We start from the raw sequence: 57,112 nt of genomic DNA on the forward strand, positions 1-57,112 counted from the left end.
ATGGATGCTTGGCCCCGCTGTCTGGAACGTCTCGAAGCTGAATTCCCGCCCGAAGATGTCCACACCTGGTTGAAACCCCTGCAGGCCGAAGATCGCGGCGACAGCATCGTGCTGTACGCGCCGAACGCCTTCATTGTTGAGCAGGTCCGCGAGCGATACCTGCCGCGCATCCGCGAGTTGCTGGCATATTTCGCCGGCAATGGCGAGGTGGCGCTGGCGGTCGGCTCCCGTCCGCGTGCGCCGGAGCCGCTGCCGGCACCGCAAGCCGTCGCCAGTGCGCCGGCGGCCGCGCCGATCGTGCCCTTCGCCGGCAACCTGGATTCGCATTACACCTTTGCCAACTTCGTGGAAGGCCGCAGCAACCAGCTCGGTCTGGCCGCGGCGATCCAGGCCGCGCAGAAGCCGGGCGACCGTGCACACAACCCGTTACTGCTGTACGGCAGCACCGGGCTGGGCAAGACCCACCTGATGTTCGCGGCCGGCAACGCGCTGCGCCAGGCCAATCCGGCGGCCAAGGTGATGTACCTGCGCTCGGAACAGTTCTTCAGCGCGATGATCCGCGCGTTGCAGGACAAGGCAATGGACCAGTTCAAGCGCCAGTTCCAGCAGATCGATGCGCTGCTGATCGACGACATCCAGTTTTTTGCCGGCAAGGACCGCACGCAGGAGGAGTTTTTCCACACCTTCAACGCGCTGTTCGACGGCCGCCAGCAGATCATCCTGACCTGCGACCGCTATCCGCGCGAAGTCGAGGGCCTGGAGCCGCGGCTGAAGTCGCGCCTGGCCTGGGGCCTGTCGGTGGCGATCGACCCGCCGGATTTCGAGACGCGTGCGGCAATCGTGCTGGCCAAGGCGCGCGAGCGCGGCGCCGAGATTCCCGACGACGTGGCGTTTCTGATCGCCAAGAAGATGCGCTCGAACGTGCGCGACCTGGAAGGGGCGCTCAACACGTTGGTGGCCCGCGCCAACTTCACTGGCCGTTCGATCACCGTGGAGTTTGCGCAGGAGACGCTGCGTGACCTGTTGCGTGCGCAGCAGCAGGCGATCGGCATTCCCAACATCCAGAAGACCGTGGCCGACTACTACGGCCTGCAGATGAAGGACCTGCTTTCCAAGCGCCGCACCCGCTCATTGGCGCGCCCGCGCCAGGTGGCGATGGCGCTCGCCAAGGAGTTGACCGAGCACAGCCTTCCCGAGATCGGCGATGCGTTTGCCGGCCGCGACCACACCACCGTGCTGCACGCCTGCCGGCAGATCCGCACGCTGATGGAGGCCGACGGCAAGCTGCGCGAGGACTGGGAAAAGCTGATTCGCAAGCTCAGCGAGTGAGCGTTTGGCGCCCTTTTCGCCCGGCTTGGAAAAAAGCGTGGATGAGTTGGGGCCAAATGCGGGAGAATCTGTGGATAAATGCGGCTGCAGCGTTGAGGCGGAAACTATCCACAGGTTTTCCCACCGCTCCAGGGGCACTAGTCCATAGACTTTGAAGCTCAAAATGGTCTTTGGAAACAATACGTTAGTGTGGTTGTCCGCCGAAAACGGCCCTACCATCACCACCAAGCTTTTGATTTATTCCACATCTTTAAAGCATAGGGGCACGGAACCACATGCGTTTCACACTGCAGCGCGAAGCCTTCCTCAAGCCGTTGGCCCAGGTGGTCAATGTCGTCGAACGGCGTCAGACATTGCCGGTACTGGCGAACTTGCTGGTGCAGGTGAACAACGGCCAGCTGTCGCTGACGGGGACCGACCTGGAAGTCGAAATGATCTCGCGCACCATGGTCGAGGACGCCCAGGACGGCGAAACCACGATCCCGGCGCGCAAGCTGTTCGACATCCTGCGGGCCCTGCCTGACGGCAGCCGCGTCACCGTCTCGCAGACCGGAGACAAGGTTACGGTGCAGGCCGGGCGCAGCCGCTTTACGCTCGCCACGCTACCGGCCAACGACTTCCCGTCGGTGGACGAAGTCGAGGCCACCGAGCGTGTGGCGGTGCCGGAAGCCGGGCTGAAGGAGCTGATGGAGCGCACGGCGTTCGCGATGGCCCAGCAGGACGTGCGTTATTACCTCAACGGCCTGCTGTTCGACCTGCGCGATGGCCTGCTGCGCTGCGTGGCCACCGATGGTCACCGCCTGGCACTGTGCGAGACCGAGCTGGAAAAGTCCGGTAGCGCGAAGCGCCAGATCATCGTGCCGCGCAAGGGCGTGACCGAGCTGCTGCGCCTGCTGGAGGCGGCTGATCGCGATGTCGAGCTGGAGCTGGGCCGTAGCCATATCCGTGTCAAGCGCGGCGATGTCACCTTCACCTCGAAGCTGATCGACGGCCGTTTTCCGGATTACGAGGCGGTGATACCGATCGGCGCGGACCGTGAGGTCAAGGTGGACCGCGAGGCGCTGCGTGCGTCACTGCAGCGTGCGGCGATTCTGTCGAACGAAAAGTACCGCGGCGTTCGCGTCGAAGTATCGCCGGGCCAGCTGAAAATCAGCGCGCACAACCCGGAGCAGGAAGAAGCGCAGGAAGAGATCGAGGCCGATACCAAGGTCGATGATCTGGCCATCGGCTTCAACGTGAACTATCTGCTGGACGCGCTCTCTGCACTGCGCGACGAGCATGTGGTGATCCAGCTGCGCGATGCCAATTCGTCGGCGCTGGTGCGTGAGGCTAGCAGTGAGAAGTCCCGCCACGTCGTGATGCCGTTGCGTCTCTGACGCTGCGTTCCACGTGGAACACGAAGGGGCCCGGCTTACGCCGGGCTTTTTTGTGGGCCAAGGAAAATTGAGACAAAGGGCTCGCTGCCATCGACGTGCCTGCCGGCGTACTCTGTGTTTCTCAAGCCAATGTGCCTTGGTTTGCGGTCTGAGATGTCGTGAACGACCGTTGCTGCGAAGTCATGCGGATTGGCTGGGCAGCGAGCTTCCGCGCACGCAGGATCGACTGATGACTGATGACTGATGACTGGTGTCCCGTGTCACGTGGCAATGGGGGGATATCGCGGGCTTGCTCTTGGCTGGCTCTGAAGACGTAAGAGCCATCACGAGCAATCAGGGAAGCGATTATCTGCTCTCTTCCAATCACGGCTCGAAAGCACTCGTGGTCTCGTGGCTAGAACACGGCGGCTATCGGCACACGCTCTCTGCCTCGGGTCGACCTGCTCCGTAGAGACCTGAGATCGTCACTTGGTGAGGGAACATCATAGACACAGGGAACCAGGGAGCGAACAAGAGACTAGGTATTCTGCAAAAGAGTTTCGTGCGATTAGAGCACGGCTTCGGAAGGCACTTTTGAGTTATGCACAACGCTCAAAGCTTTTAAATCTAGATAAATCTTAAAGGCTTGGTGGTGATGGTAGGGCCAGATTTCGCCGAAAAGTAGGTTAAGCATCTGTTCTTAAACACTTTTGTGGCCTTGAAACCCTGTGTCTAGACCCGCTCAAACGCCCTGATTACCTGTGGATAAGCGAAACGGCCGCCATGGGCATTAAAACTGTCCACAACTTGTCCCCAGTTTGTCGCCGCGTGACGGAAACGTTTGCCGCAGCATGTCCACTGCCGATCACGTATGCTCCGCCCCGTCCGATGCCGGACTTCAAGGCCAAGCAGACCGATCGATGCATGTAGCGCGGTTGTCCATCCATCGACTTCGTCGCTTCGAAGCAGTCGAGTTTCATCCAGCCAGCACGTTGAATCTGTTGACCGGCGACAACGGTGCCGGCAAGACCAGCGTGCTTGAAGCCCTGCATGTCATGGCCTACGGGCGCAGCTTTCGTGGCCGGGTGCGGGACGGGTTGATCCGCCAGGGTGGGCAGGATCTGGAAATCTTCGTTGAATGGCGCGAACGTGCGGGCGACAGCACCGAGCGCACACGCCGTGCCGGCCTGCGGCACAGCGGGCAGGAATGGACCGGCCGCCTGGATGGCGAGGACGTAGCCCAACTCGGGTCGCTGTGTGCCGCACTTGCGGTGGTGACTTTCGAGCCTGGCAGCCATGTGCTGATCAGCGGTGGCGGCGAACCACGGCGGCGTTTCCTGGATTGGGGCTTGTTCCACGTGGAACCTGACTTTCTGGCGCTGTGGCGTCGGTACGCGCGCGCACTCAAGCAGCGCAACGCCTTACTCAAACAGGGCGCACAGCCGCAGATGCTGGATGCTTGGGATCACGAACTGGCCGAATCTGGCGAAACCCTCACCTCTCGGCGGCTGCAGTACCTTGAGCGGCTGCAGGAACGCCTGGTCCCGGTCGCAACGGCCATTGCCCCCTCGCTTGGCCTGTCTGCACTGACGTTCGCACCCGGCTGGCGCCGCCACGAGGTTTCGTTGGCGGATGCCCTGCTGCTCGCCCGCGAACGCGACCGCCAGAACGGCTACACCTCGCAGGGCCCGCACCGGGCCGACTGGGCGCCGTTGTTCGACGCTCTGCCCGGCAAGGACGCGCTCTCACGGGGGCAGGCCAAGCTTACGGCGCTGGCCTGCCTGCTCGCCCAGGCGGAGGATTTCGCCCATGAGCGTGGCGAGTGGCCCATCATGGCGCTGGATGATCTGGGTTCCGAGTTGGACCGTCATCATCAGGCCCGGGTAATACAACGATTGGCGAGCGCCCCGGCGCAGGTGCTGATTACCGCAACTGAACTTCCCCCCGGACTGGCCGACGCCGGCAAGACCCTGCACCGGTTCCACGTGGAACACGGTCAGTTGGTGCCACAACCGCTGCCGACTGATCCGCCGCGGCTGGCATGAGCCGGCTGGTATAATTGCCGCGCTATCCCCCTTTTCCCACGCGCGATACGGCTTCCGCCGTCCTCGTGCGTGTTGTGGAGCCAACGGCACGCGCATGACCGACGAACAAACCACACCGCCAACACCCAACGGCACCTACGACTCCAGCAAGATCACCGTGCTGCGTGGCCTCGAAGCCGTCCGCAAGCGCCCCGGCATGTACATCGGCGATGTGCACGACGGCACCGGCCTGCACCACATGGTGTTCGAGGTGGTCGACAATTCGGTCGACGAGGCCCTGGCGGGCCACGCCGATGACATCGTGGTCAAGATCCACGTGGATGGCTCGGTAGCGGTGTCGGACAACGGCCGCGGCGTTCCGGTGGACATCCACAAGGAAGAAGGCGTTTCCGCAGCCGAGGTGATCCTCACCGTGCTGCACGCCGGCGGCAAGTTCGACGACAACAGCTACAAAGTGTCCGGCGGCCTGCACGGCGTGGGCGTCTCGGTGGTCAACGCGCTGTCCGAGCACCTGTGGCTGGATATCTGGCGCGACGGCTTCCACTACCAGCAGGAATATGCGCTGGGTGAGCCGCAGTACCCGCTCAAGCAGCTGGAAGCCTCGACCAAGCGCGGCACCACGCTGCGCTTCAAGCCGGCGGTGGAGATCTTCAGCGACGTCGAGTTTCATTACGACATCCTGGCGCGCCGCCTACGCGAGCTTTCGTTCCTCAACTCCGGCGTCAAGATTGCGCTGATCGACGAGCGCGGCGAAGGCCGGCGCGACGATTTCCACTACGAAGGCGGCATTCGCAGCTTCGTGGAGCATCTGGCCCAGCTCAAGACCCCGCTGCACCCGAACGTGATTTCGGTGACCGGCGAGCACAACGGCATCGTGGTGGACGTGGCCCTGCAATGGACCGACGCCTACCAGGAAACCATGTATTGCTTCACCAATAACATCCCGCAGAAGGATGGCGGCACGCATCTGGCCGGCTTCCGCGGCGCGTTGACGCGCGTGCTGAGCAACTACATCGAGCAGAACGGCATCGCCAAGCAGGCAAAGATCACCCTGACCGGCGACGACATGCGCGAAGGCATGATCGCAGTGCTGTCGGTGAAGGTGCCCGACCCCAGCTTCTCCTCGCAGACCAAGGAAAAACTGGTCAGCTCGGACGTGCGCCCGGCGGTGGAAAATGCCTTCGGTGCGCGCCTGCAGGAATTCCTGCAGGAAAATCCGAACGAAGCCAAGGCCATCACCGGCAAGATCGTCGATGCCGCCCGTGCCCGTGAAGCCGCCCGCAAGGCGCGCGATCTGACCCGCCGCAAGGGCGCGCTGGATATCGCCGGCCTGCCGGGCAAGCTGGCCGATTGCCAGGAAAAGGATCCGGCGCTGTCCGAGCTGTTCATCGTCGAGGGTGACTCGGCAGGTGGCTCGGCCAAGCAGGGCCGCAACCGCAAGAACCAGGCGGTGCTGCCGCTGCGCGGCAAGATCCTCAACGTCGAACGCGCGCGCTTCGATCGCATGCTGGCCTCCGACCAGGTGGGCACGCTGATCACCGCGCTGGGCACCGGCATCGGCCGCGACGAGTACAACCCGGACAAGCTGCGCTACCACCGCATCATCCTGATGACCGACGCCGACGTGGACGGCTCGCACATCCGCACGCTGCTGCTCACGTTCTTCTACCGGCAGATGCCGGAGCTGATCGAGCGCGGCTACATCTACATCGGCCTGCCGCCGCTGTACAAGCTCAAGCAGGGCAAGAGCGAGCTGTATCTCAAGGACGACGCCGCGCTCAACGCCTACCTGGCCAGCAGCGCGGTCGAAGGTGCAGCGCTGATCCCGGCCAGCGACGAGCCGCCGATCACCGGCGAGGCGCTGGAAAAACTGCTGCTGTTGTTCGCTGGCGCCAAGGAGGCCATTGCCCGCAATGCCCACCGCTACGACCCGGCGCTGTTGACCGCGTTGATCGATCTGCCGCCGCTGGACGTGGTGCAGCTGCAGGCCGAAGGCGACGTGCATCCCACGCTGGATGCGCTGCAGGCAGTGCTCAATCGCGGCACCCTGGGCACGGCGCGCTATCACCTGCGCTTCGACCCGGCCACCGACAGTGCCGCCGCCTCGCTGGTGTCGGTGCGCAAGCACATGGGCGAGGAATTCACCCAGGTGCTGCCGATGGGCGCGTTCGAAAGTGGTGAGCTGCGTCCGCTGCGCGAGGTTGCGCTGGCCCTGCATGGCTTGGTGCGCGAAGGCGCGCAGATCCTGCGTGGCAACAAGAGCCACCCGATCACCAGCTTTGCGCAGGCGCAGGCCTGGCTGCTGGAAGAAGCTAAGCGGGGCCGCCAGGTGCAGCGCTTCAAGGGCCTGGGCGAAATGAACGCCGAGCAGTTGTGGGAAACCACGGTCAATCCGGACACGCGGCGCCTGCTGCAGGTGCGCATTGAAGACGCCGTGGCGGCCGACCAGATCTTCAGCACCTTGATGGGCGATGTGGTGGAACCGCGCCGCGACTTCATCGAGGACAACGCGCTGAAGGTTTCCAACCTGGATATCTGATCCGCCGTTTGCACCGCCGCATCGCCACGCGCGATGTGGCGGTGCAAGCCGGCCTGCAGGGATGACGATGAGCGCAGTTCTTCCGCCTTCCCCGGCGCCGGTTTCGGTGCCCGGTCCACCGTCACTGCGGTCCGCCGTGCTCGGTTTCTGCATCGATCTGCTGATCGCCATCGGCCTGTTGCTGCTGTTGAGCGTGGCCGGCTTTGCGGTGTGGGGCTTTCTGCGCAGCATGGGCGAGGTGCAGGCCGTGCGTGCGCAGGGCGGCAGCCCCTCCCCGGCCGCGATCATGGCCGCCATCGGCCAACCGGGCGTCATGGTGCAGCTGCTGATCGCGTTGGTCAGCACCGCGACTCCGGCGGTGCTGCTGTACTTCTGGCGTCGCCGTGCCACGCCCGCCGAACAGGCCACGTCGCGTGCCGCAATCCGGCGCCGGTCGACCTGGGGCTGGATTGCGGCCGTGGCCGCCGGCGTGTTCATGCTCAGCAATCTGGTCAGCGTTCTGGCCTCGGCGCTGGGCATCAAGCCGGTGCCGACCAACCTGCCGCTGATGGAAGAAGCCATCAAGCAATGGCCGCTGGCGCTGGTCGTCTTTGCAGTCGCCATTGCGCCTGCCTACGAAGAACTGCTGTTCCGGCGCGTGTTGTTCGGGCGTCTGCTGGCGGCCGGGCGGCCGTGGCTGGGCGTGGTGCTCAGCAGCCTGACCTTCGCCCTGGTGCATGAAGTGCCCGGCATCAGCGGCAATGGCGTGGTTGCCATCGCCCAACTGTGGCTGGTCTACGGCGGCATGGGCGCGGCGTTTGCATGGCTGTATTGGCGCACCGGCACGCTGTGGGCGCCGATCCTGGCGCATGGCATCAACAACGCGACCGCCCTGGCAGCCCTGTACTTTTTTGGTCTCGGCTGACCCGCTTGACGAAAAGTTAAGACGACCCTGCCAAAATGCCCCCAGGGTTCAAGGGGGATTGAATGAAAGCCAGGTTGTTGATCGTTGTTGCCGTCCTCGCGTTGACGGCGTGCGCCACCACTACTTCGCCAACCGGCCGCCGTCAGGTGGTAGGCGGCGTGACGCAAGACCAGCTCGACAAGCTTGGCGCGGAGTCCTTTGCGCAGACCAAGGCCAAGGAAAAGGTCAGCACCGACGGCAAGCAAAACGCTTACGTGCAGTGCGTGGTCAACGCCCTGGTCGCACAGCTGCCGCCGCAATGGCGCGAGACTCGTTGGGAGACCGCGCTGTTTGTCGACGACGAAGCCAATGCCTTCGCCCTGCCCGGTGGCAAGGTCGGTGTGAACACCGGCATCTTCACCGTGGCCAAGACCCAGGATCAGCTGGCCGCCGTGCTCGGGCATGAAATCGGGCACGTAATCTCGCGCCACCACGAAGAACGCATCACCCGCCAGCTCGGCGCCCAGACCGGCCTGGGCATTATCGGCGCGCTGGCCGGCGCGGCCTACGGCGATGGTGCCGCCAGTGCGGTGAACCAGGTCGGCGGCATGACCGCGCAAACCGTGTTCCTGCTGCCCGGCTCACGCACCCAGGAAAGCGAGGCCGACGTGGTGGGCCAGCGTCTGATGGCGCAAGCCGGCTTCGACCCGGCCCAGGCGGTGAGCCTGTGGCAGAACATGATGGCCGCCAGCGGTAACCGTCAGCCGCAGTGGTTGTCCACCCACCCGGATCCGGCCAACCGCATCCGTGAGCTGCAGGCCGACGTCAATGCCCTGCAACCGGTATATCAGCAGGCCCGACAGGACGGTCGAGTGCCCCGTTGTGGGTAATGGCGCCGATGCTGCACCACAGCACGGAAACCGTTTTCGGGAACTGAGACTTTCTGCTAAGTTTGCCGGCTCAGAATTTTCGTACAGCTTCCATTCCGCTTTTCGTACCGCCCAACGGCGGCTCGTCCGAGGTGAATCATGAAACTGCTCAACCGCAAGCACGCCCTGTTGTCCCTGATCATCGCCGCATCGCTGGGCGGGGCTGTCGTTACCGATGCGGTCGCGCAGTCGGACCGCTCGACCGAGCGGGCCAACCGCAAGTCCAAGAACAGCGGCAAGGCCGAAGAGCTGTACCCGCAATCCACCCGCACCGCGCCGACCATCAAGCCGTCGTCCAAGCTGGGCAGCAAGCTGCAGAAGCTGATCGAAACCTTCAACAAGGGCGAGGATTTCCCTGCGGTGCGGGCACAGGCCGACGAGATCCTGGCCAACAGCGCTGCCAACGAGGCCGACAAGGCGCTGGCCGGCCAGCTGGCCGCCCAGGCGGCGTACAACATGGACGACACCGCCGCTGCCAAGACCTATCTGCAGCAGGCCATCGCACTGAACGCGCTGGACAACAACGGCCAGTTCCAGTCGATGCTGATGCTGGCGCAGCTGCAGTTGCAGGATGACCAGCAGGCCGAAGGTCTGGCCACGCTGGACAAGTACCTGGACGAGAGCAAGTCGCAGCGCCCGGAAGATCTGATCCTCAAGGGCCAGGCGCTGTACCAGGCCGAGCGCTACAAGGAAGCCATTCCGGTGCTCAAGCAGGCCATCGCCGCCTCGCCCGAACCCAAGGACACGTGGAACCAGCTGCTGATGGCGTCCTACGCCGAAGCCGGCCAGACCGGTGAAGCCGTGGCCGCCGCCGAAGCGCTGGCCGCCAAGACGCCCAACGACAAGAAGGCCCAGCTCAATCTGGCCAGCATGTACATGCAGGCCGACCAGATGGACAAGGCGGCCGGGGTGATGGACAAGCTGCGCGCCTCCGGTCAGCTGACCGAAGAGAAGGAATACAAGCAGCTGTACTCGATCTACGCCAACACCGAGAACAAGGAAAAGGACGTCATCGCCGTCATCACCGAGGGCATGCAGAAGGGCATTCTCAAGCCTGACTACCAGACCTACCTCGCGTTGGCGCAGTCGTACTACTACAGCGAAGACGTGCCGAAGGCGATCGAGAATTGGCAGAAGGCCGCCCCCCTCTCCAAGGACGGCGAGACCTATCTGAATCTGGCCAAGGTGCTGCATTCGGAAGGACGCATCCCCGAGGCCAAGCAGGCCGCACAGCAGGCGATCGCCAAGGGTGTTAAAAAACCCGAAGACGCCAAGAAGATCATCAATCTGAAGTAAAAAAAGAAAATAAACCCCCGAAATCCCTGTGTTTTTAGTGGTTACAGGACTCGGGATTGGTATAAGCTTGGGAGTTCCTGCGGTGTCAAAGCCGTCCGAAAACCTGGGGATCATCACAGTGATCCGGGCCCCCACTGAAAGAGCCATTGGCGCATGACGGAACAACTCGTTATCCACAGGCATGACTATGATGCCGGGAACCAGGGTCTGAGCTGGGCCCGCATTATCGGCATTGCTTTCGTAATTGCCCTGCACCTTACTGCATTGATGATGTTGCTGATCCCTGCAGTCGCGCCGAAGGCTCCGGCCGAGAAGGAGCGCACCACCATGGTCACCTTGGTGGATGCACCGCCTCCTCCCCCGCCGCCGCCGCCGCCGCCGCCGCCGGAAGACAAGCCGCCACCGCCGGTCAAGAATCTGTCGCCGCCGAAGCCGTCACCGGTTCCGCCGCCGCCGGAAGCTCCGGTGGTCGACGTTCCCGAACCGCGTCCGAGCGATATCGTCACGCCGCCGAGCCCGCCAGCTCCGCCGGCTCCACCGAGTGACATCGGTGCCAGCGTCGATATCTCGTCCAAGAACATGAACCCACCGAAGTACCCGCCGGCCGCGTTCCGTGCCGGTGTCCAAGGTGAGGTCATCCTGATCGTGGATGTGGATGCCAACGGCAACGTGACCAATGTGTCGGTCGAAAAGTCCAGCCGCAACCGCGACCTTGACCGTGCCGCGATGGACGCAGCACGCAAGTGGAAGTTCAACGCCTCCACTGTCAATGGGCAGAAAGCCGCCGGCCGCGTCCGCGTCCCGGTCAACTTTGCTCTGAACTGATCCACGGGCCGGCTGCGGCCGGCCCAGGATCCTGTCTTCCTTTCGCTCCACCCTTCATCACCACACACAACAAAGGTAAGCGTCATGCTGCAGGAATTCGTTATCGCCGCCGCTGCAGGGGGCTCCAATCCGTCGGCCGCTCTTTCGCAGATGGGCTTTGAGCACCTGATCACCGAAATGACTTCCAGCCCCGGCGACTTCGCCGTGTCCTGGGTCGTTCTGATCACCCTGATCGCCATGTCCGCTGCCTCCTGGTACTGGACTGTCATCAACATCTTCCGCGCCACCCGTCTGAAGAGCGCGGCTGACCGCGTCACCACAGCGTTCTGGGATGCCCCGAATGCACAGGACGCCATCCGCGCCATGGAAGAGCAGCCGGCTTCCGAGCCGTTCTCCAAGATCGCACTGGATGCAGCCCAGGCTGCTGCGCACCACCAGCGTGCCGAAGGCAGCACCGGCGGTATGGGCGAGAGCCTGAGCCGTTCGGAGTTCGTCGACCGCGCCCTGCGTCAGGCCGTGACCCGCGAAAGCACCAAGCTGCAGTCGGGCATGACCCTGCTGGCGACCGTCGGTGCAACCGCGCCGTTCGTCGGTCTGCTCGGTACCGTGTGGGGCATCTACGGCGCGCTGATCAAGATCGGTGCAACCGGTTCGGCCTCCATCGACGCCGTTGCCGGCCCGGTGGGTGAAGCGCTGATCATGACCGCGATCGGTCTGTTCGTCGCAATCCCGGCCGTGTTCGCGTTCAACTTCTTCTCCAAGGTCAACAGCTCGGTGATCGCCAAGTTCGACACCTTTGCCCACGACCTGCACGACTTCTTCGCCACCGGTTCGCGCGTTCGCTAATCCGGTAGTAAAGAACGCCTTCGCAACGATTTAGACGGAGCCCGTTATGGCCTTCAGTAGTGGAAACAGCGGCGGCCCGATGGCCGACATCAATGTGACGCCCCTCGTGGACGTCATGTTGGTGCTGCTGATCATCTTCATCATTACGGCACCGCTGATGTCCCACAAGGTCAAGGTGGAGCTGCCAGAGGCCAACTTGATCCAGAAGGAAGATGCGGAGAAGCGCGCCGCACCGATCACCCTGGCCGTCAAGGAAGACGGGTCGCTGTACTGGAACGACGAGCCGATCTCCAAGGAAGCCCTGGAGTCGCGCCTGTCCACCGCAGCACAGCAGACCCCGCAACCGCCGCTCAACTTGCGCGGCGACCGCACCACCAAGATGCGTACGATCAACGAGATCACCAAGATCGCGCAGGGTCAGGGCATGTTGGACGTCGGCTTCGTTGCAACCAAAGAGAAGGGGCAGTAAGCCATGGCATTCAGTACCGGTGGAAACCGCGGCCCAATGGCCGACATCAACGTCACGCCCCTCGTGGACGTGATGTTGGTGCTGCTGATCATCTTCATCGTGACCGCGCCGATCATGACCTACCCGATCGCCGTGGATCTGCCGCAGCGGGTGCTCAACCCGCCACCGCAGACGACCGAACCGCCGCCGCCGATCGAATTGCGGATCGACGCCAGCAACCAGGTGTTCTGGAACAACAGCCCGACCCCGGTCGCGCAGTTGCAGCAGAAGATGGAAGAAGTGGTGCAGGCCGATCCAACCAATCAGCCGGAGCTGCGCATCGATGCCAACGAGGATGCTGAGTACGAGGTGATGGCCAAGGTCCTCGCCGCGGCGAAGAACTCGCAGATGAAGAAAATCGGCTTCATGCAGTAAGACATCGCACGACCGCAACACAACAGTCATGACGCGACTGCAACGCCACCGGAAACGGTGGCGTTTTTTTGTGCGGCGATGACGCGAGGGTGCTGCGCATGCGCCTTCGATGCTGCCGATCAAATAGTGGATGCAATCGATGCGTCGTCGTTGATCCACGCGTGCGGACGGCAGCGATGCGATGTTGAAACGGCCTCGCTGATGAAGCGTTGTTTGGAAGTCATCGCCACGCTGTTGGTTTCTGTAGGTGTAGCGGTGCGTCTGATGCAGGCAATGCTCAAGGCATCTTGCGCTGCGTACCTATCAAGTGAGTCTTGAGAAAGACGCGCATTGCGATCAGTCGGCAAGCAATCGCACTAGCCGCAGATCGCTTCTATCGCATCGCATCGAACGCGATGCGTTATCGCCGAGATGCATACAGAGATGCGCTAAGTAGTGCCGCGCACACGCAACGAGCTTGTGACGCGTTCTTGCGATTTCCGTGACCAACGAAACAGCTGACACGTGCATTCGAACGTGTGTGCAGTGGCTTGATGGGATGCCTTGATGAGATGACATGCAGAGCGAAGTTCGCATGAGATCGACGAACGCTCACACATGCAAACCTGACGTGCGTGTCTGCACATTCCGGTCCACATCTCATCGTCATTCGTCTTGGGTATATCTTCTCTCGAAGTGCGGAGCATGCAGTTTCGTTAGGACCTGATTCCGCCCAACGCGCGCCACCTGCTGGCGTCGGCTGTGGCAACACCCAAGCAGCAAGCGCCATCCAATGTGTAAATAGTGAAGCGATGGATGACATGCCGAGCGGCATTCGCATGCGATCTGCGGACGCTCATACATTCAAACCTGACATCCATCTAGAAACGCACTTCACTCCACCCAAACGCATCCGCCTTTTGGGCAACTTCTTCTTGAACATCGAATCTGATGCCTAGTCGGCGCTGAGTCCCTCAATGCTTGCAACATCATGTTGCCGAATCCAAACGCTCGTGGCCACTTCAAGTATGGAGAGGCACGGGCTGAGTGGGTACGAAAGTGCTTGGGCGAAGCGCGATTGCACGCATCGCAAGCTCGACTGCGCGGCCGATGCGCATGACGGACGCGCAGCTGCATGTTGCGTGGACTGCGCGCGGCTCGCTAAATCCCGTGCCTAGGCTGCTGTGGCTGCGCCGTTAGCTATGATCGACAGGTAGGCGCGCACGGTCGGTTCCAGGCCCTGATACAGCGCCTCGCCGATCAAGGCGTGGCCGATCGAGACCTCCATGACGCCGGGAACGCCGGCCAGAAAATCGGCCAGGTTGTGCTGGGACAGATCGTGGCCAGCATTGATGCCCAGGCCGGCCGCGTGGGCACGCCTTGCGGCATCGGCGAACAGGGCCAGGGACGGTTGCGCTTGGCCGTGGTGATGGGCCTCGGCATACGGGCCGGTGTACAGCTCGATGCGATCGGCACCCAGCGCGGCCGCCTGCGCAATCTCCGGATTGCCGGCATCCACGAACAAACTCACGCGGCAGCCCACGGCCTTGAAGGCGGCAATCACCGGCGCCAGCCGCGCGCCATCGCGGGCGAAGTCTACGCCATGGTCGGATGTGAGTTGGCCGTCGCCATCCGGCACCAGGGTGACCTGTTGCGGCCGCGTGGCCTGGCAGAGTTCCAGCAAGCCCGGATAGCCCGCGCGCGGCGGGGCGAACGGATTGCCCTCGATGTTGAATTCCACGCCATGCGTGCGCGTCAGTGTGCTGAGCGCGTAGACATCGTCAGCGCGGATATGCCGTTGGTCCGGGCGCGGATGCACGGTGATGCCCTGGGCGCCGGCTGCAATGCAGCTGCGCGCGGCCTGCACCACATCCGGGTCCTGACCGCCGCGCGAATTGCGCAGCACCGCGATCTTGTTGACGTTGACGCTGAGGTGAGTGCTCACGCGCTGCTCAGGCCTGCGGCTCGCCGTCGCGCGCGGCCGTCAGTGCAGCGGCCTTGCGGGCGTCGGCCAGTTCGCGCAGCCGGCGCAGTTCGGCCGGGTCGATCATGCTGCCGGTGTCGCGCTGGGTATCGCCCATGCGTGCGGCGAACCAGCCGCGGGTCCACAGCAGCAACAGCAGCAGTGCCACCAGCAGCGACACCACCAGCAACCACACATGCGGCGTGCTGAAGGCCAGTACCAGTGCACCCAGTGCCATAAGCAGAAACAGCCAGTGCATGACGAGCTCCCCGTTGAGTGGCGGCAGTGTAGCGCTGCGCCCGGCGTGGTTCCACGTGGGGCGCAGCGCGGTGGTCAGAGCAGCGGCGACAGCAGCCGCGCGAAGGCTTCCGGCAGGCGCGAGCGCCAGAACGGCCGGCGCAGGTTGAAGCGCACTTCCTGCGCCTGGGCCATGTCGGTGCCAATCATGCCGGCGAGCTCGGCGGCCACAGCCTGGTCGCGGAACAGCATCGACAGCTCGAAGTTCAGCCGGAAGCTGCGGCTATCGAAATTGGCGCTGCCGACGATGCAGACATCGTCGTCGGCGATCAGCGCCTTGGTGTGCAACATGCGCGGGCCGTACTCGTAGATGCGCACGCCGGCCTCCAGCAGTTCATCGAAATACGAACGCGCGGCATAGGTGACCAGGCGCGAATCGCTGACGCGCGGAATCAGCAGGCGCACGTCCAGCCCGCCCAGCGCCGCGGAGGTGAGCGCCATGCGCGCGGCCTCGCCCGGCACGAAGTACGGCGTGACCAGCCAGACCCGATGCCTGGCCTCGTGGATGGCGGCCACCATCAGCCGGTGGATCGCCTCCCAGGACGAATCCGGGCCGGACACCAGCACCTGCGCATCGATGCTGCCCTGCTTGCGGGTGGGCACATCCTCCGGCCACAGTTGTTGGCCATGGAAGGCGCCCTGGGCCTGGCGGGTGGCGTAGAGCCAGTCCTCCAGGAACACCAGCTGCAGGCTGCGCACCACGTGGCCCTGCAGACGCACATGCAGGTCGCGAAACGCGTCGGGGCGAACCTGTTCGTTCTCTTCGTCGGTGACATTGATGCCGCCGGTGAACGCGATGCGGCCGTCGATGACGATCAACTTGCGGTGCGTGCGCAGGTTCAACCACGGGCGCTTGAACGGCTTGAGCAGCTGGGTGGGATGGAACCAGGCGGTCTCCACGCCGGCCGCACGCAGCGTGCGCAAGGTGCGCCGGGTCATCGCCGAGGAGCCGACCGCATCCATCAACAGCCGCACCTTGACCCCCGCCCGCGCGCGCTCCATCAAGGCCTCGCAGATCGGCATGCCGCTGCGGTCGGGCTGGAAAATGTAGTACTCCAGGTGGATGTGGTCGCGCGCGCGCGTGATCGCCTCGATGATCGCCGCATAGGTGGACGCGCCATCCACCAGCCACAGCGCTTCGGTGGCGCTGCTTGGGGCCAGGCCGGTGGTGGATTGGGCGATCTTGGCCAGCTCGGTGCAATCGGCATCGGGCGGACACACGCTGCTGTAGCTTTCCATGCCCGAACGCGACCGCCCGCGGCGTAGACGCTGGCGTTTGACCTTCTGCGGGCCCAGCCAGTAGTAGATCAGCAGGCCCAGATACGGCAGCGCGGCCAGCGACAGCACCCAGCTCAGCGTGGCCACCGGCTCGCGCTTCTGCAGGATGATCCAGCTGACGATCCACAGCAGATACAGCACGTAGGCGGCGAAGAGGAGCGCTTTGAGGTGGGGAATGTCGGCCAGCCAATCCCACGCGCCCTGTGCAAGTGCGAGCATGCGCGGATTCTACGGCGCACACGCTGTGCTGCGATGACTGCCGGCTGCTGCCCTGGCGATCCTGGTAGCACATGCACGGGAAAGCTGCGGATTAGGGCTCAATGAGCGAAGGCACGTCTTGTTTTCGGTATGGGGGCTACCGAACGTCGTGCTGCAGTGCCCGTTGCCGAGGCGAGCGCTCTACTCAGACATTGCAGGCAGCACATCGAACACGAAGGCTGAACCTTCATCCGTGCAGCGGGCTGATCCCAGCAGGTGAGACGCGGCCGCCGTAGCATGCCGGCATGGCAAGCGCGATCAAGGGCCGGGGTGCGACCGGCCATCTGCCCGGACGGTTCGAGGTCACCACGCCGCAGGCGGTGGACGATGGCTGGCACGTGGACGACAGCGACGAGTTCGCTGCGCCCACATTGCGCACCCAGGTCACCGATGAGACCGTGCGCAGCATCATCAGCCGCAACCAGTCGCCGGACATCGGGTTCTCGCAGTCGGTCAATCCGTATCGCGGCTGCGAGCATGGCTGCAGCTACTGTTTCGCCCGGCCCTCGCATGCCTACCTCAACCTCTCGCCGGGGCTGGACTTCGAAACGCGGCTGTTCGCCAAGACCAATGCGCCGGAGCTGCTGCGCCGCGAACTGGCGCGGCCCAGTTACGTGCCCAGCCCGATCGCACTGGGCATCAACACCGACGCCTACCAGCCGATCGAGCGCAAGCGCGGGTTGACCCGGCAGTTGATCGAAGTGCTGTGGGAGGCGCGGCACCCGTTCACGCTGATCACCAAGAGCGCCCTGGTCACGCGGGATCTGGATTTGCTGGCCCCGCTGGCGCGCGCGCGCTTGGTCAATGTGCACTTCTCGGTGACCACGCTGGATCCGCATCTGTCGGCCAGGCTGGAACCGCGTGCGTCCGCGCCGCATGCGCGCCTGCGCGCGATGCGCAGCCTGCACGAGGCCGGCGTGCCGGTCGGGGTGATGGCCGCGCCGGTGATCCCGTGGATCAACGATCACGAGCTGGAAGCGATCCTGCAGGCCGCCGCCGATGCCGGCGCCAGCAGTGCCGGTTACGTGCTGCTGCGCCTGCCGCACGAGGTGGCGCCGTTGTTCCGCGAGTGGCTACAGACCCATCACCCGCAGCGCGCCGAGCACGTGATGAGTACCATCGCCCAGCTGCGCGGCGGCAAGGACTACGACAGCACCTTCGGCACCCGCATGCGCGGCCAGGGCGTGTACGCGGACCTGCTGGCGCGCCGCTTCGCGCTGGCGCATCGCCGCGCCGGCTTCGACACCCGCCGCCCCCCGCCATTGGATACCGAACAATTCCGCCGCCCTGCGCCGCCGCCCAAGCCGGTCAAGGACTCGCCGCAGGGGCAGCTGTTTTAGAGCGGGGAATCGGGAGTGGGGATTGGGGATTGGGGATTCGCAACGGCGAGAGCCACCGCAACAGCGCAGGTCTGCTGGTGCGATTCTCCATTGCCGATTCCCTATTCCCCGCCGTACAGCGCCTGCGCCGATTGGAACAAAATCCAGCTGGTGGCGATGAACTTGTCGCCGCCGACCGGGCGGTTGCCGCGGTGGGTGTGGGTGAAGGCGGTGGGGGCGATCAGCAGGCTGCCGGTGCGTGGACGCGCCTTGCGGTGCTGGAACAGGAATTCGGTCTCGCCCTGTTCGAACTCTTCGTTGAGATACAGCGTCCACAGCAAATGTCGGTGCAGGGTCTCGGCACCGGCGTCGCGCGGATACAGTTCGCAGTGCCAGTACGGGTAGCCGCCCTGGTCGGCCAGATACCACTGCAGGTTGATGGCGCCCGGGCGCAGGCAGGTGCGCGCCAGGTCGCTCAAGGCCGCATCGCTCATCTGCGCGATGTCCTCGGCGACCAACCGATGCGGAGTGCCGTCTGCGGTGGTGACCTGCAGCATCAATGGCGAAATCAACGCCTGCGGATACTGCCGCAGGTAGCGGAGCAGGCCCTCGAAGACGGCGTGTTGCAGGCGGTTTTCCACCGCCGTCCAGTCGGCCAGGCCGCTGATGCGCAGATCGCGGCTGTGCTTGAGGTCGGGGAACACGCCGCTGCCGATGCGGCCCGGCTGCAGCTGCTGGCTGTCGCGCATGCGTTGCACGATCGCCGCACAGTCGTCGCGCGAAACGGCATCGTCGGTGATCTGGATGAAGTCGGGTTGGTCCATACGCAGGACCATAGCAACGTCATCGCTGTGCTGCACAGCCCTGTGTGCCGGTGCGGCACGCTCACGCAAGCGGCGTCTGAGCAGCGTCGATGATCGTCGCGCTGCGCAACGGCGAGTCCAGAGCGATGTCGTGCCATTGGTGTGGTGTTGATGCTCGCGGCGGCGCACCGCAATCAGCGGCAACATGCAGGAGCGACGATGCATCACTGGCTGCAACGCGAGGTCGCGCAACTCGCCTGTTCCTTAAAAGCAAAGTGGCTGTTGCGCATGCGCGCAAGGTCGGCGGTGCGGTTGCGCTGCACTAACCTTCGGCCGGGATCTTCGCGCCGACATGGGGAGGCCCTGGATTGTGCATCGCCAAGTTCCCGTGCGTGCCACTGCGCGAGTCGCTATCTGCCACGCCGTGGCGCGATGTACTGCCGCCACAGCCAGAAAAACAGTGCTCGGGCTTTGATCGACTTTTACAGCGCATTCGCAGCCGCGCCTCAATGCGAAACCTCCATTGAGACGACGCCCTGCGCCTCCGCCAGCTCACAGATGCCAGCTTGCCACGGCACCTCGAATCCAGGCCATGCAGATACCTGCGCCCAACAAAAAACCCCGCCGAAGCGGGGTTTTTCGTACGTCATGCAGCAGCGGCGATCAGAACTTGTAGTTGATCGATGCGGCCAGCACGTCGCCGTGCACCTTGTAGCTGCCGGCCAGCGCGTTGCCGGTGGCAGTGGTGGTGTCGCTGGTCGGATCGCTGGTGAACAGGTGCGTGTAGCCGAAGTTGTACTCGGCCTGCTGCGACGGACGCCAGCTCAGACCCAGCGACACCCACTTGCGGCTCGCGTCCGGCACGCGCACGTCACGGTGCTCGGCGGTGGTCGGGGTCTGGTCATACGCCACACCGCCACGCAGGGTCAGCGTCTCGCTCATGCGGTAGTCGGCACCGATCGAGGCGAAGGTGGTGTCGCGGTAGGAGAAGTCCAGCACGCTGTTGGGCTGATTGGAGGCGAAGTCCACGGTCACCTGGTCGAACTTGCTCCAGGCGGTACGGGTGACGTCGGCCATGATCGACCACTGCTCGTTCACGTTGTGGGTGAAGCTGGCGGTGGCGCTGGCGGGCAGGGTCACGGTGGCGCGGCCCTTGGTGTCGATGAAGGTGCCCGGTGCGGCGACGCCCAGCGCGGCAGCGGCATTACCCGGCACGGTGAAGTCGGCGTCGCCGTCGGTGATCTTGTGCTCCACTTCCGAGCGGTAGCTGAAGCCGATGTGGGTGTTCTCATCGATGCTGAACAAGCCGCCGAGGGTGAAGCCCACTTCGGTGCTGTCGCCCTTGATGCGCGAGTAGCCATCGGCGCTGCCCGGCGCGAAGCCCGGTGCGCGACGCGCGGCCAGGATGCTGCCGAAGTCCACCGCGTTGCCCAGGTCGATATCCAGACGCTCGGCGAACACCGAGGCGCCGAACGACACGTAGGGGTTCACGTCGTACGAGAACGCGACGTTGAAGTCGATCGCCTGCAGCTCGGTCTTGGTGCCGTGGTAGCGGCCGGTCCAGTCGCGGTCGTATTCGGTCTTGAAGCCGAACGGCACGGTCAGCGACGTACCCAGGTGCATGTTGTTGTTCTCACCGAACGGCACGTGGAAATACGCTGCCGGGACCGGCGCGATCATGCCCGCGTCGCCGCCGTTACCGCCGGAGATCGGGGCGCCGTTGGCGTAGCTGCCGCCTTCGCCCTGGTACTTGGCCGAGAAGCTGATGGCGCTGACGTCGGCCTGGAACAGGCGGCCGTCCAGCTGGCGCATGCCGGCCGGGTTGTTGGCGATGATCGATGCGTCGTCCGGGGCGCTGCCCGAACCTGCGAAGGCGCGGCCGAGGCCCTTGGCGCTGTTTTCCTTCAGCTGGAAGGCGGCACCGTGTGCCTGGCCAACGGCCAGCACGCCGGCAATACCAACGGCCAGCAGGGTGGCGCGGCTGAGAGTGGAAGCGGTAGACATGAGTTGTTGCTCTCCGGAATAAAGACTGCAGTGGTCGGTACAGCGCCCGCGCCCAGTGGCCAACGTGGCCCCTGGAGCGCGCCGGAGACCCCCCCCCGACATACGACGCCGTACGCAGTATAACCACGACGATTAACCGAACAATAACGAAGTGCGCGTTATTAGCCCGGTCAGGTTAGGGGTGGGTTCAGGACGGTGAACCCGCTATTGTGCCACTCCGATGTTTGTCTCGATCCCCTCCCGCAAGAAATCCGCGCCGCGCTGGGCGGTGCCGCTGCTGTTCGCGGCCGTCTGGCTGGCCTATCTGTGGTCGATCAGCCGCCCCACCGAGGCGCGCAATACGCTGTGGCTGGACTGGGGCGCGCTGTCCAGCGGCGTCTCCAATCTCGGCGACTGGTGGGCCACCTTGCGCGACGGCAGCGTGCTGCGCCTGTTCACCGCGCTGTTCCTGCACGCGGATTGGTCGCACCTGCTGGGCAACCTGGTGTTCCTGCTGATCTTCGGGCTGCCGGCCGAGCGCATCCTCGGGCCCTGGCGGTTGTTGCTGCTGTTCTTGCTGGGCGGCGCGGCCTCCAACCTGGCGGCGATCTTCGCCATCGGCACACCGGACCGGGTGATCATCGGCGCCTCCGGTGCGGTGTCGGCGTTGATCGGCACCTATCTGGCGCTGTTTCCTGGCGCCAAGCTCGGCGTGGTGCTGCCGCTGGGCGTGTTCCTGGAATTCATCCGCGTGCCGGCGCCATTGTTGATCGGTGCGTGGGCGGTGCTGCAGGTGGTGTTTGCCTATATCGGCCCGGCCTTCGGCATGGTGGCGTGGTCGGCGCACATTGCCGGTTTCGTGTTCGGCATCGTCTATGGGTTGTATGTGCGCGCGGCGATCGCGCGGCGGCTGCGCAAGCGCCACGGGTTCTAGCGCCCTGCCCTGCGCCTATAATCGCCGCATGTCCAAGCCCTTGTACAAAGTCACCTTCCTCAATCACGGCAAGGTGTACGAGCTCTACGCCCAGCACGTCACCGGCAGCCATCTGTGGGGCTTCAACCAGATCAGCGAGCTGGTGTTCGACGTGCATGACGGGTTGGTGGTCGACCCCACCGAAGAGCGCCTGCGCGAAGAGTTCGGCAACACCAAGGTGTTGCACCTGCCGATGCAGAGCATCGTGCGCATCGAGGAAGTGGAAAAGAAGGGGCAGTCGGTGATCCGCGATGCCACCACCGGCGACAAGGTGGTCACCCCGTTCCCGCTGCCGACCAAGCCACGCTGATGCGCATTCTGGTGCCGGACGATTACCAGGGCGCCGTGCGCGCCCTGCCCTGCCTGCAGCGACTGCAGGGCCATGAAGTGCAGGTGCTGGGCGCGCTGGCCACCGATCCCAACGAATGGGCCGAGCGGCTGGTGGAAGCTGATGCGCTGGTATTGATCCGCGAACGTACCCGCGTGGACGCCACATTGCTGCGGCGCCTGCCACGATTGAAGCTGATCAGCCAGACCGGCCGCATCGGCCCGCATGTGGATGTGGCGGCCTGCACCGAGTTCGGCGTGGCGGTCACCGAAGGCGTGGGCTCGCCGGTCGCGCCGGCCGAGTTGACCTGGGCGTTGATCCTGTCCGCCAGCCGGCGCCTGACCGAATACCAGCGCGCCCTGCATCAAGGCCGCTGGCAGGCGCTAGGCGATTCCGCGTTGGGGCGTACCTTGCATGGGCGCACGCTGGGCATCTGGAGCTACGGCCGTATCGGCCAACGCGTGGCCGCATTCGGGCGGGCGTTTGGCATGCACGTGCTGGTGTGGGGCGGTGAAGTGTCGTGCGCGCAGGCGGCGCGCGATGGCTATGCAATCGCCGACAGCCGAGAGGCTTTGTTCGAACGCAGCGATGTGCTGTCGCTGCACCGGCGCCTGAGCGCGCAGACCCGGCATGACGTGACCACCGCCGACCTGCTGCGCATGCGCCCCGACGCGTTGCTGGTCAACACCAGCCGCGCAGAGCTGATCGCACCGGGCGCGTTGATCGCGGCCCTGGACGCCGGCCGCCCCGGGCACGCCGCCGTGGATGTGTTCGAGCGCGAACCGGTCCTGGATGCGCGCGACCCGCTGCTGCAACACCCGCGCGTGCTGGCCACCCCGCACCTGGGCTATGTGGAACGCGACAGCTACGCGGCTTACTTCGAGGCCGCATTCGACAACGTGCTGGCGTTCGCTGCTGGCACACCGCGCAACCTGGTCAATCCTGAGGCGTTGCTGGTTGCGCGTTAGGGTGTGAGGTTGCGTGGTTGCGTTGCGGATTGCTGCTGCGCCGTCGCTGCCGACGTCTCATGCGCGAACGGCTCGTCATCACCCGCTCTCCTAGAGTGATGTAGCGAAAACAGCTGCAGCAATACGCATGTGTCCATGCGGCTTCCCGCAAGCACGCGTCGTGGTCCTGCGATGCACCGTGCGCCCAAGAGGCACGACCGCATGTCTTGCTGGCCATCAATGACCTGCAGGGAGCACGCATGAGCGACACAACGGCGAGGTTTAGAACCCGCCGTATTGGTTGCAGCGTGGCACGCCTCACGCGCACGTGCGGCCGGCGTTATCCGGACTGGTCGTGCTGCTGCGCTGCGTATCGATCGCGGTGTGACGCATTCGCGCGATATGCAGTGCGTGCATTCCATGTCACCCAGCTTAGGTGGTGAGCGCGAATCACTGCATCGAGCAGCGCGGCACCCGCAAAAAGCCGGCAGAGAATCGTTATTGATGAAGTGTTTTCAACGCGCAACCTCAACGCGCAACTGCGTCGCTGGGAGAGTGCTTAGGTTAGGTGCCCTCGCCCAGCGATCCACGCTGCTGGCGATGACGCGCCAAAGACGCTCTACACGTTTAATGACGTGCACTGCTCAGAGTTCCTACGTATCGCGCGCATCAGCAAGTGAGTGCGACCAAGCGTGGAAGACCACCTGCACAAAGCGCCGGCATCTTGCTGAGAGTTTTTCAACGGCAAGAAGCTGTCGCCTGGCGACCGGCGATGCCGACGAAACGTACCGCTCTTCCGCAAACGTCATGCGTCCACTCACCGCACACGTCGCTGACAATGGCTGTAGGTTAACGGCACGATGCACTACGCGCCGTGTCCGACGCACTCATGCCCGCATGCACACCAGCACCAGCTGCGCACTGCGGGTGCACGTGGCACCCGCAGCACTGCCCGTTACTTGACCGGTTCGGCCGGCACAGCTGCCGGTGCTGGCGCCGCCGGCTTGGCCTTGTCCGTCGGCTCGGACGGCGTGGTCTGCTCGCTGGCGGGCGGGCGTGGTGCGGCGGGCTTGGGCTCGGGCGTTGGCTTGATGGCCTTGGGCTTTTGCGCTTGCGCCTTGGCCTTGCGCGCGGCCTGGGCCTTGGCAACAGAACCAGGTTGCTTGAGTTCGGCCAGCGCCTCGTTGATCGGGCCATCGCCCGGCAGCACGTCGCCGGCGCTGTAGCCCTCCTCACCTTCTGCATCGCCGCGCAGGTGGCCCGGTAGGGTTGCCTCGCTGAAGTCGGTGAGGCTGGCCGGCACGTCGGCGTCGCCGGGCTGCGGTTCGGGGGTGAGCATCACTTCGGGCACGATGCCGCTGGCCTGGATCGACTTGCCACTGGGCGTGTAATAGCGCGCGGTGGTGAGCTTGACCGAGTCGCCGTTGTCCAGCGGCAACACGGTCTGCACCGAGCCCTTGCCGAAGGTGCGGCTGCCGATGATGCGCGCGCGCTGGTTGTCGCGCAGCGCGCCAGCCAACACTTCCGACGCGCTCGCCGAGCCGGCGTCCACCAGCACCACCACCGGCGCACCGCCGAGCAAATCGCCCGGGGTTGCGTCGAACTTGGCGTCGCTGATGGAGATGCGCCCGCGCGTGCTGACGATGTTGCCCTTGTCGAGCAGATCGTCGGCAACCTGCACGGCCGAGGTCAGCAGGCCGCCCGGGTTGCTGCGCAGGTCCAGCACCAGGCCGCGCAGCTTGCCGCCGGCCTGCAGTTGCTTGAGGTTCTTCTGGAAGTCGGCGCCGGTGTCGGCCTGGAAGGTGCTGATGCGGATGTAGCCATAGCCGGGTTCGAGCAGCTTGCTGCGCACGCTGGCCACGCGAATGGTTTCGCGCTGCAGGGTGATGTCGAACGGCTTGGCGACCTTGTCACGCACGATGGTCAGCGTGACCTTGCTGCCGGATTCGCCACGCAGCGGCTCCATTGCCTTGCTGGCGTCGATCGGTTTGCCGTCGATGGCCACGATCACATCGCCCGCCTTGACACCGGCGCGTGCAGCCGGCGTGTCGTCGATCGGCGCAATCACCTTGAGCGTGTTGTCCTGCTGCTGCAGCAGTTCCACGCCGATACCGTCATAGGCGCCGGTGGCCTGTTCGTCGAAGGCCTCGGCGTCTTCCTTGTCGAAGTAGGTGCTGTGCGGATCCAGGTCCGACAGCAGGCCGCGCACGGCCGCGTGCATCAGCTTCTTGTCCTCGACCGGGTCCACGTAGGCCTGCTTGACCGCGTTGTACACGGCCACGAAGCGGCGGATCTCGTCCAGCGGCACCTTGGAGACGGCGGCTTCGTTGGCTTCCGGGTCGTCCGCGGTGGCCGGTGCGGCAGCGGGGCTGGCCTGCTGTGCCCAACCGGGCGACGCGAACAGGGCCAGCGACAGGGCAACGGACAGGACGGCTACGCGCATGAAGCACTCCGAAAAGAGAGAAGACGCCCCACAGCGCGGCGCTGGCTGGATTATGCGCGAAGCAGCGGTAAATCCGCGTTGAATCGCCGTCAACGCCGGCGTATGTGCGAAGCACCGGCAAGGCTGCGCGATGAGATCTGCTGCGGTGCTGCCGTCGGGACAGTCCGCAGCGACACTCTGGCGCCGCGAACTGCCGGCATGTGAGCGGCAACACCATGCAGCAAGCAGACGCCGGATAAGTGCGGCGCCCCATGCACTCAGCGGCGCTGCAGCCAGCTCGAAGGATCCACTGGCTGGCCGTTGCGACGCAGCTCGAAGTACAGCGCCGGCACACCCTGCCCGCCCGAACTGCCGACCTTGGCCACGGCCTCGCCACGCTTGATGCTGGCGCCCGCATCGCGCAGCAAGGTGTCGTTGTGCGCGTACAGGCTCATGTAGCCGTTGCCGTGATCCACGATCAGGATCATGCCGTAGCCGGTCATCCAGTCGGAAAACACCACCGTGCCATCGGCCACCGCGGTGACCGTGCTGCCCTTGGGCGCGCCGATCAGCACGCCCTTGCTGGTATGGCCATCCGGCAGCGTGGCGTTGAAGCGCGCCAGCAGGTTGCCCGACACCGGCCAACTCAGGCCACCGACCTTTGGCGCCGGTGCGTTGGCCACGACCTTGGGCGGTGTCTTGCCGGGGCGTTCCGGGCGATCGGTTTTGCCGCGCTTGGCCTGCGCGGCGGCTTCGGCGGCCGCACGCTTGGCCGCCGCGCGGCGCTCGGCTTCTGCCTTGGCCGCGGCTGCACGCAGATTGGCCAGCAACTGCTCCAGCGCCTTGGCATCCTGGCCCAGGGCTTTCTCGCGCTCGGCGCGCTGTTGATAGCGGGTGTCCAGTTGCGCAACGGTGGCGGCCTGCTGCGAGCGGTCTTTCAGCAGCGACGAGGCCTGTGCTTTTTGTTGTGCGCGTGCGGCGTCCAGCGCCTGGCGCCGCTCGGTGATTTGCTGCTCGACCTGGGTCAGTGCTTCCAGTTGCGTGGTGAGCCCCTGGATGCGCTGCGCGCGTGCGCTCTGCACGTAGCGGTGGTCGGCCAGCATGCGCGTGGCATTGCCCACGGTGTCTTGTGACAACAGCACTTTCAGCGGCGCGTTGCGGCCCACATGGTCGGCGGCGCGCAGCAGTGCGGCCAACTGCACGCGTTGCTCGCGCAGGCCACGCTGCAGCTGCGCGCGCTGCTGCTGCAGTTCGGAGAGTTTCTGTTCGTGCGTGCGCAGCGCGGTTTCGGTCTCGCTCAGCGCACGTGCGGTCTTGGCGACTTTTTCATCGGCCTGGCGCAGCTGCTGGGCGGCGGTGCCGCGCTTGCCTTCCAGGTCGCGGCGGTCGGCGCTGATGGTTTTCAGTTCATCGCGCAATTGCTGCAGCTTGCGCTCGGCCTCGCGCTGGCTCTGCGCCCCGGCGCTGGTGCCGGCCAGCAGCGTGCAGGCGAACACGGCCGCGGCCAGCCATGCGCGTGCGGGCGGGCTGCGGGTCGGGTGCGGCAATGGCGCGGCGGCAGGAGGCAAACGAAAGTTCCAGTGACTTCAGGCAGGTGCGCGATTGTAGCCAAGCATGGTGTGATCGCTGCCACGTTACCGATATCCGCCGCGGCGGGAGGTTCAGCATGAAGCACGCGCATTGGATCCTCGTGTTCTCCCTGGCCTGCGGCAGCGCCTGGGCCGATGAGGACATCAGCAAGGTCAATGGCCGCATCAGCGCCGAGGCCGGCAAGACCTACGGCGACCTGGAAACGGTCAACGGTTCCATCGAGATCGGCGCCGCGACGCAGACCAAGAACGTGGAAACCGTCAATGGCAGTATCCAGGTCGGCGAGCGCGCCCGCACCGGCGGTGTCTCCACCGTCAACGGCGGCATCCGCCTGGGCAGCAAGGTGATGGTGTCGGGCAATCTGGAAACCGTCAACGGCTCGGTACTGGCCGAGCGCGGCAGCCAGATCAGTGGTGGCGTGGAAACCGTCAACGGCAGTATCGGGCTGGTGGAAACCGAGCTGGGCAAGGGCATCGAGACCGTCAACGGCGACATCACCGTGGGCGTGGGGTCGCACGTGCGTGGCGGGATCCTGGTCACCAAGCCCAATTTCGGCTTCTCGTTCAAGCCGAACCGCAAGCCGCGCGTGATCATCGGCCCGAATGCGGTGGTCGATGGCCCGCTGAAGTTCGAACGCGAGGTCACCTTGTACGTGCACCGCAGCGCCAAGATCGGCGCGGTCACCGGGGCCACCGCGCGCAGCTTCGATGGCGATGTGGCGCCGGAGGACTGACGCGCTCACCACCGCCTGCGCCTAGAATCGGGAACCCCCGCCGCACCGAGGAGTCCCGATGCCCCGCAAGATCGTGTTGTGCCTGGCCGCCGCCGTTGCGTTGGCGGGCTGCAAGCGTGAGTCCGCCGACCCCGCCACCGCGCCCAGCGCGCAGGCACCTGCCGACAGCGCCCCCAGCGCACCGGTCAGCAGCCACGCCTTCTCGCCGGAACTGACCACCGGCGACTTTGCCGAGCTGGTCAAGACGCTGGCCTCGGACGCCTTCGAAGGCCGCGGGCCGGGCACGCCGGGCGAAGAGAAAACGGTGACCTACATCCGCGACCAGATGCAGCGCATCGGCCTGCAGCCGGGCAATGGCGACAGCTGGTTCCAGGATGTGCCGATGGTGGAAACCACCGCAGACCCGGCCACCGCGCCCAGCCTGCGCAGCGGTGCGCAGAGCCGCCCGCTCACCTTCGGCACCGACATCGTGGTGGGCACGCGCACCGGCCAGGCCGAGGTCAAGCTCGACAACAGCGAGCTGGTGTTTGTCGGCTACGGCGTGGATGCGCCGGAGCAGCAGTGGAACGACTACGCCGGGCAGGACTGGAAGGGCAAGACGGTGGTGATGTTCGTCAACGACCCGGGCTTCCACAGCAACGACGCCAAGTTGTTCGACGGCAAGCGCATGACCTATTACGGCCGCTGGACCTACAAGTTCGAAGAAGCCGCGCGCAAGGGTGCGGCCGCCGCGCTGATCGTGCACGACACGCCCGGCGCCAGCTATGGCTGGGACGTGGTGAAGAATTCCTGGTCCGGCCCGCAGTACGACCTGCCGGCCAAGGACGACCCGGACCCGCGCCTGCCGGTGCAAGGCTGGATCAGCGCCGACACCGCCAAGCAGCTGTTCGCCGACGCCGGGCTGGACCTGGCGCAGGCCTACAAGGACGCCGGCAAGCGCGGCTTCAAGCCGGTGCCGTTGAAGGCCAGCTGGTCGGTGGACCTGAAGAGCACGATCGCCCAGAAGTCCTCGCGCAACGTGGTTGGCGTGCTGCCCGGCAGCACGCATGCCGACGAGGCGGTGCTGTACATGGCGCACTGGGATCACCTGGGCAAGCACGACGGCGAAACCGGCGACAACATCTACAACGGCGCGGTGGACAACGCCACCGGCGTGGCCGGCATCCTGGAAATCGCCGATGCCTTCGCGCACCAGGATCCCAAGCCGGCGCGCTCGGTGGTGTTCGTGGCGGTGACGCTGGAAGAATCCGGCTTGCTGGGCTCCAAGTACTACGTGGCCAACCCGAGCTTTCCGCTGGACAAGATCGCTGCGGTGATCAACCTGGATGCGATGTCGGTGGCCGGGCGCGCACGCGACGTCACGGTGGTGGGCATGGGCAGCTCGGAGCTGGAAGACATCCTCAAGCCGATCGCCGCCATGCAGGGGCGCACGCTGCACGGTGAGGCCACGCCGGAGAGCGGCTCGTACTTCCGCTCGGACCACTTCAACTTCGCCAAGGCCGGCGTGCCGGCGTTGTACGCCGACGGCGGCGAAGACCTGCGCGATGGCGGTACCGCTGCCGGCCGCGCAGCCGCCGAGGACTACGGCCGCAACCGCTACCACGCGCCTGGCGATCAGTACGATGCGGCTACCTGGAAGCTCGATGGCACCATCGAGGACCTGCAGGCGGTGTATGGCGTGGGCAAGCAGGTGGCGGCTGATCAGCAGTGGCCCAACTGGTATGCGGGCAATCCGTTCAAGGCCGCGCGCGACCGCATGATGGCCGGCAAGCCGGGTGCGGCCGCTGCGCCGGCGCCAGCGCCCAAGGACGACGCCAAGCCTGCGCCTGCGCCGTCGCGCTGAGCTGCGGGCAGCCCCTGTGACCGCGCGCTGCGTGGTGACAGGGGCTGCAGCGGCTTGCTACAACCAGTGCGAAACGCTGGCACGTTGAGTCCAACGTCTGACCGCACTTTGCGCCGAACAAAAAAGGGCCTCCGCATGGAGGCCCTTCGTTTGTGGCGAGTTTAAGAGCGGCTAACAAAACGTAGCGAGCAGTCGTCAGGTGGGTGGCAGACGGCGCGGAAAAATGCACGTGGGTACATGCCGATTCCGAGCACCGGCCGCGCCCGCCTGGAGGCTGCGCAGTAGTTCTGATAGCTGCTCTAAATCGCAATGCACATCCCGCGCGGCTGCTGCGTGCACGTGTTACACGAGAGCGATCAATCGTTATCCACGCTCACCACGTGCCCATCTTCCGGGTCAACGTGCAGGTCTACCTTCTGCCCACCGCTTTGTTCGGCATCGGCCTTCCACAGGCCATCTTCGAACTTGAGGTCGTGCACCTTGGAATAGCCCTTGGTGGAGAGCGCTGCACGAATGTCGGCCTCGCTCATCTTGGAGGTGGTCTGGTCGCCATACACGCGGCCGGTGGTCGGGTCGATCCGCACATCCACATCCTTGCCGTCGCCGCTGCGCGCATCGGCCGTCCACACGCCGTGCTCGAACTTGATGTCGTGCACCTTCGTGTAGCCCTTGGCCGTCAACATGCTGCTGACTTCGGCGGAAGTGAGTGCCTTTGCCGGCTTGGCGGCGTCCTGCGCAAACGCACCGTGTGCGGTGAGGGCAAGTGCGCCAACCAGCGCGGTGGTCATCAAACGCTGTGCCATGAGAGTGCTCCTAGCAGTTAAGTGCGTCCATGCTGGGCGTCGGCAGATCGCGGTGTGGTGAAAAAGCGACCTTATGCATCGCAAAAGTTCAGTTAGCTGACAACCGCAGATGCCTGTTCACCCGTGCTGCACGTGATGTTTACAAGCGCATGAGGTCGCTAAAAACGGTCATTGCAGCTTGGCCCGATCGTTGACCTCGAAAGCGCACGACCGTGTGAGCGAGCAAGCAGAGATCCGCTGTGCACCAGCGGCAATCGATTGCCACGACTGCCACGGCAGCTACGCGTACGTCATCGTCGCAATTCAGCAGAAAAATCTGCAGGAGCGCCCTGGGCGCGATGAAGCCCTACCGACCACGGTAATGCTCCATCGCGCCCAGGGGCGCTCCTACGAAAGGCGGGCATGCGACAACGTGTCAGCGTGTAGCGCGCGCGGCCTGCGGCGAGAGGATGACCATCTGCGGCTTGTCGGTGCCGTCCTTGTTCGGATGCACGTTGTAGGCGTAGCTGGTGTTCCACCATGCGCCCGCTGCCCACCATGTCCAGCCCAGCCAGACATCGGCGTTGTTTTCCATGTAGGCCAGCATGCCTTGCAGCGCGGTATTGCAGACGGCGTTGTTGGCGGTGCCGAACTCACCAAGGAAGCCACGCTTGTTGTTGGTGCGCAGCCATTGGGTGAATGCACGCAGGCGATCGGCGCCGATGGTTTCACTGACGCAGACACTGGAGGTGCCGCTGGAATCGGCATCCAGATATTGATGCACTTCGAACGCATAGCGATTGAGCGGGTCGCTGATCGATGCCAACGCGGTTGCATTGGAATACCCATCGCTGGTCAGCGAGTGCCAGCTGTGTGCGCCGGTCCACAGCGCGCCCGGGACCAGGATCAGATTGTTGGCGCCGGTGGCACGGATCGCATCGATGCCTGCCTGCGCTGCACCGGCCCATTCGCTGGCAGAGATGTTGTTGGGCTCATTCATCAGCCCGAAGATCACCGCGTTATCGCTGTTGAAGATCACCGCCAGGCGCCGCCACAGATCGGCAAAGGTGGCGAGCGGCACTTCCGGCCCACCCACTTTATAACCGTAGTGCTTGCTGTAGTTGTGGATATCCAGCACCAGATACATGCCCGATGCCTTGGCGCGTGCCACCGCTTGCTGCACCAGTGCCAGCTGCGCCGGATCCAGCTCGCCGCGTGCAGCTGGCTGCAGTCGTTCCCACAGGATCGGCAGGCGAATCACGTTCATTCCAGTCCCAGCGAAATAGCTGTAATCGGTGCTGGCGGGATACATGTAGTCCTTGTTGAGGACGCCAGGTTTTTTCGATGACGCGAATTCCGCACCCGCCAAATTGACGCCGGCGTACTTGAGTGCACGCGTTTGTGCATGGCCCATCGGCAGGACACCGAGCAGCAGGAAGAACACCGCGCAGGACATTAGCCTGCGCAACCACAGAGAGCACGACATGGAAACCACTCCTTCGACGACGGAAAAGATGCATCGCAGCCCCGTGGCGTGCGATCGACGTTCGTTACGCTGCATCTGCCCGTTCAATGCATCACGCGTGCCAGCCGCGCATCGCGCGGTGGTTAAAGATGATGTGCGCAGGGGCTCACAAACAAACTGCGTTGTGGCCTGCACTTTATGCGGCGTGGGAGGAGCTGGCACCGGGATCGTGCGGTTGTGCCTGCTTTCAAGGGAGACTGCGCTTTCACGTGTGACGCGACCGCGACCACATCTCGACATGCGATTTGCTAGGCGACGAAAGCGTGACGCCAAATCTCCGGCTACGCATGCAACCGACGCACCAGCAGTACAGGTCTGCTGCGTGCGCCGGCTGCTGCAGTTGTACACAAGCGAACTGATCTATTGCCGTTATCGGGTGACGCGATGCGCGCGTGCGCTCAAGGTTTTCATCTGCGGCTTGTCGCGGCCTTGCGCATCGGGCTGCACATTGAACGGATAGCTGGTGTTCCACCACGCGCCTGCCGCCCAGAACGTCCAACCGATCCACACATCGTGGTGGGTTTCGAGATAACCGAGCATGCCGTCCAGCGCCGCAGTGCAGGTTGCGTTATTGGCGGTGCCGAATTCGCCAAGAAAACCGCGCTTGCCTTGCGCGCGCAGCCAGCCGGTGAAACTGCGCAAGCGCTCCGCACCGATCGTGCGGCTCACACAACCGGCACTGGTGCCGCTGGAGTCGGTGTCCAGGTATTGATGGACTTCGATCGCATAGCGATTCAATGGGTCGCGGATGTTCGCAAGCGCCACTGCATTGGACTGCCCGGCCACGGTGGAATACCAGCTGTGTGCGCCCGACCACAATGCACCGGGCACCAGAATCAGGTTGGTGGCACCGGTGGCACGAATGCTGTCGATGGACGCCTGCGCGGCGGCGGCCCAACTCTCTGGCGAGATGTCGTACGGCTCGTTCATCAGCCCGAAAATCACGGCGTTGTCGCTCTTGAACGCGATGGCCAGACGGCGCCAGAGATCGGTGAACGTGCGCACCGGCACCCGCTTACTGCCAATCTTCTGGCCGTAGTACTTGGCGTAGTTGTGCACATCGATAATCAGGTATTGATTGGCGGCCTTGGCGTTGGCCACTGCCTGCTTCAGCAATGCCAGTTGTGCCTGATCCAGCGGACCTTGAGCTTTGGGCTGCATGCGCTCCCACAGGATCGGCAGGCGCACGATGTTCATTTGCTTGCCCGCGAAGTACCTGTACTCGGACGCGGTTGGATAGCGGTAGTCGATATTGAGCACGCCCGGTTTTTTGGACGACTGGATCTCCGCACCGGAGATGTTGACGCCTGCGTATTTCAGACGATTGGGGCTTTGCGCCTGTGCGATGGACATCGTGGCGATGCAGAGCATGACCAACGCGCAGCGCAGCAGCTGGCGTGGCCAGGAGGGGGAGGCAGACATGGGGTGTTCCTTGCAGTTGCGGGGGAGATACGCTGCCCGCAACGTCATGCCGCGCGACGCGGCCAATAGCGCATCTGTCTCTACCCTAGGCGCAACGGCACGCTGAAACTACAGATGCGAGGTATCACTCTTCCAAGCTGTGCGGTGTTTCGCAGTGGCGGCAGGATCTGGTCGACGCATCCGCGACAGAGGCACGTTTTCATGCCCATGTATGGAAGCGTGTGCGCAGCTTGAAACGGCGCGCGTGGCGCGTCGGCCAAGAGACCTGTGGCGAAAAAACTGCCTGGCTAAAAACACGGCATGCGGTGATCACTGCATGCACGGGCAGCCACACCGCAACGACCGCGGTGCGCCCGCGTGATCACGGTTGCCTATGTGGCTGCGAGCCGATGCACGCGCACGTGGCAGTTCCACCTACACGCCGCACAAACGGCGTGCCAGGTGACAGACACCGCCAACGTCGCGCGTGCGGCGCTCGCATTCGGCTGCGCTAAAGCGGCCAGGAAGCAGAGACGCAGACGCCAGGCAGGCGCGAGCGTGGAGGTGCATCGGTATGGACTGAGTGTCCACGCCAACGGCTCCGCGCATGCGCCTGCCTGGCGTGTGCTCGCCGTGACGCTTATTTGCCGGCGCGACGCGCGTGCTCGCTCAGGATCGACATCTGCGGCTTCTCGCTGCCGTCCTTGCCCGGCTGCACATTGAACGGGTAATCCGGCTTCCACCACGCGCCGGCTGCCCACCAGGTCCAGCCCAGCCACACGTCGCTGTTCTTTTCCATGTAGCTCAGCATGCCTTTCAGCGCGTCGTTGCAGACCGCATTGTTGGCCGTGCCGAATTCGCCCAGGAAGCCTTTCTGCTTGTTCTCGCGTAGCCAGTCGGTAAAGCCGCGCAACTTGTCCGCACCCACCGTGGCACTGGTGCATTCGGGCTTGGTGCCGCTGTAGTCGCCGTCCAGGTATTGATGCGCTTCGAAGGCCAGATTGTTGCCCGGGTCCTTGAGAATCTGCAGGGCCTTGGCATTGGAGACGCCGTAGCTGGTGCTGCGCCAGCTGTGCGCGCCGGTGTAGGCCGTGCCAGGCACCAGAATCAAATTGTTCGCGCCGGTCTTGCGGATGGTGTTGATCGCCGCTTGTGCGGCCGCGGCCCAGTCGGTGGAGGAGATGCCATTGGGCTCGTTCATCAGCCCGAAGATCACCTGCTTGTCGTCCTTGAACTCCAGCGCCAGGCGGCGCCACAGATCGGCCAGTGCTGCAGGCGGCACCTCGTCGGTGCCGATGCGCTTGCCGTTGTACTTGGCGTAGTTGTGCAGGTCCAGGATCAGGAACTGCTTGTTGGCCTTGGCGGCGGCCACGGATTTCTTGATCAACGCCAGTTGCGCCGCATCCAGCTCGCCATTGAGGGTTGGCTGCAGGCGTTCCCACAGGAACGGCAAGCGAATGGTGTTCATGCCCTTGCTGGCGAAATAGCTGAAATCCGCCGCTGCCGGGTAGGTGTAGTCCTTGTAGAGCGTGCCGGGCTTCTTGCGCGAGTTGAACTCGGCGCCGGAGATGTTGACGCCCACGTACTTCAATCCGCCGCGGGCGTTGTCTGGCTCCTTGGCATGCGCCAACGGCAACGTGGCGAGCAGGGCCAGCGCCAGTGCGGCAGCGTGGGTACGGGTGGAGCGGGGGGAAGATGGGAACATGGGGAGCCTCCTTCGGCAGTCGACGTAGGCGGCCGCAGGGGGGGAGGGCACGGCCAGCGAGGATGGTGCAGCGCCACACCATCGATGGTCAGCCTAGGGGCCCCGGCGTTAGCGCGCCATTCACGCGGGCAGCGCTGATTTGATGATGCGCGAACGTCCCAAGCGCCATGTTGGCTCCACGGTCGAGTTCGCAAGCCGACTGGCAAGACGCACTGTCGCAGGAGTGCGACGGAGCGGTGTCCTAAGCTAACGCACCTACTTTTTGCTGTCTGCGCCCTGCGCGGGCGGCGTTTCCGTCCCCTGGAGTATCCCCATGAGCAAAGCCCACGCCTACGCCGCCCAAACCGCCGACCAGCCGCTGGCGCCGTTCGTCTTCGAACGTCGCGCGCCCGGTCCCGACGATGTGCAGATCGACATCGCCTACTGCGGTGTGTGCCACTCGGACCTGCACACCGCACGCAACGAATGGCACAACACGGTGTATCCCTCGGTGCCGGGCCACGAGATCGTGGGCCGCGTCACAGCCGTCGGCAGCGCCGTGACCAACTTCAAGGTCGGTGACCTGGCCGGTGTGGGTTGCATGGTCGACAGCTGCCGCAGCTGCGCCTCCTGCCAGGAAGGCGAGGAGCAATATTGCGAACAGGGCTTCACCGGCACCTATAACGGCCCGATGTTTGGCGGTGGCGAGAACACCTATGGCGGGTACTCCGACCATATCGTGGTGGACCAGAAATATGTGCTGCACATTTCCCACAGCGACAACCTGGCCGCCGTGGCCCCGTTGTTGTGCGCCGGCATCACCACCTATTCGCCACTGGCGCATTGGAAGGTTGGCCCCGGGCAGAAGGTGGGCGTGGTCGGCCTGGGTGGCCTGGGCCACATGGCGGTGAAGATCGCCAAGGCCATGGGCGCCACCGTGGTGCTGTTCACCACCTCTGAAAGCAAGCGCGCCGACGCGCTGCGCCTGGGCGCCAGCGAAGTGGTGATTTCCAAGGACGAGGCGCAGATGGCGGCGCAGTACAACACCCTGGACTTCATCCTCAACACCGTGGCTGCGCCGCACAACCTGGACCCGTTCCTCAATGCGCTCAAGCGCGACGGCGCGATGGTGCTGGTGGGCGTGCCCGAACATTCGCATCCGTCACCGGCGGTGTTCAACCTGGTGATGAAGCGCCGCACGCTGGCCGGTTCGCTGATCGGCGGCATCCGCCAGACCCAGGAAATGCTCGATTTCTGCGCCAAGCACGACATCGTCTCCGACATCGAAACCATCCGCGCCGACCAGATCAACGCCGCCTACGAGCGCATGCTCAAGGGCGACGTGAAGTACCGCTTTGTGATCGATATGGACACGCTGGCAAAGGCGGCCTGAGTCGCGGTTGCAGCATCTTGCGATGCCATCGCTTGCGTTTTCGTATGACGCAAGCGGTGGCGCGGAGTGCAGCGCCGCCGGATAGCTAACGAGACCATGGACGGCAATTTGCCGTGTCTAGTTCCAAAGCATTTTGCTGCTACTACCTTCTTTAAAGCCACAAAAGAAGAGCTACTTTCTATCTGATTCGAGCAAGACTATTACTCGCGTCGAGCATAAAGGATGAGCAGAATTATCGGTTAGCTAGTGCTCGATGAAGCATCCCAAAGGCAGTTATATCTTTCCATCCATGCGTGCTTGCGTTATTAACCGGTTATTCGCGTGAACCTGTTGCAGACCGGCTTCATCTTCCATCAAAAATTGCTCGTAATTGTTAGTTATATCTGACACGCTGCGCTGAAGCTTATGGACAGTGACTAGACGTGACTCCAGCTCCGTTTGGGACATAGTGTAGCAATCGACGTCTAGAACGGATGAGCTGTTAACTAGCTCATCAGCTAGCGCCATGTCTTTATTCCATTGCAAGAGCCAGCTTTTTATTGCCCCTGAGTTGAACATGCTTTGAGCAGAGGCCAGCCTTGTCCGCGATGCCTTTGACCTCTCAAGGAGAGGAAGAAGATCGTGAATGTCAGACTGCAACGTACTTTCTGTGCGTCGCAGCTCAAGGCGCAGATCTAACGATTTCAGTTGCCCTGTGCGTCGAAAGGCAAGTAAAGCGAATACTGCCCCTGCAACGCCCGTGATGGCGCCGATGACTCCCGCAATTGCACCTATATATCCGAGCCAGTTTTGTTCGGACATTGCCTCGTCTCGCAATAATGATTGTTAGTCCTAGCCCATCACGCCGCAGCCGGCTCCTTGACCTGCGCTTTCACACCCAGCAGCTGCACGATGCTGCCGGCCGCATCACGGCCTTCGGCGACGGCGGTGACCACCAGGTCGGCGCCCCGCACGCAGTCGCCACCGGCGAACAGGCGGGGGTTGCTAGTCTGGTAGGGCAGGCGGCCGTTGCCCTCGGCTGGGGCGACGATGCGGCCGTTGCTGCCGGCTTCCACGCCTTGCGCAGACAGCCACTCCGGCACCGTCGGCGAGAAGCCGAACGCGATGATCACCACGTCCGCTTCCAGCAGGGATTCGCTGCCTTCCACCGGTACCGCGTTGCGGCGGCCGCTGGCGTCGGGCTCGCCGAGTTTGGTTTCCACCACGGTCACGCCGATGGCTTCGTCGTCGGCGCCGGATTCGACCGACAGCGGCTGGCGGTTGAACAGGAAGCGCACGCCTTCTTCGCGCGCGTTGGCCACTTCGCGCGCCGAGCCCGGCATGCTGGATTCGTCGCGGCGGTAGGCACAGGTGACTTTGGCCGCGCCCAGGCGGATGGCACTGCGCACGCAGTCCATGCCGGTGTCGCCGCCGCCCAGCACCACCACGCGCTTGCCGTTGAGGTCGGGCAGGGCGATCTGGTCTTCCCAGCCGGCGATCGGCCGGCCGTGCGGGTCGTTGCCGCTGACGATGCGGCTGTTCTGCACCAGGAAGGGCAACGCTGGCAAAACGTTCTTCAGGTCCTGGCCGTCCAGCCCGCCGTCGGTGTAGCGGTACGCGCCGGTGCCCAGGAACACGGCGTCGTATTCGCCGAGCAACTGTTCGATGCTGACGTCCTTGCCGATCTCCACGCCCAGGCGGAACTGCACGCCCATGCCTTCCAGGATCTCGCGGCGCTTGCCGATCACCGACTTGTCCAGCTTGAAGCTAGGAATGCCGAACTGCAGCAGCCCGCCGATCTGTTCGTAGCGGTCGTAGACCACCGCTTCGATGCCGGCGCGCACCAGGCGGTCCGCGCAGGACAGGCCTGCCGGGCCGGCGCCGACCACGGCCACGCGGTGGCCGCTGGGTTGCACGTTGCCCAGGTCCGGGCGCCAGCCCATGCTGAAGGCGGTATCGACGATGTACTTTTCCACCGCGCCGATGGTGACCGCGCCGAATTCTTCCAGCGTGCAGCTGCCTTCGCACAGGCGATCCTGCGGACACACGCGCCCGCACACTTCCGGCAGCGGGTTGGTGGAATGGCACAGCGCGGCGGCCTCGATGATGCGATCTTCCTGCACCAGCTGCAGCCACTGCGGAATGGCGTTGTGCACCGGGCACTTCCAGCTGCAGTACGGGTTGCCGCAATCCAGACAGCGGCCGGACTGGTACTGCGCGTCGGCCTTGTCGAACTTGCCGTACAACTCGCCCCAGTCACCGGACGTACGCAGCTCCACCGGGATGCGCGTGGGCATGGTCCGCGGCAGGTCAAGGAATTGGAAGGCTTGCTTGCGGCTCATAGGGGCTGGGAATCGGGAATGGGGAATGGGGAATCGGAACAGCGGGTCGCGACGAACGGGAAGAAGGGCGGGGAACCAGTTTTACAATTCCCGAGTCCCTATTCCCGATTCCCGGCGGCGGCTACGCCGCTCGCCTGAGCGACTCGGTCAACGACTCAATGCTGGCGGCCTTGGGTTTGACCAGCCAGAACTTGCCGATGTAGTCGCGGAACTCGTCGAGGATCTGTTGCGCCCAGATGCTGCCGGTCAGCTCGCGGTGGCGGCTGATCAGTGTGTGCAGGTGCTGGCGATGGTTTTCGAAACCTTCGGCGGAGACGCGGTGGATGTCGATCAACTCGTGGTTGTAGCGGTCCACGAAGTCGCGTTCGATATCCAGCACGTAGGCCAGGCCGCCGGTGAAGCCGGCGCCGAAGTTCAGGCCCACCTTGCCCAGCACCAGCACCACGCCGTCGGTCATGTATTCGCAGCAGTGATCGCCGGCGCCTTCCACCACCGCCAGTGCGCCGGAGTTACGCACCGCAAAACGTTCGCCCGCGCGGCCGGCTGCGAACAGCTCGCCGCCGGTGGCGCCATACAGGCAGGTGTTGCCCACGATCGGCGTGTTGCGCGCTTCAAAGCGCGCCCCGCGCGGCGGACGCACCACCAGCCGGCCGCCGGCCATGCCCTTGCCGACGTAGTCGTTGGCTTCGCCTTCCAGCTCCAGCTGCAGGCCACCGGCGTTGAACGCGCCGAAGCTTTGCCCAGCGGTGCCGCGGAAGCGCAGGTTCAACGGCGCATCGCTCATGCCGTGGTTGCCGTGCGCCCGCGCAATGGTGCCGGACAGGCGCGCGCCGATCGAACGGTCGGTGTTGTGGATCAGGAAGCGATGGTCGCCGCCGGTCTTGTTGGCGATCGCATCGGCCAGCAGGCCGTCCATCTGCGTGGCGAGGCTGTCCGGCGATTCGTACAGGCGCTGGGCCGCGCAATGGCTGCCGTCGTACTGCGCATGGGTGAGCAGACGTGACAGATCGACCTTGACGCCCGGACGCGGTGAGACCTCGAGCTGTTCCAGCAGATCGGTGCGGCCAACGATCTCGTCCAGCGAACGCACGCCCAGGTACGACAACCACTGGCGCACTTCTTCGGCCAGCAGGCGGAAGAAATGCTCCACGCGTTCGGGCAGGCCGGTGAAGTAGTTCGCGCGCAGGCGCTCGTCCTGCGTGGCCACCCCGGTGGCGCAGTTGTTGAGGTGGCAGATGCGCAGGTACTTGCAGCCCAGCACGATCATCGGCGCGGTGCCGAAGCCGAAGCTGTCGGCGCCCAGCAACGCGGCCTTGACCACGTCCAGGCCGGTCTTCAGGCCGCCGTCGGTCTGCAGGATGGTGCGGTCGCGCAAGTCGTTGGCCACCAGCGCCTGGTGCGACTCGGCCACGCCCAGCTCCCACGGCACGCCCGCATAGCGGATCGAGCTGACCGGGCTGGCACCGGTGCCGCCGTCATGGCCGGACACGGTGATCAGATCGGCGCCGGCCTTGACCACGCCGGCGGCAATCGTGCCGACGCCGGCATGCGCCACCAGCTTCACCGACACCAGTGCGGTCGGGTTGACCTGCTTGAGGTCATAGATCAGCTGGGCCAGGTCTTCGATCGAATAGATGTCGTGATGCGGCGGCGGGCTGATCAGGCCGATGCCGGGCTTGGCGTAGCGCAGCCGGGCGATCAGTTCGTTGACCTTGTGGCCGGGCAGCTGGCCGCCTTCGCCGGGCTTGGCGCCCTGGGCGACCTTGATCTGCAGCACCTCGGCGTTGACCAGATATTCCGGGGTCACGCCGAAACGGCCGGAGGCCACCTGCTTGATCTTGGAGCGCTTCTCGGTGCCGTAGCGGGCCGGGTCTTCGCCGCCTTCGCCGGAATTGCTGCGCCCGCCCAGGCGGTTCATCGCAATGGCGAGTGCTTCGTGCGCTTCCGGCGACAACGCGCCCAGGCTGATCGCGGCGGTGTCGAAACGGCGCAGCACATCGGCGGCCGGGGCGACTTCGTCCAGCGGGGTGGGGGTGTCGGCGCGCTTGAGCTGCACCAGATCGCGCAGCGTGGAGGCCGGGCGCGAATGCACCGCATCCACGTACTTCTGCCAATCGCTGGCATCGCCGGTGCGGGTGGCGCGCTGCAGCGTCATGACCACGTCCGGGTTGTACATGTGGTATTCGCCGCCGTGCACATACTTGAGCAGGCCGCCCACTTCCGGCTTGAGCTGGTCGTTCCAGGCGCGTGCGGTGAGCTCGCGTGCTTCGGTGTCCAGCCGCGACAGGCTTACCCCGCCGATGCGCGCCGGCGTTTCGGTAAAGCACAGCTCCACCACGTCCGGGTCCAGCCCGACGATTTCGAACAACTGCGCGCCGCGGTAGCTGGCGATGGTGCAGATGCCCATCTTGGAGATGATCTTGGACAGGCCCTTGTAGATGCCCTTGCGGTAGCGGCGGCCGATCTGCGACTGCTCGCCGCCCTTGCTCAGTTGCAGGATGCCGCGCCGGCCCAGGTCGAACAGGGTCTGGTAGGCCAGGTACGGGTACACCGCGGTGGCGCCGAAGCCGAGCAGGCAGGCCATGTGGTGTGCATCGCGCGCGGTGCCGGTTTCGATGATCAGGTTGACGTCGCAGCGCAGGCCCACCTTGCACAGGTGGTGATGCACCGCGCCGGTGGCCAGCAACGCATGCGCCATCGGGCGGTCCGGCACCGGGTAACGGTCGGACAGCAGCAGCATCACCGCGCCATCGCGGGCGGCGGCTTCCACTTCCTGGCAGATGCGTTCCAGGCCGGCCTTCAAGCCTTCTTCGATGCTGTAGGACAGGTCGATCAGCCGATTGCGCGCAACGTACTGCTCCATCTTCAGCAGCTGGCGCAGCTTGCGCTGGCTGAGCACCGGCGAATTCAGGATGACGTGGTTCACCGTCTCCGCGCCGGCATGAAAGATGTTGGTCTCCTTGCCGAGCTGGGTGGTGAGCGACATCGCGATGCCTTCGCGCAGCGGATCGATCGGCGGATTGGTGACCTGCGCGAACGCCTGGCGGAAGTAGTCGTACAGCGGCCGGGTCTGGCGGCTGAGCACTGCCATCGGGGTGTCGTCGCCCATCGAGCCGGTGGCTTCCTGCTCGGTCTCGGCCAGCGGGCGCAGGATCTGCTCCACTTCCTCGGTGCTGAGCTGGAACAGCTTGTGGTAGCTGCGCAGGGTCTGCTCGCTGAAGGGTTCTTCCACCAGCGACGGGTCGATCAACTCGGTCTGCAGGTAGGTCACGCCCTGCTGCAGCCATTGCTTGTAGGGCGCACGCGCACGGTTGATGCGGTCGATGGCATCGGAATCGAGCAGGTCGCCGCGCTTCAGATCGATCGCCATCATCTCGCCCGGGCCCAGCTTGCCCTTGCGGGTGATGCGCTCGGCCGGCAATTCCCACACGCCGGCCTCGGAAGCCACCAGGAAATGGCGGTCGGAGGTCAGCATCCAGCGCGCCGGGCGCAGGCCGTTGCGGTCGAGCATGCAGGCCGCGTAGCGGCTGTCGCAGGCCACGATGCCGGCCGGGCCGTCCCACGGCTCGGTGTTGAGGCCGTAGAACTCGTAGAACGCGGCCAGATCGGCGTCCTTGAACTCCAGCGACTGGGTCGCCGGCGGCACCAGGATGCGCAGCGCCTGCAGCAGGTCCATGCCACCGGCGATCAGCAGCTCCAGCATGTTGTCCAGGCTCTGCGAATCGGAGCCATGCATGGAGATCACCGGGTCGAATTCGGCGATGTCAAAGCGCGGCGTCTGCCACACCTTGCTACGCGCCTGCGCCCAGCGCCGGTTGCCTTCGATGGTGTTGATCTCGCCGTTGTGGGCGAGCAGGCGGAACGGATGCGCCAGCGGCCAGCGCGGCAGCGTATTGGTGGAAAAACGTTGGTGAAACACAATCGCGCTGGATGATAGATCGCTGCGCTGCAGGTCCGGGTAGAACGTGCTCAGCTTGTCCGGCAGCACCATGCCCTTGTAGCTGATGCCATTGGGCGACAGCGTGGTGACGTAGAAGTTGTCCACCTCGCGCAAGGCCTGCTCGGCGCGGCGGCGCGCCAGAAACAGCGCCAGGGTGAAGCCGTCTTCGGTCTGCTCGGCGCCGGCATCGACAAACACTTGCTCGATGCGCGGCAGGGTGTCGCGGGCCAGCTGGCCGCACACGCTGTCATCGGTGGGCACCACGCGCCAGCCGCGGAACTGCACGCCGGCAATCTGCAGCTGGGTTTCCAGCTCGCTGCGACAGCGCGCCGCATCGGCCTCGTCCAGCGGCAGGAACACCACGCCGGCCGCATAGCGCGTGCCTAGCGTGATGCCGGCATCGCGGGCCAGCCCGCGCAGGAAAGCGTCGGGTTTGCGGATCAGCAGGCCGCAGCCGTCGCCGGTGAGCCCGTCGGCGGCCACGCCGCCACGGTGGGTCATGCGCGACAGCGCAGCGATCGCGGTATCGACCAGCGAACGGGAAGGCTGGTCGTCCAACTGCGCGACCATGCCAAAACCACAGGCGTCGCGTTCGTCGCGCGCGCTGTTGTAGAGACCGTAGTCGTCGAGCCCTTGGCGAGTGCGGGGGGCCATGTCTGCCTCTTTGCGATCCGGGAAAAACGGCGACGACGTTGCACCGCTCGACCATGGAGCGGTGCAGGAGATCACCGGATCATCGACTAAAACACAGTTGATGCGGTGCCGCAATACACCGTTACAGCTGCAACGAGAGCGGCCTGAATCCCTTGTGCCAGCAGGCTTGGCGCCCGATGGGAGCGCCAGGCCTGCTGGGTGCTCAGCCGCAGCGGACCGAGGTGATCATGTTCTTGGCGTCCACTTCCAGATTGAGCCGTTCGCCGTTGAACTCCATCGTGGTCATCTGGCCGGGTCTGAGCACACGCACCGCCTTGGCACCGGCGTCGTTGCGGGCTTGTTCGCTCACGGTTTCGGTCAAGGGCTGGCCCACCAGCGATTGCACCTGGGTGGCATCGCAGGTGCCGATGGGCGGTGCGTCCGGTGCGGCGGCCGGTGCCGGGGCGGAGGCTTGTTCGGCGGCTTGCTGCGCCTTGGCGGAGACGGCTTCCTGCTCGTCCGGTTGCGGCTTGTTACAGGCGCTGAGTGCGGCCAGCACAACCAGCGTGCAGGCCAGGCGGGCGGTAGGCAGGACAAACCTCATCGATGACTCCAGCACAGGGGGATGGCCCAAGCATAAGCACAAACGCCGCCGCAGGCATTGCTTGCGCACGCTGCGTTGCCATGACGTTGACGCGGCCTAGTCCGGCCCGGCCCAACAATCGGCGCCAGCCTTCCGATGTGTGCGCCATGAAAGCCAACCGTGTTATTCGCAATGCCGCCGTCGCTGCCAGCACCGCGGGCAAGCTGGCCACCGTCGCCACCACTGCGGTGGCCGCCACCGCCGCCGTCACCACCGCTGCTGCGGTGGCCCAGGCCAAGGCCACCGCGCGTGCGGCCGGCCTGATCTATGTCAACGACCAGCAGCCCGGGATCAGCCGCCGCAAGGCTGGCAAAAACTTCAGCTACCGGGACGCGGACGGGCAGCGGGTGACCGATGCCGACACCTTGCAGCGGATCCGCGCGCTGGCCATTCCGCCGGCGTATACCGAGGTGTGGATCTGCGCCAAGCCCAACGGCCATCTGCAGGCCACCGGCCGCGATGCACGCCGGCGCAAGCAGTACCGCTACCACGCCGATTGGGCGCAGGTGCGGGGCGAAGGCAAGTTCGAGCGTGTGATCGCCTTCGGCGAAGCACTGCCGAAGTTGCGCCGCCGGCTGCGCCGCGATCTGCTGCTGCCGGGCTTCCCGCGTGAAAAAGTACTGGCCATCGTGGTGGCGTTGCTGGCTGACACGCTGGTGCGTGTGGGCAATGCCGAATACTCGCGCAGCAATCGCTCCTACGGGCTGACCACGCTGCGCAACCGGCACATGGAATTTCTGAAAGGCGGCCGCGCGCGGCTCAAGTTCCGCGGTAAGAGTGGCCAAGAACATGAGATCGAAGTCGACGACAAGCACCTGGTCAAACTGATCCGCGAATGCCAGCAGCTGCCGGGGCAGTCGCTGTTTCAGTACAAGGATGATGACGGCCAGCTGCAGCCGGTGGATTCGGGCGAGGTCAACGACTATCTGCGCGAGGCGATGGGCGAGGACTTCACCGCAAAGGACTTCCGCACCTGGGGCGGCACGCTGGCGGCGTTGCAGCGCCTGGCGCGGCTGCCCGTGCCCGAGCGCAGCAGCGAGCGGGCACTCAAGCAGGTGCAGAACGATGTCATTCGCGAGGTGGCCGATGCACTGGGCAACACGCCGTCGGTCTGCCGCAAGGCCTACATCGACCCTTGCGTGTTCGAAGGCTGGCGCGCTGGCGAGTTGCAGACCCTGGCCACCGGTGTGCGCGGCGAACGGCAATGGGAAGCGGCCACGCTGCGGTTCTTGAGCGCCTCGCGCGCCAAGGTGCGCAAGGTGGTGAAAGCGGCGAAGTCCTCGGCCACATCGGTCAAGCCAGCCAAGCGTGCGAGCAAGTGTGCCATCAAGCGGCCGACCACCACGAAGGCTGGAGCACGCAAGGCAGCGTGATGCGGCGCGTGTCCTGGCGTGGTGCCGAGGCGATGGCGGTGTGCATTGCTTCGGGTGCCTTGTGCGTTTGTCGCGCGACCTGTTGTGCGCGCGGTGCGTGACCGGATTGCGCGAATCAGCAGGCGTACGAACGGCGCTGCAGGCGGTAGGTAGTCGCCGGCGGCAGGTTGCGATACGTGCGCCCGATTTTGACGGCCTCCAGATCGAGCTGGTCGAGAATGCAGTCGGGCACCGAGCACTTCAATCCGTAGGTAAACAGATACATGCGGCCATCATCCTTGAGATGCAGGAAGGCACCGCGCACGATCGCCGCCACCTGGTGCATGGGCATGGTCAGCAAGCCCAGGCCGCAGATCACCGCATCCACGCGCCCGCCGTCGATGCGCGGCAGTGCTTCCAGGCCGGTCACATCCATCTGCAGCAGGTTGGCACGGGGAAACCGCTGTTTGAGCAATGCGGAAAACGCCGCGTTGTACTCCAGCAGCACCAGATTGTTTTCCTGCACACCCCTGTCGAGCATCGCTTCGGTGAACACACCGGTGCCGGGGCCGAGTTCGAGCACCCGCTCGGTGGTATGCGAGAGCTCGGAGGTGATCACCGCGGCCAGCGCGCGCCCGGATGGAAGGATCGCCGCAACCGATGCGGGCGCAGTGATCCATTCGCGAAAAAATGAAGTCCTGTACGAACGCGCCATCAATCCTCACACCGGTTGCAGAGTCTGGCTCAGGCACCTGCCGCCTACCTTGTGGATGCAGTGTGCCAGCACGCCGCGCAAGGCATCCACGCAAGGATGAGTCCGCCGGCAGTCTGTCGCGGGCGGTGGGATGTTTTCAACCGTTTGTGGCTGGGCGGGTGTTCGCGGTGGTGCGTGCGTTCAGTGCGCGCGCGATGTCTTTGTGGAGTAGCAACGTCGCGAAATGCATCCGCGCATTGGTCACGGCGCTGCACTGTGCGCGGTTGCTGACAGGGCTTCAGAGCGAGCGGCAACGGGCACTGCGGGGCGATGCGAACGCTCGGTCATGCAAGGATGTGCAGTGTGGATGGCAGCAGAAGACAGCTGCTGCCAACTAGACGACAGCTCAGCCGGCGACGTCGCACGGTCGCATGTGCATGTGCGTAGGCATTGTGTGGCGTTGCATACCGGCGCGATGCGTTAGCGACCGGCAACGGTCGGGACCATCGGAAAGGGTCGGGTGGCTGCCGGAGACACCGGGAAGAGCCAAGCGGCTGCCACAACGGCTCGCAGCCAGACCTTGCTCATGTTGGGCGACACGCCGTCTTGCGCGCATGCGGATGCCACTGCTTGCCGATGCCGCAGCCCAGCCTTGCTGGCGCTGCGCCAATTTTCGCCTGTCGGATCGAGTGGCACAGCGTTGCTGTGCGCGACGGTCGTTTGGAGAGCACTTCAACGTATCGGCATCAGGCGAACTGCAGGGCCGCAACCTGCTCGCATCGGCGTGGCTTCAACGCAATTCGGACCGATGCGCCATGCGTATGGTCCGCGCGTTGTGCCGCATGGCTTTATCCAATGCCATCGGCGCCCAGCAGACGTATGCGAATGCGCCGCGCTGGCGAGACGCCAGGCGGCGATGGCGCGCCGAAGCGCGTGCGGGCCTGCTCAGCCGCAATAGATGGCGGTGATGTTGTCGTTCGGGCCGGTCTCGATGGTGAGGTGATCGCCACCGGTTTCGCTTGCGCCTTGGGCCGGGTCGGCCAGGCCACTGGCGGTGGTGCCGCCGGTGCTGCGCTCGCCGCGGCGCACGCTGACCTGCAGGCTGTCGCTGTCCACGCGGGCGCGTTCCACGGTCTGCGCCGCGGCGGCCAGACCAACGGCACCGCGCACCTTATCGGTATGGCACTGGCCGGAGATCACGCCATCAATCGGCTGCACCTGCGCAACCTGGTTGGTGCTGCACGCCGACAGCAGCAGGACGGCGGCAAGCGGGGCGAGGGTGCGGACCATGGCGATCTCCAGCGGGAAGAATGGCCGCAAGCGTGAAGGCCGCGCTGTGGGGATCGGATGAAGACGCCGGTGCTTGCGACGCGTGTGGCGAAGCGTTGAGCGGATGTCGCGCGCTGGTTGGGGCATCGGGTTCGCATGTGCTGCTGTCACAGCCAGTTGGAGGAGCGTGCCGCGATCAGTAGTCAGCGGTCAGCACGATCAAGCCTCCTTTGCAACGCGGACGGACGCATATACGTTGCCGCTGTCCGCTCCAGTTGGTGCGAGGCGGCCATCAGCTATCAGCAGCCAGCGTCACGAAGGCCCTACCGTACTGCAACAGATGCCTACGCTATGTGCTGCGCAGCGGGCAATGACGCAACGCGCGCTGCGATCTAGGCGGCTCAGAGCCAGGCCGGCTGGCCACTGCCAGCAACCAGTCGATTACTTCGAACAGTGGACGACTCCACTCCAAATCTTCCGTCTAGTCGATCAATGTGGCGGCGCCTAGTCTTTCCCCACCGGAGCAGACCGCTCCACCGACACCCCAAGGGGAACCGACATGAACGCACAACTGGCCTCCTTCCACGCCGATACTCCGTCGCAGGGCGCGCCGACCGTGCCGTCCACCGCCCGGCCGCGCCCGGTGGTGTTCCGTACCAGTGGCACCCGCCGCGGCCCGATCACCCGGCTCATGAGCCCGGGCGACCTGGGCCAGCTGGTCAAGCCGTTCGTGTTCCTGGACCTGTTCACCGTCAAGCCGACCGTTGGCGGGGCGCCGATGGGCATGCATCCGCATTCGGGTATCGCCACGCTGACCTACCTGATGGAGGGCGAGGTGGGCTACGAAGACAGCACCGGCAAGCACGGCACCCTGCCCAGCGGCGGAGTGGAGTGGATGCGCGCCGGCAACGGTGTCTGGCACGACGGCATGCCGGTGGGCGGCGCGTCGGCGGTGGGTTTCCAGCTCTGGGTGGCGCTGCCGGCCGCCGAGGAGAACGCCCCGGCGCAAAGCCTGTATCTGTCGTCCGAGCAGGTGCCCAGCGTGGGCCCGGCGCGGGTGTTGCTGGGGCGCTATGGCCAGGCGCAGAGCCTGATCCCGGCACCGGCCGACATGACCTACCTCAGCGTGCAGCTGGCCGACGGCGAGCGTTGGCGCTACGTGCCGCCGGCCGGCCACGACGTGGCCTGGATCGCGGTGCACGGCGGGCAGCTGGAAGCGGCCGAGACCATCGCCAGCGGGCACATGGCGGTGTTCAAGGACGGCGAGCAGGCGATCGAGGTGACTGCGGTTGGCCCGACCACCTTCGTGCTCGGCTCGGCGGTCAAGCATCCGCACGATCTGGTGATGGGCCATTACTCGGTGCACACCAACGCGGCCAGCCTGGCCCAGGGCGAAGCGGAGATCCGCCGCATCGGCGCGCAGCTGCGCAGCCAGGGGCGCCTGGGTTGAGCAACGCGATCGGCGGCATGCGTGCCGCCGATCACTGCGCTGCACCCAGGACGGAGCAGCGCAACGCGCTGATGCCATTGCCCGCAGGAATTGCGCCACGCCACGCATCTCAGCCGTGCGCTGCAGTGCAGATGCGTCTTCGCACGATGTAGCCACGGCCTGACGCGCTGCAGCTTGCGCTGTTCTCCGCTTTCAACAGGGCGCTGTGACCACCACGCGTGTGCACAGCGCTCCATGACTCACCGCCAGACCACCGCAGCAACGCCTTCGGGCGTTGCCGCACCCCGCGCATCACTTTCCATCACTTCCATCAGAGACATCACCATGAAACTGCTCCATCTCGATTCCAGCATCCTGGGCGACTATTCCGCCAGCCGCCAACTCACCGCCAGCATCGTCGCCAAGTTGCAGGCCGCCGATCCGGCGCTGCAGTACACCTACCGCGACCTGGCGGCTAACCCGATCGGCCACCTGTCCGGCGCACATCTGGCGGCCGCGCAAAACCCCACCGGCGACCAGACGCCGGAGCTGGCCAACGACCTGGCGCTAGGCGCGCAGGTGCTGCAGGAATTCCTGGATGCCGACACGGTGGTGATCGGCGTGGCGCTGTACAACTTCACCATCTCCACCCAGCTCAAGGCATGGATCGACCGCGTGCTGGTGGCCGGCAAGACCTTCCGCTACACCGCCGAAGGCGCGCTCGAAGGGCTGGCCGGCAACAAGCGGGTGATCCTGGCGGTGGCGCGCGGTGGCCGCTATGGCGAAGGCTCGCCGACGGCGGCACTGGAGCATGCGGAAACCTACATGCGCGCCGCGCTGGGATTCGTTGGTCTGCATCAACCGGAAGTGGTGGTTGCCGAAGGCCTGGCCCTGGGCCCGGAGGCACGCGCCGCCGGCATGGCCGCTGCGCAGGCGCAGATCAACGCCTTGCCGGTGTGATCCGGTGCGGGCGGTTGCATGCCGCTCGCAGCAACCGGTTGGCGCGGTGAGGTATCGCTGCGCCGACGTGATCTTCAAGCAGACACATCGAGCGATTGCATCGCTCGATGTGTGTTGTGGAAAGCGGTACAGACACCACTTGCGTACGCCTTGGCGCAGCGATCAACACGATTGCGCAGCCGCCAGGCGGGCGTGGCTGGCGCTTGGAATCTGCAAGTACCCGTACACCCAGGTTCCCTGCGCGCGTCTGACGGTTGCGCGCTACGTTTTGTTAGCTGCACTTAGTCGCAAAACGCGCGCAGGAAATCATCGATCATCTACTCAACCAATGCCCGCGCACCGCGCTACATCGCATTCAAGCGCGCGCTGACCGCCTCGATAAACGCCGTCACCGCGCGCGGCTGATGCCGCCGGCTGGGATACAGCGCATGCACGCCCTGGCCATTGCGCTGGAAATCCGGCAACACCGTGACCAGGCGGCCTTCGGCCACATCCGGCCAGGTCAGTGCCTGCGGCAACAAGGCGATTCCCAGCCCGGCCACGGCCGCCAAGCGTAGCGCGCGCGCTGTATTTGCGGCAAAACGGGTGGGCACCTGCACTGTCTCGGCAAGCCCGGACGGACCTACCAGCGTCCAGCTGACGTGCCCGCTGGGATGCGGAATGCCCAGGCAATCGTGCTGCGGCAGCTCATCCAGGCGCAGCGGCCTGCCACGTGCCTGCAGATAACCTGGGCTCGCCACCAGCACATCGCGGTTGTCGGCCAGGATCGGCCGCCCCACGTAACTGGAGTCGGCCAGGATGCCGGCGCGAAATGCCACGTCGATGCGCTCGGCAATCAGATCCGCGCGCGCATCGCTGAGCAAGAATTCCAGGCGCACGCGCGGATGCGCGGCCAGGAAGTCGGCCACCCATTCGACCCGAAAGAAATCCAGGAAATCCGCCGGCGCTGCCACCCGCACCAGGCCAGCGACCTCCTCGCCACCGGCCATCAGCGATTGCCCGGCATCGGTCAGCCCGTCCACCGCATCGGCGCAACGTTCGTAAAACGCCTGCCCAGCATCGGTCAGGGTGAGCTTGCGGGTGGAGCGCTGCATCAGCCGCGTATCCAGCTGCGCTTCGAGCTGCTGCACGCGCCGGCTCACGCTATTGGGCGCGGTGCCCAGCCGGCGCGCGGCCTCGGCAAAACTGCCGCTACGCACGACCTGCACATACAGCGCAATGTCATTGAGGTCGATCACGGCAGGCACACCTTTGTCGGTCTGCGGTGAGTTTAAGCGCGCCGGGGATCAGGTGTTGTGCGTCGGACGGCAGGCGCTGATCAGGCCCGACGCGTCCCTGCATGGATGCGGTTGAACCGGTGTGCAGGCAAGCAAACAGCCAATTACGCGTAAGTGCCAACGTCGAGCACGGAGCGCGCAATGCCGAGTAGGAGCGCATTTGCGCGCGATGAAGCCTTCTCGGGAACGCCCCCTCGCGCGCAAGCGCGCTCCTACAAAAGCCACGGGCCATCGTCCCTGACAGCCCGCATGACAACGGCTCAGTCGAGCGTCTCCAGCAGATCCACCTGCCGGCTGCTCAGCAGCGGCACGATGCGTTCGACCACCAGGCTGCGGTAGTGCGTGCTGCTGCGGTGCGCTTCGATGGCAGCGCTGTCGCGGTAGCGTTCGATCAGCACGATGCACTCCAGTGCTTGCGGTGCATGCAGCACCTCGTATCCGAGGCAGCCGGGTTCCTGCAGCGACTGCCGCTGCAGCTCTGGCAGCAGCGCCAGCACTATGGCGCGCGCGCTGGCAGGCACGCTCCAGCGCGCCACCACCACGATGGGGCGGGCCGGCGCGCTCATGCCTGCACCTGCAGTGCGGCCACCAGTGCGTGCGCAAGCGGGCCGGCAGAGGCGGGGTTCTGGCCGGTGATCAGCTTGCCGTCCACCACTACATGCGGCTGCCAGTCTGCGCCGGCGGCGTACAGCGCGCCTTCCGCGCGCAAAGCGGATTCAAGGTCGAACGGCACATCGGCGCGCGCGTAGCCGTCCTCCTCGGCGGTGGAAAAACCGGTGACGCGGCGGCCCTGGACCAACGCGGTGCCATCGTCCAGCGTGATGCCCAGCAGCGCGGACGGGCCGTGGCAGACGGCGGCGACCAGCATGTCGGCTTCCCACGCCTGCTTGATCAACGCCTGCACATCGCAGTTCCCGCTGACGTCCACCATCGGGCCCAGCCCGCCAGGCACGAACACCGCGTCGTAATTGCGCACGTCCACTTCGGACAACTTGCGGCTATGCGCCATGCGGCCGAAGGCCTTGCTGTGGCGAAACGCCAGCTGCGCCGCATCAGACGCGTCGTAGCCATCCTCCGGTGCCGCGCCACCGGCAGGCGAGGCGAATTCGATCGCGATGCCAGCCTGCTCCAGCACCTCGACCGGGTGCGCCACTTCCGGGAAGAAGTAGCCGGTGGGGCGCTGATGGGGACCGATCTGGCCGGCGTTTGTCAGTACGAACAAGACATGCTTGATGTGCATTGCGCTCTCCTTGAGGGTGGTTGAGTCCGGCAGCAGCCGGTGGAGAGACGATAGAAGGCGTGCAGTGCTGGCAGTAGACAGCGAGCGGCTGACAGATTGTAAAATTCAATAAGACAAATGCACTTGAGGCTGCCATGGCTCTGCTGGACGAACTGCGCGCCATGGCGATCTTCGCCACGGTGGTCCGCTGTGGCAGTTTCGCCGCGGCCGCGCGCGAACTTGCGCTGACCCGCGCAGTGGTCAGCCATCACGTGGGCGCGTTGGAAGCGCGCCTGGGCGTGCCGTTGGCGTACCGCAGTACGCGCAGCTTCAGCCTGACCCCGGCGGGCGAGGCGTTTCGCGTGCATTGCGAGCGCTTGCTCGACGAAGCCTCGGACGGCTTGCGCGGCATGGAGCTGTTGCGCGCCGAACCGCAGGGCGAAGTGCGGCTCACCTGCTCGCACCATTTCGGCAACAAACGCATCCTGCCCGCGCTGCTGGCCTTTCGCCGCCGCTACCCGGCGATCCGCCTGCACATCGCGATGGGCGATGCCAACGTGGATCTGGTGCAGCAGGGCGTGGATCTGGCGGTGCGTGCCGGCCCGCTGCCGGATTCCACGCTGTACGCGCGGCCATTGGTGCGTGAAGCCACCTTGCTGTGCGCGTCACCGGCGTATGTAAAGCGCTACGGCATGCCCACCACGGCCGCCGCGCTCAAGGAACACCGCTGGGTGATCTATCCGCCCAGCCAGCGGCAGACGCAGATCCAGATCGATGGCGAACGCATCGACATCCCGGTGCAGGGCGACATCGTCACCGACAGCGCGGTGTCGCGGCTGGCCTTCGTGCTTGCCGGCGAAGGCATCGCGCGCCTGCCCGGCTACGACGCCGTCGCCCCGCTGGCCGCAGGCGAACTGGTGCAGGTGCTGCCGCAGGCACAGACCGCACCGCTGGAGATCTACCTGGTGCATTCGAAAAAGATCGGCCCCAGCGCCCGATTGCTGCGCGACTTTCTGCTGGAGGTGGCGCGCGAGGGTGGCTGGTAGTGGCTAGCGGAAAAAACGCCGTGCGCCAAGGAGCCCGCTAGCGGGCGTGCATGTCCCACAGCTGCATGAGTTGCGTAATGGCCGCATCCATCGCCTTGAAGGTTTTGCCGTCCCTGGCGAGCGTGGATAGCCCGAGCATGAAGCTGTCGAACACGCACGTCAGCGCGGCCGCGTCGAGACCCGCTGCTAGGCTTCCATTGGCGATGGCGCGGTCCACGCACGCGCGGATGCCGGCGCGTGTGTGCGCACGCGAGCGCGTCAGCGGGGCAGAGAGCGCGGAGAACTCCGGCGACGGCGTGCTCATGACGCCAAGCGTCACCATGCAGCCCTTGGGATGGCCGCGTTCGCACTGCATCCTGGCCGAACGGCGCAGCGCAAGCTCCACGGCCTGCTTTGGCTCAAGCGAGGTGTCCCAAAATTGAACGGTGGCAGGGAACATCCGCCGACAGCGCGGTGGTGAAGCGCTGACCTGATGACCATTTGCACGCGGGCAACGCAGCAAGCCCGCAGTGGATGTAGCAAATAGTGCCTTCCAGTTAGAGAGCCTTTGCAAAACAGGCAGGCATCGAACCCGTGGTTTCTTTCGCGCGCGCACGCTGCAGGGCATCTTTGACTCGCGCGTGACTTGTACTCGCCCATCCAGCCGTATTGGCCGAGGCTAGCGGAACTTAAGACCGTAGCAGTCGTTTTGCACTGCCACTGAGCAGTCGTTGCGCCACTCACGCCCGCAGGCTCGCGCACAGCAACGCCGGTCGACCTTGCTGTCACCTCCTGCCCAAGCCCACCAACGGCACCCTGCCATCCGACCTATTGACTACACCTGTCGTCAGGCCTAGCGTAGCGACAACTGTAGTCAGGGAGTCGGACATGCGCGGCAAGACCATCGGGGACCAGGAACTGGCCCTGCTGCAACACATCGAAGAACAACGGCACGCCAGCGTCGGCGAAGTGGCGGCTGCGTTCGGTGAGCCGCGCGGGCTGGCGCGCTCCACCGTGCTGACCATGATGGAGCGCCTGCGCGCCAAGGGCTTCCTGCGCCGCAAACAGGCCGGTGGCATGTACCGCTACAGCGCCACCGCCGGCCAGGACGACGTGGTGCGCGGTGCGGTGGGGCAGTTCGTGGAGAAGACCTTGCAGGGCTCGGTCTCGCCTTTCGTGGCGTGGATGTCGCAGCGCGCCGAGGTCAGCGATACCGAACTGGCCGAACTCGAAGCCCTGGTTGCCAAGCTGCAATCGCAGCGCAAGGAGGATTGAGCCATGTCGCCTCTGATCGAATCGCTGTTATGGAAACTCGGCGCCACCAGCGTGCAGACCGCGGTGCTGACACTGGCGGTGTGGGGGCTGTGTCGCGGGGTGAAGCGCTTGCCGGCCGCCACGCAGACCTGGCTGTGGTGGCTGGTGGGCGTGCAGGCCGTGGTGGGCCTGTTGTGGAGCAGCCCGGTGCAACTGCCGGTACTGCCGGCGCACACATTCGCGTCCGCGCTTGGCGGCGCCGACACGCTGGTGCCGGTTGCGACGGCCGCCGCAGCGGCATCGACAGCGGCCAACGCCAGCGCGACGGCGCACGCCATGGATGCCACGGTCTGGTCGTCGTGGGCGGTGTGGTTGTTTGCGGTGTGGGCGGCAGGCGTGCTGGTGATCGCGGCCGGCACGCTGCGCGCGTATTGGCGCAGCCGTGCCTTGGTGCGTGCGGCGCAGCCGTGCACCGACAAGGCCTTGGTGCAGTCGCTGCAGATGGCGGCCGAGGCGCATGGCTTGTCGCGCCCACCCGCGTTGCGGCTGTCTTCGCAGATCGATTCGCCGCAGTTGATCGGCCCGTGGCAGCCGGTGTTGCTGCTCCCGGCCAGGCGCTTGCCGCAGATGGCCGACGACGATCTTGATATGGCGCTGACCCACGAATTGATCCACCTGCGCCGCCGCGATCTGTGGCTGGGATTGCTACCGTCGCTGGCCCAGCACCTGTTCTTCTTTCACCCGCTGGTGCATCTGGCCGCCCGCGAGTACGCCATCGCCCGCGAGGCCGCCTGCGATGCGGCCGTGGTCGCCGGGCATCGCCATTGCCGTCACGACTATGGGCGCCTGCTGCTGCAGTTCGGGGTGTCGCCACGTCCGCTCGGTGGCGTGGCCAGTGCCTCGCCGTCGTTCCTCAGCTTGAAGCGCAGGCTGGTGATGCTGCAGGACACCAGCGCCTTTCCGCGGCTGGCCGCGGCGCTGATCCTGGCGACGGTGGCCGTGGCCGGAGTGATGCCGCTGCGCCTGGTCGCAATGCCGGCGCCGGTAACTTCCACCAGCATGCGGCCCATCGTGGTGAGTGCCCCGGCAGCGCGTGCACAGGGCAGCAGCGCTGCGGACGCCGCCGCACCGATGAGCGCACTGCCTGCACCGGCGCTGCCTGCTGCACCAGCCGCCCCGGCTTCGCACGGTGTCATCGCCGATGTGCTGGGCGCCGAGTCGCTCCCTGGCGCAGATGTGGATGCTACGCAGAACGGCTGGGATGAGCTGGATCGCGTCAGCCGCGAGGCCGCCGCCACGGCCCTGCGTGACGCGCAGGACGCCATGCACGCGCTGGGTACCGACAATAGCGACCTTGAACGTCGGCAGGAACAGATGCAGGACGCGCAGGACGCACTGCAGGAAGCGCGCGAACAGCTGGCGTCATTAGGCCCGGAATTGGCGCAGGCCAAACAGGACGCGCAACAGCAGGCGCGCGAAGCCGAGCAACAGATCCGCGAGATGGCGCAGCAGCATCGCCAGGCGCAATACGCGTATGCCGCTGCGGTGCGCCAAGCGGCCGCGCTGTCCCGGCAGCAGGCCGAGATGGGCAAACAGGCCGCACGTCAGGCCCGCATTGAGGCTGCGCGCGGGCAGCAGCAAGCGGCGCAAGCGCAACGGGAGGCGGCGCAAGCACAGGCAGATGCCGAACAAGCGCAAGCAGAGGCCGAACAGGCGCAAAACAACTAGGAGCCATCAACGACACGACGGCGCTCACGTCAGGCCGGCGCGTCCGGTGCCCGGAGCCGGCATGGACCACGCGCAGGCTCCGGCTCTGGGCGAAGCCGCTTCTCAGCGCGCCAGCTACACCGGTCGACGGCGCTCGCACCGTCTTGCCTGCCGCTGCAGCTACCGAACAGAGAAAGCCAATCGCAGCGGATTCGCTGCAGACCGCAGGTCGCGTCGGCAACCGTCTCTAGCGGCCACGCCTGTGCAACGCGTGGCGGACAGCCCCCGATCCGCTCCCGGCCGTGCACGGCCGGCAGAGCTGCGGGAGCGGTAAGCACTGCCTGACACCAGGCACCTGCCGGCGTCGTGCGATGGCAGCGCGCCAGGCAGCACCTGCATGACACGGGCCCGCCACAGCCCGGCACTTCCCGCGTGACGACGCTGCGCAGCGTCGGCAACGCCGTGGCCGCGTGATCGCTGTTTCCTCCCCCGCCGGTGCTTTACGCAGGCGGCACCTACCGAGCTGTGACCTTCGTGGAGATCTCCCATGATCCAGACCGCTTCCCCATTGCTGTGCCTACGCACCGCGTTGCTGCTGGCCATCGCCGCACTCGCCGGCCCCTCGCTGATCGCAACCGTATCCGCATCTGAACCCTCATCTGCATCGCATCCGCTTGCGTTGGCTGTGGTGCCGGCAGCGCCCGCCATACCGGTGCCGCCAGCATCTGCGGCGTCTCCTATCGCGCCAGCAGCCATCGCGCCAACAGTGCCTTTGGCACCTGTCGCACCCACCGGGCCCAGTGCAGCAGCCCCGGCAACACCGCGTGCCAGCGCAAACGCAGCGTGCGGCAAAACCGCCGCAATCACCCAGGACGAGGGCGATGCCTATGTGTTGGTGCACGGCGAGCAGCAGGTCATGCATGGCTCACGCAGCGATCTGCAGACCGCACGTGCCTAC

The 57,112-nt window shown here is 65.1% G+C and carries 47 protein-coding genes and 1 other RNA gene (1 of these 48 cut by a window edge); 26 read left to right on the forward strand and 22 right to left on the reverse strand.

What is annotated here, in order from left to right:
• The 11 genes from dnaA (at nt 1) to ACCQ09_RS00055 (ending at nt 12,930) form a co-directional block, all read left to right on the forward strand.
• Nucleotides 1-1,329 carry a chromosomal replication initiator protein DnaA gene (gene dnaA / locus ACCQ09_RS00005; protein WP_011035259.1) on the forward strand — a complete coding sequence of 443 codons (1,329 nt, stop codon included), beginning with the start codon at nt 1-3 and terminating at the stop codon, nt 1,327-1,329.
• A 275-nt stretch (nt 1,330-1,604) separates the two neighbouring features.
• Nucleotides 1,605-2,705: a DNA polymerase III subunit beta gene (gene dnaN / locus ACCQ09_RS00010; RefSeq protein WP_011035260.1), complete on the forward strand. Its 1,101-nt coding sequence runs from the start codon at nt 1,605-1,607 to the stop codon at nt 2,703-2,705.
• Between the two features lie 899 nt (nt 2,706-3,604).
• Nucleotides 3,605-4,729: a DNA replication/repair protein RecF gene (gene recF, locus ACCQ09_RS00015; protein WP_016945034.1), complete on the forward strand. Its 1,125-nt coding sequence runs from the start codon at nt 3,605-3,607 to the stop codon at nt 4,727-4,729.
• A 94-nt stretch (nt 4,730-4,823) separates the two neighbouring features.
• A complete protein-coding gene (gene gyrB / locus ACCQ09_RS00020) occupies nt 4,824-7,268 on the forward strand; it encodes a DNA topoisomerase (ATP-hydrolyzing) subunit B (protein ID WP_011035262.1) in 2,445 nt (814 codons plus the stop codon).
• Nucleotides 7,269-7,335: 67 nt separating this feature from the next.
• Nucleotides 7,336-8,172, forward strand: coding sequence for a CPBP family intramembrane glutamic endopeptidase (locus ACCQ09_RS00025; protein WP_012436860.1), 837 nt, complete (start codon nt 7,336-7,338; stop codon nt 8,170-8,172).
• A 62-nt stretch (nt 8,173-8,234) separates the two neighbouring features.
• Nucleotides 8,235-9,041, forward strand: a complete 807-nt coding sequence (locus tag ACCQ09_RS00030) for a M48 family metallopeptidase (RefSeq protein ID WP_011035264.1) — start codon at nt 8,235-8,237, stop codon at nt 9,039-9,041.
• A 138-nt stretch (nt 9,042-9,179) separates the two neighbouring features.
• Entirely contained in the window at nt 9,180-10,376 is a 1,197-nt protein-coding gene (locus ACCQ09_RS00035; RefSeq protein WP_011035265.1) for a tetratricopeptide repeat protein, read from the forward strand.
• A 153-nt stretch (nt 10,377-10,529) separates the two neighbouring features.
• Nucleotides 10,530-11,201: an energy transducer TonB gene (locus ACCQ09_RS00040; RefSeq protein WP_011035266.1), complete on the forward strand. Its 672-nt coding sequence runs from the start codon at nt 10,530-10,532 to the stop codon at nt 11,199-11,201.
• Between the two features lie 84 nt (nt 11,202-11,285).
• Nucleotides 11,286-12,047, forward strand: a complete 762-nt coding sequence (exbB, locus tag ACCQ09_RS00045) for a TonB-system energizer ExbB (RefSeq protein WP_011035267.1) — start codon at nt 11,286-11,288, stop codon at nt 12,045-12,047.
• 46 nt (nt 12,048-12,093) lie between these two features.
• A complete protein-coding gene (locus tag ACCQ09_RS00050; protein WP_011035268.1) occupies nt 12,094-12,516 on the forward strand; it encodes an ExbD/TolR family protein in 423 nt (140 codons plus the stop codon).
• Nucleotides 12,517-12,519: 3 nt separating this feature from the next.
• Complete coding sequence (locus ACCQ09_RS00055; RefSeq protein WP_011035269.1) at nt 12,520-12,930, forward strand: ExbD/TolR family protein; 411 nt, start codon at nt 12,520-12,522, stop codon at nt 12,928-12,930.
• Between the two features lie 1,153 nt (nt 12,931-14,083).
• Here the strand turns inward: ACCQ09_RS00055 and ACCQ09_RS00060 are convergent.
• The 3 genes from ACCQ09_RS00060 to cls form a co-directional block, all read right to left on the reverse strand.
• Nucleotides 14,084-14,854: a pyridoxine 5'-phosphate synthase gene (locus tag ACCQ09_RS00060; protein WP_075285107.1), complete on the reverse strand. Its 771-nt coding sequence runs from the start codon at nt 14,852-14,854 to the stop codon at nt 14,084-14,086.
• Nucleotides 14,855-14,861: 7 nt separating this feature from the next.
• Nucleotides 14,862-15,131, reverse strand: coding sequence for a hypothetical protein (locus tag ACCQ09_RS00065; RefSeq protein ID WP_075285108.1), 270 nt, complete (start codon nt 15,129-15,131; stop codon nt 14,862-14,864).
• Between the two features lie 74 nt (nt 15,132-15,205).
• Complete coding sequence (gene cls, locus ACCQ09_RS00070; protein WP_100665555.1) at nt 15,206-16,666, reverse strand: cardiolipin synthase; 1,461 nt, start codon at nt 16,664-16,666, stop codon at nt 15,206-15,208.
• 284 nt (nt 16,667-16,950) lie between these two features.
• Between cls and ACCQ09_RS00075 the strand changes: the two genes are divergently transcribed.
• Nucleotides 16,951-18,045 (forward strand): PA0069 family radical SAM protein, encoded by a 1,095-nt coding sequence (locus tag ACCQ09_RS00075; RefSeq protein ID WP_228428167.1) that lies wholly within the window; start codon nt 16,951-16,953, stop codon nt 18,043-18,045.
• 101 nt (nt 18,046-18,146) lie between these two features.
• Here the strand turns inward: ACCQ09_RS00075 and ACCQ09_RS00080 are convergent, their stop codons facing one another.
• A complete protein-coding gene (locus tag ACCQ09_RS00080) occupies nt 18,147-18,848 on the reverse strand; it encodes a 2OG-Fe(II) oxygenase (protein WP_040942184.1) in 702 nt (233 codons plus the stop codon).
• An 89-nt stretch (nt 18,849-18,937) separates the two neighbouring features.
• Here ACCQ09_RS00080 and ACCQ09_RS00085 point away from each other — a divergent pair, with 89 nt between their 5' ends.
• Nucleotides 18,938-19,153 carry a hypothetical protein gene (locus tag ACCQ09_RS00085; protein WP_162866340.1) on the forward strand — a complete coding sequence of 72 codons (216 nt, stop codon included), beginning with the start codon at nt 18,938-18,940 and terminating at the stop codon, nt 19,151-19,153.
• Between the two features lie 337 nt (nt 19,154-19,490).
• Here ACCQ09_RS00085 and ACCQ09_RS00090 read toward each other — a convergent pair whose 3' ends face one another.
• Entirely contained in the window at nt 19,491-20,831 is a 1,341-nt protein-coding gene (locus ACCQ09_RS00090) for an outer membrane protein transport protein (RefSeq protein WP_040940264.1), read from the reverse strand.
• A 220-nt stretch (nt 20,832-21,051) separates the two neighbouring features.
• Here ACCQ09_RS00090 and ACCQ09_RS00095 point away from each other — a divergent pair, with 220 nt between their 5' ends.
• Genes ACCQ09_RS00095 through ACCQ09_RS00105 form a run of 3 tightly spaced genes read left to right on the forward strand, consistent with a single transcriptional unit; the run spans nt 21,052 to nt 23,079 of the window.
• Nucleotides 21,052-21,744, forward strand: a complete 693-nt coding sequence (locus ACCQ09_RS00095; RefSeq protein WP_012436869.1) for a rhomboid family intramembrane serine protease — start codon at nt 21,052-21,054, stop codon at nt 21,742-21,744.
• Nucleotides 21,745-21,772: 28 nt separating this feature from the next.
• Nucleotides 21,773-22,093, forward strand: a complete 321-nt coding sequence (locus ACCQ09_RS00100) for a DUF1820 family protein (RefSeq protein ID WP_011035277.1) — start codon at nt 21,773-21,775, stop codon at nt 22,091-22,093.
• Nucleotides 22,093-23,079, forward strand: coding sequence for a D-2-hydroxyacid dehydrogenase family protein (locus tag ACCQ09_RS00105; RefSeq protein WP_011035278.1), 987 nt, complete (start codon nt 22,093-22,095; stop codon nt 23,077-23,079). The genes ACCQ09_RS00100 and ACCQ09_RS00105 overlap by 1 nt, the downstream gene beginning before the upstream one ends.
• 934 nt (nt 23,080-24,013) lie before the next feature.
• Here ACCQ09_RS00105 and ACCQ09_RS00110 read toward each other — a convergent pair.
• Together ACCQ09_RS00110 and ACCQ09_RS00115 are read right to left on the reverse strand one after the other, a co-directional pair.
• Nucleotides 24,014-25,501 carry a S41 family peptidase gene (locus tag ACCQ09_RS00110; protein WP_019237040.1) on the reverse strand — a complete coding sequence of 496 codons (1,488 nt, stop codon included), beginning with the start codon at nt 25,499-25,501 and terminating at the stop codon, nt 24,014-24,016.
• A gap of 257 nt (nt 25,502-25,758) precedes the next feature.
• Nucleotides 25,759-27,048 carry a murein hydrolase activator EnvC family protein gene (locus tag ACCQ09_RS00115; protein ID WP_019237041.1) on the reverse strand — a complete coding sequence of 430 codons (1,290 nt, stop codon included), beginning with the start codon at nt 27,046-27,048 and terminating at the stop codon, nt 25,759-25,761.
• A 98-nt stretch (nt 27,049-27,146) separates the two neighbouring features.
• Between ACCQ09_RS00115 and ACCQ09_RS00120 the strand changes: the two genes are divergently transcribed.
• On the forward strand, nt 27,147-27,803 hold the full coding sequence (locus ACCQ09_RS00120; protein WP_040940265.1) for a DUF4097 family beta strand repeat-containing protein: 657 nt from the start codon (nt 27,147-27,149) through the stop codon (nt 27,801-27,803).
• Nucleotides 27,804-27,861: 58 nt separating this feature from the next.
• Entirely contained in the window at nt 27,862-29,646 is a 1,785-nt protein-coding gene (locus ACCQ09_RS00125; protein ID WP_040940266.1) for a M28 family metallopeptidase, read from the forward strand.
• 169 nt (nt 29,647-29,815) lie between these two features.
• Here the strand turns inward: ACCQ09_RS00125 and ACCQ09_RS00130 are convergent.
• The 5 genes from ACCQ09_RS00130 to ACCQ09_RS00150 form a co-directional block, all read right to left on the reverse strand.
• Nucleotides 29,816-29,885, reverse strand: a non-coding RNA gene (locus ACCQ09_RS00130) — sX9 sRNA.
• Between the two features lie 117 nt (nt 29,886-30,002).
• The gene (locus ACCQ09_RS00135; protein ID WP_014505953.1) at nt 30,003-30,449 is read right to left on the reverse strand and encodes a PepSY domain-containing protein; all 447 of its coding nucleotides are present in this window, start codon (nt 30,447-30,449) and stop codon (nt 30,003-30,005) included.
• Between the two features lie 415 nt (nt 30,450-30,864).
• Nucleotides 30,865-31,884, reverse strand: coding sequence for a glycoside hydrolase family 5 protein (locus ACCQ09_RS00140; RefSeq protein ID WP_197708540.1), 1,020 nt, complete (start codon nt 31,882-31,884; stop codon nt 30,865-30,867).
• Nucleotides 31,885-32,322: 438 nt separating this feature from the next.
• Nucleotides 32,323-33,375: a glycoside hydrolase family 5 protein gene (locus ACCQ09_RS00145; RefSeq protein ID WP_040940268.1), complete on the reverse strand. Its 1,053-nt coding sequence runs from the start codon at nt 33,373-33,375 to the stop codon at nt 32,323-32,325.
• A 619-nt stretch (nt 33,376-33,994) separates the two neighbouring features.
• Complete coding sequence (locus ACCQ09_RS00150) at nt 33,995-35,059, reverse strand: glycoside hydrolase family 5 protein (RefSeq protein WP_040940269.1); 1,065 nt, start codon at nt 35,057-35,059, stop codon at nt 33,995-33,997.
• Between the two features lie 313 nt (nt 35,060-35,372).
• Between ACCQ09_RS00150 and ACCQ09_RS00155 the strand changes: the two genes are divergently transcribed.
• A complete protein-coding gene (locus tag ACCQ09_RS00155; RefSeq protein ID WP_040940270.1) occupies nt 35,373-36,431 on the forward strand; it encodes an NAD(P)-dependent alcohol dehydrogenase in 1,059 nt (352 codons plus the stop codon).
• Nucleotides 36,432-36,704: 273 nt separating this feature from the next.
• Here ACCQ09_RS00155 and ACCQ09_RS00160 read toward each other — a convergent pair whose 3' ends face one another.
• The 4 genes from ACCQ09_RS00160 to ACCQ09_RS00175 all read right to left on the reverse strand — a co-directional run bounded on the left by ACCQ09_RS00160 (nt 36,705) and on the right by ACCQ09_RS00175 (nt 43,929).
• The gene (locus ACCQ09_RS00160) at nt 36,705-37,232 is read right to left on the reverse strand and encodes a hypothetical protein (protein WP_129588779.1); all 528 of its coding nucleotides are present in this window, start codon (nt 37,230-37,232) and stop codon (nt 36,705-36,707) included.
• A 38-nt stretch (nt 37,233-37,270) separates the two neighbouring features.
• The gene (locus ACCQ09_RS00165; protein ID WP_012436877.1) at nt 37,271-38,752 is read right to left on the reverse strand and encodes a glutamate synthase small subunit GltD family protein; all 1,482 of its coding nucleotides are present in this window, start codon (nt 38,750-38,752) and stop codon (nt 37,271-37,273) included.
• A 121-nt stretch (nt 38,753-38,873) separates the two neighbouring features.
• A complete protein-coding gene (gene gltB / locus ACCQ09_RS00170) occupies nt 38,874-43,346 on the reverse strand; it encodes a glutamate synthase large subunit (protein ID WP_228428169.1) in 4,473 nt (1,490 codons plus the stop codon).
• Between the two features lie 202 nt (nt 43,347-43,548).
• Nucleotides 43,549-43,929 carry an I78 family peptidase inhibitor gene (locus tag ACCQ09_RS00175; protein ID WP_050911139.1) on the reverse strand — a complete coding sequence of 127 codons (381 nt, stop codon included), beginning with the start codon at nt 43,927-43,929 and terminating at the stop codon, nt 43,549-43,551.
• 146 nt (nt 43,930-44,075) lie between these two features.
• Here ACCQ09_RS00175 and ACCQ09_RS00180 point away from each other — a divergent pair, with 146 nt between their 5' ends.
• A complete protein-coding gene (locus tag ACCQ09_RS00180; protein ID WP_016944879.1) occupies nt 44,076-45,341 on the forward strand; it encodes a DNA topoisomerase IB in 1,266 nt (421 codons plus the stop codon).
• 115 nt (nt 45,342-45,456) lie between these two features.
• Here the strand turns inward: ACCQ09_RS00180 and ACCQ09_RS00185 are convergent, their stop codons facing one another.
• A complete protein-coding gene (locus tag ACCQ09_RS00185; RefSeq protein ID WP_011035293.1) occupies nt 45,457-46,035 on the reverse strand; it encodes a class I SAM-dependent methyltransferase in 579 nt (192 codons plus the stop codon).
• A 924-nt stretch (nt 46,036-46,959) separates the two neighbouring features.
• Nucleotides 46,960-47,304, reverse strand: a complete 345-nt coding sequence (locus ACCQ09_RS00190) for a hypothetical protein (protein ID WP_012436881.1) — start codon at nt 47,302-47,304, stop codon at nt 46,960-46,962.
• A gap of 538 nt (nt 47,305-47,842) precedes the next feature.
• Between ACCQ09_RS00190 and ACCQ09_RS00195 the strand changes: the two genes are divergently transcribed.
• Complete coding sequence (locus ACCQ09_RS00195; RefSeq protein ID WP_052844621.1) at nt 47,843-48,733, forward strand: pirin family protein; 891 nt, start codon at nt 47,843-47,845, stop codon at nt 48,731-48,733.
• A 324-nt stretch (nt 48,734-49,057) separates the two neighbouring features.
• Nucleotides 49,058-49,672: an FMN-dependent NADH-azoreductase gene (locus ACCQ09_RS00200; RefSeq protein ID WP_040940273.1), complete on the forward strand. Its 615-nt coding sequence runs from the start codon at nt 49,058-49,060 to the stop codon at nt 49,670-49,672.
• A 344-nt stretch (nt 49,673-50,016) separates the two neighbouring features.
• Here the strand turns inward: ACCQ09_RS00200 and ACCQ09_RS00205 are convergent, their stop codons facing one another.
• The 3 genes from ACCQ09_RS00205 to ACCQ09_RS00215 form a co-directional block, all read right to left on the reverse strand.
• Nucleotides 50,017-50,910, reverse strand: coding sequence for a LysR family transcriptional regulator (locus ACCQ09_RS00205; RefSeq protein ID WP_164493568.1), 894 nt, complete (start codon nt 50,908-50,910; stop codon nt 50,017-50,019).
• 299 nt (nt 50,911-51,209) lie between these two features.
• Nucleotides 51,210-51,515, reverse strand: coding sequence for an antibiotic biosynthesis monooxygenase family protein (locus tag ACCQ09_RS00210; RefSeq protein WP_014505974.1), 306 nt, complete (start codon nt 51,513-51,515; stop codon nt 51,210-51,212).
• Nucleotides 51,512-52,189, reverse strand: coding sequence for a type 1 glutamine amidotransferase domain-containing protein (locus ACCQ09_RS00215; protein ID WP_040940275.1), 678 nt, complete (start codon nt 52,187-52,189; stop codon nt 51,512-51,514). The genes ACCQ09_RS00210 and ACCQ09_RS00215 overlap by 4 nt, the downstream gene beginning before the upstream one ends.
• Nucleotides 52,190-52,323: 134 nt before the next feature.
• Here ACCQ09_RS00215 and ACCQ09_RS00220 point away from each other — a divergent pair, with 134 nt between their 5' ends.
• Nucleotides 52,324-53,214, forward strand: a complete 891-nt coding sequence (locus ACCQ09_RS00220; RefSeq protein WP_228428172.1) for a LysR family transcriptional regulator — start codon at nt 52,324-52,326, stop codon at nt 53,212-53,214.
• A 37-nt stretch (nt 53,215-53,251) separates the two neighbouring features.
• On the opposite strand, the gene ACCQ09_RS00225 is transcribed toward ACCQ09_RS00220, so the two are convergent.
• The gene (locus tag ACCQ09_RS00225; RefSeq protein WP_016944882.1) at nt 53,252-53,653 is read right to left on the reverse strand and encodes a hypothetical protein; all 402 of its coding nucleotides are present in this window, start codon (nt 53,651-53,653) and stop codon (nt 53,252-53,254) included.
• A 428-nt stretch (nt 53,654-54,081) separates the two neighbouring features.
• Between ACCQ09_RS00225 and ACCQ09_RS00230 the strand changes: the two genes are divergently transcribed.
• From ACCQ09_RS00230 to ACCQ09_RS00240, 3 genes are all read left to right on the forward strand, one after another.
• Entirely contained in the window at nt 54,082-54,468 is a 387-nt protein-coding gene (locus tag ACCQ09_RS00230) for a BlaI/MecI/CopY family transcriptional regulator (protein ID WP_011035303.1), read from the forward strand.
• A gap of 3 nt (nt 54,469-54,471) precedes the next feature.
• Entirely contained in the window at nt 54,472-56,175 is a 1,704-nt protein-coding gene (locus ACCQ09_RS00235) for a M56 family metallopeptidase (RefSeq protein WP_012436884.1), read from the forward strand.
• Nucleotides 56,176-57,016: 841 nt separating this feature from the next.
• On the forward strand, nt 57,017-57,112 hold the 5' end (the start) of the coding sequence (locus ACCQ09_RS00240; RefSeq protein WP_029217089.1) for a hypothetical protein. 441 nt of this gene lie beyond the right edge of the window; the window shows 96 of its 537 coding nt (coding positions 1-96); the start codon lies at nt 57,017-57,019; the stop codon falls past the right edge of the window.

Origin of the sequence: Xanthomonas sp. NCPPB 2586 (assembly GCF_041475775.2) — a bacterium.
Taxonomy (GTDB): domain Bacteria; phylum Pseudomonadota; class Gammaproteobacteria; order Xanthomonadales; family Xanthomonadaceae; genus Xanthomonas; species Xanthomonas campestris.

What these genes read in the sequence shown, in the direction of transcription:
- dnaA (WP_011035259.1), top strand. Translation starts at nt 1, where the DNA reads ATGGATGCTTGGCCCCGCTGTCTGGAACGTCTCGAAGCTGAATTCCCG.
- dnaN (WP_011035260.1), top strand. Translation starts at nt 1,605, where the DNA reads ATGCGTTTCACACTGCAGCGCGAAGCCTTCCTCAAGCCGTTGGCCCAG.
- recF (WP_016945034.1), top strand. Translation starts at nt 3,605, where the DNA reads ATGCATGTAGCGCGGTTGTCCATCCATCGACTTCGTCGCTTCGAAGCA.
- gyrB (WP_011035262.1), top strand. Translation starts at nt 4,824, where the DNA reads ATGACCGACGAACAAACCACACCGCCAACACCCAACGGCACCTACGAC.
- ACCQ09_RS00025 (WP_012436860.1), top strand. Translation starts at nt 7,336, where the DNA reads ATGAGCGCAGTTCTTCCGCCTTCCCCGGCGCCGGTTTCGGTGCCCGGT.
- ACCQ09_RS00030 (WP_011035264.1), top strand. Translation starts at nt 8,235, where the DNA reads ATGAAAGCCAGGTTGTTGATCGTTGTTGCCGTCCTCGCGTTGACGGCG.
- ACCQ09_RS00035 (WP_011035265.1), top strand. Translation starts at nt 9,180, where the DNA reads ATGAAACTGCTCAACCGCAAGCACGCCCTGTTGTCCCTGATCATCGCC.
- ACCQ09_RS00040 (WP_011035266.1), top strand. Translation starts at nt 10,530, where the DNA reads ATGACGGAACAACTCGTTATCCACAGGCATGACTATGATGCCGGGAAC.
- exbB (WP_011035267.1), top strand. Translation starts at nt 11,286, where the DNA reads ATGCTGCAGGAATTCGTTATCGCCGCCGCTGCAGGGGGCTCCAATCCG.
- ACCQ09_RS00050 (WP_011035268.1), top strand. Translation starts at nt 12,094, where the DNA reads ATGGCCTTCAGTAGTGGAAACAGCGGCGGCCCGATGGCCGACATCAAT.
- ACCQ09_RS00055 (WP_011035269.1), top strand. Translation starts at nt 12,520, where the DNA reads ATGGCATTCAGTACCGGTGGAAACCGCGGCCCAATGGCCGACATCAAC.
- ACCQ09_RS00065 (WP_075285108.1), bottom strand. Translation starts at nt 15,131, where the DNA reads ATGCACTGGCTGTTTCTGCTTATGGCACTGGGTGCACTGGTACTGGCC.
- cls (WP_100665555.1), bottom strand. Translation starts at nt 16,666, where the DNA reads ATGCTCGCACTTGCACAGGGCGCGTGGGATTGGCTGGCCGACATTCCC.
- ACCQ09_RS00075 (WP_228428167.1), top strand. Translation starts at nt 16,951, where the DNA reads ATGGCAAGCGCGATCAAGGGCCGGGGTGCGACCGGCCATCTGCCCGGA.
- ACCQ09_RS00080 (WP_040942184.1), bottom strand. Translation starts at nt 18,848, where the DNA reads ATGGACCAACCCGACTTCATCCAGATCACCGACGATGCCGTTTCGCGC.
- ACCQ09_RS00085 (WP_162866340.1), top strand. Translation starts at nt 18,938, where the DNA reads ATGATCGTCGCGCTGCGCAACGGCGAGTCCAGAGCGATGTCGTGCCAT.
- ACCQ09_RS00090 (WP_040940264.1), bottom strand. Translation starts at nt 20,831, where the DNA reads ATGTCTACCGCTTCCACTCTCAGCCGCGCCACCCTGCTGGCCGTTGGT.
- ACCQ09_RS00095 (WP_012436869.1), top strand. Translation starts at nt 21,052, where the DNA reads ATGTTTGTCTCGATCCCCTCCCGCAAGAAATCCGCGCCGCGCTGGGCG.
- ACCQ09_RS00100 (WP_011035277.1), top strand. Translation starts at nt 21,773, where the DNA reads ATGTCCAAGCCCTTGTACAAAGTCACCTTCCTCAATCACGGCAAGGTG.
- ACCQ09_RS00105 (WP_011035278.1), top strand. Translation starts at nt 22,093, where the DNA reads ATGCGCATTCTGGTGCCGGACGATTACCAGGGCGCCGTGCGCGCCCTG.
- ACCQ09_RS00110 (WP_019237040.1), bottom strand. Translation starts at nt 25,501, where the DNA reads ATGCGCGTAGCCGTCCTGTCCGTTGCCCTGTCGCTGGCCCTGTTCGCG.
- ACCQ09_RS00120 (WP_040940265.1), top strand. Translation starts at nt 27,147, where the DNA reads ATGAAGCACGCGCATTGGATCCTCGTGTTCTCCCTGGCCTGCGGCAGC.
- ACCQ09_RS00125 (WP_040940266.1), top strand. Translation starts at nt 27,862, where the DNA reads ATGCCCCGCAAGATCGTGTTGTGCCTGGCCGCCGCCGTTGCGTTGGCG.
- ACCQ09_RS00135 (WP_014505953.1), bottom strand. Translation starts at nt 30,449, where the DNA reads ATGGCACAGCGTTTGATGACCACCGCGCTGGTTGGCGCACTTGCCCTC.
- ACCQ09_RS00140 (WP_197708540.1), bottom strand. Translation starts at nt 31,884, where the DNA reads ATGTCCTGCGCGGTGTTCTTCCTGCTGCTCGGTGTCCTGCCGATGGGC.
- ACCQ09_RS00145 (WP_040940268.1), bottom strand. Translation starts at nt 33,375, where the DNA reads ATGTCTGCCTCCCCCTCCTGGCCACGCCAGCTGCTGCGCTGCGCGTTG.
- ACCQ09_RS00150 (WP_040940269.1), bottom strand. Translation starts at nt 35,059, where the DNA reads ATGTTCCCATCTTCCCCCCGCTCCACCCGTACCCACGCTGCCGCACTG.
- ACCQ09_RS00155 (WP_040940270.1), top strand. Translation starts at nt 35,373, where the DNA reads ATGAGCAAAGCCCACGCCTACGCCGCCCAAACCGCCGACCAGCCGCTG.
- ACCQ09_RS00160 (WP_129588779.1), bottom strand. Translation starts at nt 37,232, where the DNA reads ATGTCCGAACAAAACTGGCTCGGATATATAGGTGCAATTGCGGGAGTC.
- ACCQ09_RS00165 (WP_012436877.1), bottom strand. Translation starts at nt 38,752, where the DNA reads ATGAGCCGCAAGCAAGCCTTCCAATTCCTTGACCTGCCGCGGACCATG.
- gltB (WP_228428169.1), bottom strand. Translation starts at nt 43,346, where the DNA reads ATGGCCCCCCGCACTCGCCAAGGGCTCGACGACTACGGTCTCTACAAC.
- ACCQ09_RS00175 (WP_050911139.1), bottom strand. Translation starts at nt 43,929, where the DNA reads ATGAGGTTTGTCCTGCCTACCGCCCGCCTGGCCTGCACGCTGGTTGTG.
- ACCQ09_RS00180 (WP_016944879.1), top strand. Translation starts at nt 44,076, where the DNA reads ATGAAAGCCAACCGTGTTATTCGCAATGCCGCCGTCGCTGCCAGCACC.
- ACCQ09_RS00185 (WP_011035293.1), bottom strand. Translation starts at nt 46,035, where the DNA reads ATGGCGCGTTCGTACAGGACTTCATTTTTTCGCGAATGGATCACTGCG.
- ACCQ09_RS00190 (WP_012436881.1), bottom strand. Translation starts at nt 47,304, where the DNA reads ATGGTCCGCACCCTCGCCCCGCTTGCCGCCGTCCTGCTGCTGTCGGCG.
- ACCQ09_RS00195 (WP_052844621.1), top strand. Translation starts at nt 47,843, where the DNA reads ATGAACGCACAACTGGCCTCCTTCCACGCCGATACTCCGTCGCAGGGC.
- ACCQ09_RS00200 (WP_040940273.1), top strand. Translation starts at nt 49,058, where the DNA reads ATGAAACTGCTCCATCTCGATTCCAGCATCCTGGGCGACTATTCCGCC.
- ACCQ09_RS00210 (WP_014505974.1), bottom strand. Translation starts at nt 51,515, where the DNA reads ATGAGCGCGCCGGCCCGCCCCATCGTGGTGGTGGCGCGCTGGAGCGTG.
- ACCQ09_RS00215 (WP_040940275.1), bottom strand. Translation starts at nt 52,189, where the DNA reads ATGCACATCAAGCATGTCTTGTTCGTACTGACAAACGCCGGCCAGATC.
- ACCQ09_RS00220 (WP_228428172.1), top strand. Translation starts at nt 52,324, where the DNA reads ATGGCTCTGCTGGACGAACTGCGCGCCATGGCGATCTTCGCCACGGTG.
- ACCQ09_RS00225 (WP_016944882.1), bottom strand. Translation starts at nt 53,653, where the DNA reads ATGTTCCCTGCCACCGTTCAATTTTGGGACACCTCGCTTGAGCCAAAG.
- ACCQ09_RS00230 (WP_011035303.1), top strand. Translation starts at nt 54,082, where the DNA reads ATGCGCGGCAAGACCATCGGGGACCAGGAACTGGCCCTGCTGCAACAC.
- ACCQ09_RS00235 (WP_012436884.1), top strand. Translation starts at nt 54,472, where the DNA reads ATGTCGCCTCTGATCGAATCGCTGTTATGGAAACTCGGCGCCACCAGC.